The 51,636-nt window shown below is 71.6% G+C and carries 48 protein-coding genes and 1 pseudogene; 16 read left to right on the plus strand and 33 right to left on the minus strand.

The window, feature by feature from the left end:
- From ACFW22_RS28215 to ACFW22_RS28225, 3 genes and pseudogenes are all read right to left on the minus strand, one after another.
- A pseudogene (locus ACFW22_RS28215) lies at positions 1–467 on the minus strand (VCBS repeat-containing protein); the annotation flags it as partial.
- A 243-nt stretch (positions 468–710) separates the two neighbouring features.
- On the minus strand, positions 711–1,571 hold the full coding sequence (locus tag ACFW22_RS28220) for a hypothetical protein (RefSeq protein ID WP_386409718.1): 861 nt from the start codon (positions 1,569–1,571) through the stop codon (positions 711–713).
- Positions 1,572–1,620: 49 nt separating this feature from the next.
- A complete protein-coding gene (locus ACFW22_RS28225; RefSeq protein WP_386409720.1) occupies positions 1,621–2,508 on the minus strand; it encodes a hypothetical protein in 888 nt (295 codons plus the stop codon).
- 346 nt (positions 2,509–2,854) lie between these two features.
- On the opposite strand from ACFW22_RS28225, the gene ACFW22_RS28230 reads away from it, so the two are divergent.
- Together ACFW22_RS28230 and ACFW22_RS28235 are read left to right on the plus strand one after the other, a co-directional pair.
- Entirely contained in the window at positions 2,855–4,918 is a 2,064-nt protein-coding gene (locus ACFW22_RS28230) for a hypothetical protein (RefSeq protein WP_386409722.1), read from the plus strand.
- Between the two features lie 4 nt (positions 4,919–4,922).
- On the plus strand, positions 4,923–6,458 hold the full coding sequence (locus tag ACFW22_RS28235) for an ABC transporter substrate-binding protein (RefSeq protein WP_386409724.1): 1,536 nt from the start codon (positions 4,923–4,925) through the stop codon (positions 6,456–6,458).
- A gap of 52 nt (positions 6,459–6,510) precedes the next feature.
- Here the strand turns inward: ACFW22_RS28235 and ACFW22_RS28240 are convergent, their stop codons facing one another.
- The 8 genes from ACFW22_RS28240 to hemL form a co-directional block, all read right to left on the minus strand.
- Positions 6,511–7,092: an SRPBCC domain-containing protein gene (locus ACFW22_RS28240; protein ID WP_386409726.1), complete on the minus strand. Its 582-nt coding sequence runs from the start codon at positions 7,090–7,092 to the stop codon at positions 6,511–6,513.
- A 37-nt stretch (positions 7,093–7,129) separates the two neighbouring features.
- The gene (gene ccsB / locus ACFW22_RS28245) at positions 7,130–8,215 is read right to left on the minus strand and encodes a c-type cytochrome biogenesis protein CcsB (protein WP_386409728.1); all 1,086 of its coding nucleotides are present in this window, start codon (positions 8,213–8,215) and stop codon (positions 7,130–7,132) included.
- Positions 8,212–9,969, minus strand: coding sequence for a cytochrome c biogenesis protein ResB (locus ACFW22_RS28250; RefSeq protein WP_386409730.1), 1,758 nt, complete (start codon positions 9,967–9,969; stop codon positions 8,212–8,214). Before ACFW22_RS28250 ends, ccsB begins: the two co-directional genes overlap by 4 nt.
- A gap of 5 nt (positions 9,970–9,974) precedes the next feature.
- Positions 9,975–10,712 carry a cytochrome c biogenesis CcdA family protein gene (locus tag ACFW22_RS28255; protein WP_386409732.1) on the minus strand — a complete coding sequence of 246 codons (738 nt, stop codon included), beginning with the start codon at positions 10,710–10,712 and terminating at the stop codon, positions 9,975–9,977.
- A gap of 4 nt (positions 10,713–10,716) precedes the next feature.
- The gene (locus tag ACFW22_RS28260; RefSeq protein WP_384876682.1) at positions 10,717–11,319 is read right to left on the minus strand and encodes a TlpA family protein disulfide reductase; all 603 of its coding nucleotides are present in this window, start codon (positions 11,317–11,319) and stop codon (positions 10,717–10,719) included.
- Positions 11,320–11,396: 77 nt separating this feature from the next.
- A complete protein-coding gene (locus tag ACFW22_RS28265) occupies positions 11,397–12,677 on the minus strand; it encodes a hypothetical protein (protein ID WP_386409797.1) in 1,281 nt (426 codons plus the stop codon).
- 210 nt (positions 12,678–12,887) lie between these two features.
- Positions 12,888–13,592 (minus strand): histidine phosphatase family protein, encoded by a 705-nt coding sequence (locus ACFW22_RS28270; RefSeq protein WP_386409735.1) that lies wholly within the window; start codon positions 13,590–13,592, stop codon positions 12,888–12,890.
- Positions 13,589–14,935, minus strand: coding sequence for a glutamate-1-semialdehyde 2,1-aminomutase (hemL, locus tag ACFW22_RS28275; RefSeq protein ID WP_386409799.1), 1,347 nt, complete (start codon positions 14,933–14,935; stop codon positions 13,589–13,591). The genes ACFW22_RS28270 and hemL overlap by 4 nt, the downstream gene beginning before the upstream one ends.
- A 231-nt stretch (positions 14,936–15,166) precedes the next feature.
- Between hemL and ACFW22_RS28280 the strand changes: the two genes are divergently transcribed.
- Positions 15,167–15,769, plus strand: a complete 603-nt coding sequence (locus ACFW22_RS28280) for a hypothetical protein (protein WP_386409737.1) — start codon at positions 15,167–15,169, stop codon at positions 15,767–15,769.
- Between the two features lie 422 nt (positions 15,770–16,191).
- The gene (locus ACFW22_RS28285; protein WP_386409801.1) at positions 16,192–16,587 is read left to right on the plus strand and encodes a MerR family transcriptional regulator; all 396 of its coding nucleotides are present in this window, start codon (positions 16,192–16,194) and stop codon (positions 16,585–16,587) included.
- Between the two features lie 91 nt (positions 16,588–16,678).
- Here ACFW22_RS28285 and ACFW22_RS28290 read toward each other — a convergent pair whose 3' ends face one another.
- Complete coding sequence (locus tag ACFW22_RS28290; protein WP_386409739.1) at positions 16,679–17,515, minus strand: ABC transporter substrate-binding protein; 837 nt, start codon at positions 17,513–17,515, stop codon at positions 16,679–16,681.
- Positions 17,516–17,776: 261 nt separating this feature from the next.
- On the opposite strand from ACFW22_RS28290, the gene ACFW22_RS28295 reads away from it, so the two are divergent.
- Together ACFW22_RS28295 and ACFW22_RS28300 are read left to right on the plus strand one after the other, a co-directional pair.
- A complete protein-coding gene (locus ACFW22_RS28295; RefSeq protein WP_386409741.1) occupies positions 17,777–18,019 on the plus strand; it encodes a hypothetical protein in 243 nt (80 codons plus the stop codon).
- A 169-nt stretch (positions 18,020–18,188) separates the two neighbouring features.
- On the plus strand, positions 18,189–19,040 hold the full coding sequence (locus ACFW22_RS28300) for a DUF6597 domain-containing transcriptional factor (RefSeq protein WP_386409743.1): 852 nt from the start codon (positions 18,189–18,191) through the stop codon (positions 19,038–19,040).
- Between the two features lie 102 nt (positions 19,041–19,142).
- Here ACFW22_RS28300 and ACFW22_RS28305 read toward each other — a convergent pair whose 3' ends face one another.
- Entirely contained in the window at positions 19,143–19,598 is a 456-nt protein-coding gene (locus tag ACFW22_RS28305) for a GNAT family N-acetyltransferase (RefSeq protein WP_386409745.1), read from the minus strand.
- 179 nt (positions 19,599–19,777) lie between these two features.
- Here ACFW22_RS28305 and ACFW22_RS28310 point away from each other — a divergent pair, with 179 nt between their 5' ends.
- Entirely contained in the window at positions 19,778–20,515 is a 738-nt protein-coding gene (locus ACFW22_RS28310; RefSeq protein ID WP_386409747.1) for a Mut7-C RNAse domain-containing protein, read from the plus strand.
- A gap of 267 nt (positions 20,516–20,782) precedes the next feature.
- Here the strand turns inward: ACFW22_RS28310 and ACFW22_RS28315 are convergent, their stop codons facing one another.
- The gene (locus ACFW22_RS28315) at positions 20,783–21,343 is read right to left on the minus strand and encodes a TetR family transcriptional regulator (RefSeq protein ID WP_386409749.1); all 561 of its coding nucleotides are present in this window, start codon (positions 21,341–21,343) and stop codon (positions 20,783–20,785) included.
- A gap of 114 nt (positions 21,344–21,457) precedes the next feature.
- Here ACFW22_RS28315 and ACFW22_RS28320 point away from each other — a divergent pair, with 114 nt between their 5' ends.
- Positions 21,458–22,873, plus strand: coding sequence for an FAD-dependent oxidoreductase (locus tag ACFW22_RS28320; protein WP_386409751.1), 1,416 nt, complete (start codon positions 21,458–21,460; stop codon positions 22,871–22,873).
- A 23-nt stretch (positions 22,874–22,896) separates the two neighbouring features.
- On the opposite strand, the gene ACFW22_RS28325 is transcribed toward ACFW22_RS28320, so the two are convergent.
- Positions 22,897–23,373 carry a hypothetical protein gene (locus ACFW22_RS28325; RefSeq protein ID WP_386409753.1) on the minus strand — a complete coding sequence of 159 codons (477 nt, stop codon included), beginning with the start codon at positions 23,371–23,373 and terminating at the stop codon, positions 22,897–22,899.
- A gap of 278 nt (positions 23,374–23,651) precedes the next feature.
- On the opposite strand from ACFW22_RS28325, the gene ACFW22_RS28330 reads away from it, so the two are divergent.
- The gene (locus ACFW22_RS28330; protein ID WP_384876660.1) at positions 23,652–24,416 is read left to right on the plus strand and encodes an SDR family NAD(P)-dependent oxidoreductase; all 765 of its coding nucleotides are present in this window, start codon (positions 23,652–23,654) and stop codon (positions 24,414–24,416) included.
- 114 nt (positions 24,417–24,530) lie between these two features.
- Here the strand turns inward: ACFW22_RS28330 and ACFW22_RS28335 are convergent, their stop codons facing one another.
- Complete coding sequence (locus ACFW22_RS28335) at positions 24,531–25,724, minus strand: RtcB family protein (protein ID WP_386409755.1); 1,194 nt, start codon at positions 25,722–25,724, stop codon at positions 24,531–24,533.
- A gap of 172 nt (positions 25,725–25,896) precedes the next feature.
- Between ACFW22_RS28335 and ACFW22_RS28340 the strand changes: the two genes are divergently transcribed.
- The 3 genes from ACFW22_RS28340 (at position 25,897) to ACFW22_RS28350 (ending at position 29,043) form a co-directional block, all read left to right on the plus strand.
- Positions 25,897–26,775 (plus strand): DUF3558 domain-containing protein, encoded by an 879-nt coding sequence (locus ACFW22_RS28340; RefSeq protein ID WP_386409757.1) that lies wholly within the window; start codon positions 25,897–25,899, stop codon positions 26,773–26,775.
- Positions 26,776–26,902: 127 nt separating this feature from the next.
- Entirely contained in the window at positions 26,903–27,637 is a 735-nt protein-coding gene (locus ACFW22_RS28345) for a DUF3558 family protein (protein WP_386409759.1), read from the plus strand.
- Between the two features lie 134 nt (positions 27,638–27,771).
- Positions 27,772–29,043 (plus strand): DUF2637 domain-containing protein, encoded by a 1,272-nt coding sequence (locus tag ACFW22_RS28350; protein ID WP_386409761.1) that lies wholly within the window; start codon positions 27,772–27,774, stop codon positions 29,041–29,043.
- 146 nt (positions 29,044–29,189) lie between these two features.
- Here the strand turns inward: ACFW22_RS28350 and lysS are convergent, their stop codons facing one another.
- Positions 29,190–30,911 carry a lysine--tRNA ligase gene (gene lysS, locus ACFW22_RS28355; RefSeq protein WP_386409763.1) on the minus strand — a complete coding sequence of 574 codons (1,722 nt, stop codon included), beginning with the start codon at positions 30,909–30,911 and terminating at the stop codon, positions 29,190–29,192.
- Positions 30,912–31,108: 197 nt separating this feature from the next.
- Here lysS and argS point away from each other — a divergent pair, with 197 nt between their 5' ends.
- Positions 31,109–32,869 carry an arginine--tRNA ligase gene (gene argS / locus ACFW22_RS28360; RefSeq protein ID WP_386409765.1) on the plus strand — a complete coding sequence of 587 codons (1,761 nt, stop codon included), beginning with the start codon at positions 31,109–31,111 and terminating at the stop codon, positions 32,867–32,869.
- 54 nt (positions 32,870–32,923) lie between these two features.
- On the opposite strand, the gene ACFW22_RS28365 is transcribed toward argS, so the two are convergent.
- From ACFW22_RS28365 to ACFW22_RS28395, 7 genes are all read right to left on the minus strand, one after another.
- Positions 32,924–33,193, minus strand: a complete 270-nt coding sequence (locus ACFW22_RS28365) for a DUF1876 domain-containing protein (protein WP_384876716.1) — start codon at positions 33,191–33,193, stop codon at positions 32,924–32,926.
- A gap of 140 nt (positions 33,194–33,333) precedes the next feature.
- Entirely contained in the window at positions 33,334–34,335 is a 1,002-nt protein-coding gene (hemB, locus tag ACFW22_RS28370; RefSeq protein ID WP_386409767.1) for a porphobilinogen synthase, read from the minus strand.
- A gap of 165 nt (positions 34,336–34,500) precedes the next feature.
- Entirely contained in the window at positions 34,501–36,171 is a 1,671-nt protein-coding gene (locus tag ACFW22_RS28375) for a uroporphyrinogen-III synthase (protein ID WP_386409769.1), read from the minus strand.
- A complete protein-coding gene (gene hemC / locus ACFW22_RS28380; protein ID WP_386409771.1) occupies positions 36,168–37,154 on the minus strand; it encodes a hydroxymethylbilane synthase in 987 nt (328 codons plus the stop codon). Before hemC ends, ACFW22_RS28375 begins: the two co-directional genes overlap by 4 nt.
- Positions 37,151–38,509: a glutamyl-tRNA reductase gene (locus ACFW22_RS28385; protein WP_386409773.1), complete on the minus strand. Its 1,359-nt coding sequence runs from the start codon at positions 38,507–38,509 to the stop codon at positions 37,151–37,153. The genes hemC and ACFW22_RS28385 overlap by 4 nt, the downstream gene beginning before the upstream one ends.
- Entirely contained in the window at positions 38,506–39,312 is an 807-nt protein-coding gene (locus tag ACFW22_RS28390; RefSeq protein WP_386409775.1) for a redox-sensing transcriptional repressor Rex, read from the minus strand. Before ACFW22_RS28390 ends, ACFW22_RS28385 begins: the two co-directional genes overlap by 4 nt.
- A gap of 272 nt (positions 39,313–39,584) precedes the next feature.
- The gene (locus ACFW22_RS28395) at positions 39,585–39,881 is read right to left on the minus strand and encodes a glutaredoxin family protein (RefSeq protein ID WP_386409777.1); all 297 of its coding nucleotides are present in this window, start codon (positions 39,879–39,881) and stop codon (positions 39,585–39,587) included.
- Positions 39,882–39,986: 105 nt separating this feature from the next.
- Between ACFW22_RS28395 and ACFW22_RS28400 the strand changes: the two genes are divergently transcribed.
- The 3 genes from ACFW22_RS28400 (at position 39,987) to ACFW22_RS28410 (ending at position 43,737) form a co-directional block, all read left to right on the plus strand.
- Positions 39,987–40,934 (plus strand): HAD family hydrolase, encoded by a 948-nt coding sequence (locus ACFW22_RS28400; protein WP_386409779.1) that lies wholly within the window; start codon positions 39,987–39,989, stop codon positions 40,932–40,934.
- 502 nt (positions 40,935–41,436) lie between these two features.
- Positions 41,437–42,222, plus strand: a complete 786-nt coding sequence (locus tag ACFW22_RS28405; protein WP_386409781.1) for an ECF subfamily RNA polymerase sigma factor, BldN family — start codon at positions 41,437–41,439, stop codon at positions 42,220–42,222.
- Positions 42,223–42,495: 273 nt separating this feature from the next.
- On the plus strand, positions 42,496–43,737 hold the full coding sequence (locus ACFW22_RS28410) for a DUF5667 domain-containing protein (protein ID WP_386409783.1): 1,242 nt from the start codon (positions 42,496–42,498) through the stop codon (positions 43,735–43,737).
- An 87-nt stretch (positions 43,738–43,824) separates the two neighbouring features.
- Here ACFW22_RS28410 and ACFW22_RS28415 read toward each other — a convergent pair whose 3' ends face one another.
- The 9 genes from ACFW22_RS28415 to ACFW22_RS28455 form a co-directional block, all read right to left on the minus strand.
- Entirely contained in the window at positions 43,825–44,856 is a 1,032-nt protein-coding gene (locus ACFW22_RS28415) for a lysophospholipid acyltransferase family protein (protein ID WP_386409785.1), read from the minus strand.
- Between the two features lie 15 nt (positions 44,857–44,871).
- Positions 44,872–45,966 carry an NAD-dependent epimerase/dehydratase family protein gene (locus tag ACFW22_RS28420; protein WP_386409803.1) on the minus strand — a complete coding sequence of 365 codons (1,095 nt, stop codon included), beginning with the start codon at positions 45,964–45,966 and terminating at the stop codon, positions 44,872–44,874.
- Positions 45,967–46,103: 137 nt separating this feature from the next.
- Positions 46,104–46,202, minus strand: a complete 99-nt coding sequence (locus ACFW22_RS28425) for a 30S ribosomal protein bS22 (protein WP_003948845.1) — start codon at positions 46,200–46,202, stop codon at positions 46,104–46,106.
- Between the two features lie 163 nt (positions 46,203–46,365).
- Entirely contained in the window at positions 46,366–46,575 is a 210-nt protein-coding gene (locus ACFW22_RS28430) for a helix-turn-helix domain-containing protein (protein WP_030223786.1), read from the minus strand.
- Positions 46,576–46,702: 127 nt separating this feature from the next.
- Positions 46,703–47,518, minus strand: coding sequence for a phosphatase (locus ACFW22_RS28435; protein ID WP_386409787.1), 816 nt, complete (start codon positions 47,516–47,518; stop codon positions 46,703–46,705).
- A gap of 127 nt (positions 47,519–47,645) precedes the next feature.
- Entirely contained in the window at positions 47,646–48,821 is a 1,176-nt protein-coding gene (locus ACFW22_RS28440; RefSeq protein WP_386409789.1) for an acetoin utilization protein AcuC, read from the minus strand.
- The gene (locus ACFW22_RS28445; protein WP_386409791.1) at positions 48,790–49,989 is read right to left on the minus strand and encodes an MFS transporter; all 1,200 of its coding nucleotides are present in this window, start codon (positions 49,987–49,989) and stop codon (positions 48,790–48,792) included. Before ACFW22_RS28445 ends, ACFW22_RS28440 begins: the two co-directional genes overlap by 32 nt.
- A gap of 43 nt (positions 49,990–50,032) precedes the next feature.
- The gene (locus ACFW22_RS28450; RefSeq protein ID WP_386409793.1) at positions 50,033–50,680 is read right to left on the minus strand and encodes an HAD family hydrolase; all 648 of its coding nucleotides are present in this window, start codon (positions 50,678–50,680) and stop codon (positions 50,033–50,035) included.
- Positions 50,681–50,690: 10 nt separating this feature from the next.
- The gene (locus ACFW22_RS28455) at positions 50,691–51,512 is read right to left on the minus strand and encodes a hypothetical protein (protein ID WP_386409795.1); all 822 of its coding nucleotides are present in this window, start codon (positions 51,510–51,512) and stop codon (positions 50,691–50,693) included.
- Positions 51,513–51,636 lie beyond the last annotated feature (124 nt).

Raw genomic sequence — 51,636 nt, forward strand, 5'->3', positions numbered from 1 at the left:
CCGAAGCTGTAGTAGGAGAACTTGGTCTTGGCGGCGTCGTCCCACTTGTCGAAGAGGATGACGTGGTCGTAGTAGCTGTTGAGGACGTCGCCCGCCTTGAGCTGGCTGCGCGAGATCTCGTACGTGTCCGAGCTGTTGGCGATGCCGACGGTGTTGAGGCTGGAGCCCAGGTGCCAGGCCATCGACACGTAACCGGAACAGTCCGTGCGGTAGGACTTGCCGTCCGAGTCGGGGTACGAACCGCCCTGGTTGTAGGTGAGGTTCTTGCCCAACCAGTACTTGGCGCGCTCGATGATCTCGTTGCGGGTGATGGAACCGCCGACCGTGGAGGAAGTCGTGGCCGCGGCCAGGGTCGTGGTCATGGCCGGCGCGGCGGCCTGGGCCGGGGTGGCGATCATGGCGGTGCCGGCGACACCGGCGACGGCGAGGGCGGCGGCGGCACGGAGGACGGAACGCTTCACGGACATGGCTGTCTCCTGTGAGGTGGGTGGAGAGAAGGGGTTGATCCGCTCGGGATCACTTGCCGAGCTGTGTGCCGAGGGTCCGCAGGACCGCGGTGTCCCCTCGGAAGTCGTAGGACGGGGCGGCGGACGCGGAGGCCACCCCGTGGTGGTGCAGGAAGCGCGGGGGGCACCGCCCCGCCGGGGAGCGGAGCGGAAGACGACTCCCGTCCCGCTCCGGCTCCTTCTGCCGCGCTCCCCCCGCCGGGGTCAGCGCGCCTCGCCCCAGTACAGCTTGTGGAGGCTGCCGTCGTCGAAGCGCAGGTGGAACTCACCCGTCGACGGACGCCAGATGCCCACGTTGTCCGGGGTTCCGCCGTCCCAGTTCGCCGAGACCGGAATGTCGCCCTGGGTGCCCCAACTGACCTTGTGGAGGCTGCCGTCGTCGAAGCGCAGGTGGAACTCACCCGTCGACGGACGCCAGATGCCCACGTTGTCGGCCGCCCCACCGTCCCAGTTCGCCGCCACCGGAACGTCACCGCCGTCGGTGGTGCCGTCGACGGCCTTCTTGTAGCGGAGGGCCTTGTAGTCGCCGTTGGGGTGGCCGTCGATGGTCGACGCGTTGATGGACATGCCGGTGATGTGCTTCACCGGGGTCGACCCGAAGCTGTAGTAGGAGAACTTGGTCTTGGCGGCGTCGTCCCACTTGTCGAAGAGGATGACGTGGTCGTAGTAGCTGTTGAGGACGTCGCCCGCCTTGAGCTGGCTGCGCGAGATCTCGTACGTGTCCGAGCTGTTGGCGATGCCGACGGTGTTGAGGCTGGAGCCCAGGTGCCAGGCCATCGACACGTAACCGGAACAGTCCGTGCGGTAGGACTTGCCGTCCGAGTCGGGGTACGAACCGCCCTGGTTGTAGGTGAGGTTCTTGCCCAACCAGTACTTGGCGCGCTCGATGATCTCGTTGCGGGTGATGGAACCGCCGACCGTCGACGAAGAGACCGTGGTGGCCGCGAGGGCGGTGGCGGTGGTGGGGGCGACGGCCTGCGCGGGGGCCGCGAGGGCAGCGGTGCCGGCGACACCGGCGAGGGCGAGGGCGGCGGCGGCACGGAGGACGGAACGCTTCACGGACATGGCTGTCTCCTGTGAGGTGGGTGGAGAGAAGGGGTTGATCCGCTCGGGATCACTTGCCGAGCTGTGTGCCGAGGGTCCGCAGGACCGCGGTGTCCCCTCGGAAGTCGTAGGACGGGGCGGCGGACGCGGAGGCCACCTCGTCGTAGTGGAGGAGCGCGAGGACGTCGCCCCGTCGCACCACGTAGACGTGGTTCGCCTGGTCACCGGGGGAGGACAGGCCCTGCACGCCGGTCCAGCGGCGCTGCCAGGCGGTGCCGTCCTCGACGGTCGCGGTCTGCCGGACGGTGGCGTCCTGGGGGAGTTGGTTGTCCGCCTGCAGCTTCCGACTGGTCGCCTGGCAGTCCTTCATCGCACCGGTGGTCATGCGGTACGCGGCGAGGGCCGTCGCCTCGTCGGGGAAGGTGAGGGTGTCCTGGACGGCGATGACGTCGCGCGTCGTGCCGAGGAAGCCCTGCTGGTGCCAGGCGGTGGCCTGCGGGACGGTGACGCACTCGTTGAGCTGGAAGTCGCCGCTGAGCGGGAGGGACTTGACCTCTCCCATCGGCTTCCACTGCTGACGGTCGCTGTCGGGCAGCTCGACCGGCTTGAGCGGAGCGGGCGGGGCGGGCGCGCCGGTGGGAGCGGCGGTGGGCCCACCCGTTGCTCCGGCGTCCCGGGTCGGGGCGGTGGTGCGGGTGGGGGTCGTGACGGAGGGGGTCGGCGCCTTCGACGGGAGCGCCGACGACGGGGGCGCCGGGGTGCCCGGGACCGTCGAGGCGCTCGGGGCCGCCGGGGTGCCCGGGGCCACCGGGGCTGCAGCCGGCGCGGCGGCCACGTCGTCGGTGTCGCTGTCGGAGGCGCTGGCCTGCTGAGCCACCCCGTAGACGGCGAGGGCCGCAAGAAGGCCCGTGCCGGCGAGGACGGCGCTACGGGAACGACGCTTCCTTGACATAGACATGACACAACTCCGGTCGGATGGGTACGCGGATCAGGCGAACCGGGCGGATCGACTGACGTGCGACGGACGGCCTCCCGGCCCCCGTTCGCCCCGCCCGGTCTCCCCGGCGGTGATCACCATCCTGCTGGGCCCCGAGCACCCCCGGAAGGGGTTCCCGCTGGCCCCAACGGGCCATGACCCCTTCCGTCCCCGCGCCCCCTCACCCGAGGGCTCCACTCACCCCAACACAGCTCGCCACCCGCGGCCTTGAGGAAAAGCGAAAGGGTTAAGGCATACCAACCCCCGGTATATATCCTGGACTTGACGATGTGACGGGGCGCATCTGGGGGGAATCGGGGGGTTCCGCGTGGAAAGGGAGCTGTACGGGCGCGAGCCGGTCCTGCGCGACGGCGGACTCGCCGCGCGACTGATCGGACTGGCCGGGCGGGGCGGGGCCCGCGTCGCCTACGAGCACGGGGACGACCCCCCGGTCACCGTCTTCACCGGCGGGCGCGGCATGGGGAAGACCGCCCTGCTCAAGGAGGTCCGCAACCGCTACCGGGGGTTCACCCCCCTCGCCTTCCTCGACTGTGCGGACGTCGTGGCGCCCGCCGACCACGGCCCCGGCTGGACCCCGGTCACCGGCGCGCTCGCCGAACTCGCCGTACAACTGTCGCCGAAGGGCACCGTCGTCCGTGCCGTGCGGTTCCCCCGGCTGTCGCTGGGGCTGGTCGCCGTCGCCTCGCTCGGCTGGTCCCGGGAGGACGACGAGCGGGCCCGGCACGACCTCCAGCGGCTCGGGCCACTGCTGGCGACCGTCGACGCGACCAAGGGCGCCGCCACCAACTGGGTCGGCAAGGTCCTGACCAAGCTCGCCGCCACCTTCGCCGAGGCCACCGTCCCGCTCGCCGGACTGCTTGCCGAGGCCACCGTGGAGACCGTCCTGGAAGAGGTCTTCGGCCGCGTCCAACGCACCTCCGAGAGCTGGTACGGCGGCTACCGCAACGCGGGCGGACGCGGCAAGGCGGGGCTCCAGCAACTCGCGATCGACTTCGAGCAGGGCGGTGAGCGCCGCCGGGAAGCCGAGTCCTACCTCGTCGGCGCGCTCACCGAAGACCTCGTGCGCGCCTACACCGGCCTCCGTCAGCGCGGCGCCCGCATCGGCCGCCCGCTGCTCCTGCTCGACAACGCCCACGAGCGGCTCGGCAGACAGCTCGTCGAGCCGATCCTGCGGGCCCGCTCCGAAGGCCGCCGCGACCGGATCGTGGTCCTCGCCAGCTCCCGGGACCTGGCGTACCTGGCGATGCGACACGCCACCCGCACCCGGCTTCCGGAGACGGCGCACCGGGCGCCCTGCCCGCGCGGGACGCACATCGGATCCGGCATCCTCGCCGTCGAGCTGACCCCCCTCTCCGCCGCCCAGGCCCGCTCCGTCTTCGACCACCACGACCCGGCCGGCCGCACCCCCGCCGAACTGGCCCGCGCCGTCCACCGGCTGGCCGACGGCCGTCCGCTCGGCGTGGCGCTCCTCGCCCGGGCCGCCGGCGAGGCCCCGGAGGCGGCCCGCGCCGCCCTCACCCCCGGCGCCCTCCTCGACCTGACGGTGGAGCTGCGCGAGGACTCCCCGCCGGTGCCCGTCGCGCACTCCCTCCTCTCCGCGCTCCTGCCCGTGTCCCGGCCGGGCCCGTACGCCGTGCTCGCGGCCACCCACGACGAGGAGTCGGCCAGGGCGCTCGCCCGTGCCCGCCTCCAGGGCGAGTCGCTGGACGGGGACGTCGCCCTGCGCGTCCGCGACCGGCTGCGGGAGGAGAACTGGCCCGAGGGCCCGGACCACTTCGTCGCGGACCCCCTGCTCCGCACCCTGTTGCTGCACCGGCTGCGCTTCGAGGACGACGACGCGCCGCGCTACGCGGCCTGGCGCGCCGTCCACGAGACCCTGCACCGACACTACGGGCCCGAGCCCGGCCCGTACCGGCTCCATCACGACCTGGCCCTGGGGCGGACCGAGCCCGCCGTCACCCAACTACGCCGCACCTTCCCCGAGCCCGACGTCCTGGGTTGGCTCGGCCGGCTGCGGTTCGTCGCAGCGGCCCCCCATCCGCGGGAGAGGCACCGGGCCGGGCCCGATCCGCGCCGGGCGGTCGCCCTCGGGCAGGACCCGGGCGCCCCGCCGCCGGACGGACTCGACACCGAAGGCACCGAGCTCCACCTGTCCGTACGGCGCCTGCTGCACGCCGTATGGCTGCTCACCGATCCGCTGGCGCTGCCCGAGGAGGAGGTGGTCGACCGGCTGGCGCACGAGCTGCGCCGGCTCTCCGGCCGTCATCTGACGGGCAGCGGTCCGCTGTGGGACGCGGCCACCCACTGGCCGCGCGACATCCGCTCCTGGCGGAGGCCGTCGCTTCCGCCGGGCAGCGAGGACGGAGTCTGACGCCATGCTCGAACGGCTGCGCCGCCGCCTCTACTGGACGCCCCGCCAGAAGCTCTCCACCTGGATCGCCGTCACGGCCCTCGTCGCGGGTCTGGGCTGGTACGGGATCTCCGAGCTGACCGAACCGGAGGACCGTTCCTGCGCGACCGGGGTCGCACGCCCCGCCGGCACCGAGGAGTGCATCGGCGTGAACGGCGACGGCTATGACTTCGGCGTCCCCGGCCTCGCCGGGGTCGCCGGCTCCATCGGCCGCGAGAACGCCGCCCTCAAGCCCGGCGAGTACACCACCGTCGCCGTCCTCCTGCCGCTGACCGCCGTCGACGGCGGCACCCGGGTCAAGGTGCTGCACGAACTCCAGGGCGCCCACGCCTACCAGTACCGGGCCAACCACGACTCCAACAGCGAAACCCCGAAGATCCGCCTGGTGCTCGCCAACAGCGGCAAGGGCAACGCCCACTGGGAGACCACCACCCGACAGCTCGCGACCATGACCGGTGCTCCGGACCGGCTGCGGGCCGTCTCCGGCGTCGGCACCTCCTCCACCGAGATCCGCAAGGCGGTGACCGCCCTCACCGGGGCGGGCATCGCCGTCGTCGGCACCACGATCACCGCCGACGACATCGCCAACGGCCCGAGCACGGGGAACCCCTACCCGGGCCTGGCCCGGGTCTCCCCCACCAACACCGACGAGGCCAGGGCACTCGCGAAGTTCGGCAGGGTGGACCCCGCCAAGGCGCTCCTCGTCCAGGACACCCGCAGCGGTGACCACTACACGGACACCCTCAAGGCCGCCTTCGCCGCCTCCCTCGAAGGAGCCCCCCACGAAGCCCAGCTCTTCACCTCGCCCGCCGACCCCACCCAGGAGGGCACCACCGCCAACACCTTCCAGCAGATCACCCATCTGATCTGCGACACCCGCGCCGAGACCGTCTTCTTCGCCGGCCGCCACACCCAGCTGCGCCAGTTCATCAACGCCCTCGGGGCCCGCGGCTGCATCGACCGCTCCTTCACCGTCCTGACCGGCGACGAGGGGTCCTACCTGGGGTCGGACGAGCTGCTCAACCGGAAGGCGCTGAAGGCCCGGCTGACCGTGCGGTACGCGGCGCTCGCCCATCCGGACGCCTGGCGCCCCGGGCCGGGGCGGGAGGTCCCCACGACGGGCGGTTCCGTGGTCGCCTACACGACCTTCCTGGACGACCTCGCGCGCACGTCGCAGGAGCCGGTACCGCTCGCGGACGGGCAGGCGATCATCGCGTACGACGCGATGGCGATGGCCGTCCACGCGATCCGCCAGGCCACCCCGCGGGGCTCCCTGTACCCCGCGCTCGCGGACGTGGTCACCCAGTGGCCCCAGGTCAAGGGCTCGCTGCGGGTGCAGGGCGCCAGCGGGTGGATCTGTCTGGACAACTACGGCAACCCGTACAACAAGGCCGTCCCCATCGTGGAACTGGCCCAGGACGGCTCCCAGCGCTTCGTCCGGATCGCCTGGCCGGAGGGCGAGCCGCCGAGCGCCTCCTGCCTGCCGCCGAAGCAGGGGTGACCGCCGGTGGCGCTCCTGCGGGCACGGAGCGGGCGGGGACGGCGCCCGGCGCCTACGGCTCCCACTTGGGCCAGGTGGCTTCGTCCCGCTCGTAGAGGTCCCGCAGGTGCTGCCACCGTGCGGAGGACCAGTCGCGCCAGTCCGTGGGGTGCCCGTCGAGCGCGGCGGCGAGCCGTTCGAAGTGCTCGTGCCAGCCGGCCAGGGCGTCCAGGCGGGTCTCCTGCGACCCCCGGAGCTCGTTGGTGAAGCGCAGCACGGTCGCCCCGCCGCCGGAAGCGGCGGCCCCGGCCCCGGCCCCGGCCCCCGGCTCCAGGTGGAACCGGATGCGGCCCTGTGCCGGGGCGACCGTGTACTCGGCCACGTAATCGGGGTCCCAGGCGGTCACCCGCCCCGAGACCTCGGTGTCTCCGGGGAGCGGAACCGCACGGTCGGACGCGGCGAGCCGGCGGAGGGTGACCCGGCCGCCGAGCCGGGGTTCCAGCGGATCGGCCTCGCAGAGCCAGCCCGGGAGCCCCTCGGGCGAGGCGACCGCCGCCCAGACCACCGCCGGCGGATGCGGCAGGTCCACCACGAACCGCAGGAGGTGCACGTCTCCGTCGTGGGTCCGGCTGTTGCCCCGGGGTATCTCGCTCATCTCTCCAGCGTGACCCCGGGGCACGGCGGCTGCCAGCTCAGACGCCCGCGTACGAGTGCTTGCTGGTCACGAAGATGTTGACGCCGTAGTAGTTGAACAGGAAGCAGGCGAAGGCGATGAGCGCGATGTACGCGGCCTTCCGCCCCTTCCAGCCGGCCGTGGCCCGCGCGTGCAGGTACGCCGCGTAGCCGACCCAGGTGATGAAGGACCAGACCTCCTTGGCGTCCCAGCCCCAGTAGCGGCCCCAGGCGTCCCCGGCCCAGATCGCGCCGGCGATGATCGTGAAGGTCCAGAGCGGGAAGACGGCCGCGTTCACCCGGTAGGCGAACTTGTCGAGCGTGGCCGCGGCGGGCAGCCGCTCCAGGACCGAGCGGGCGAAGGAGCCGGGGTTCCCGCCGGTCGCGAGCTTGTTCTCGTACGAGTCGCGGAAGAGGTAGAGCAGGGTGGCGACCGCGCCCAGGTAGAAGACCGCGCCGCAGAAGATCGCGGTGGAGACGTGGATCCACAGCCAGTACGAGTCGAGCGCCGGCACGAGCTGGTCGCTGGGGGTCTTCAGCCAGGTGACGGCCATGCCCAGGTCGAGCAGGACGGTGGTGACCAGGGGGAGGCCGATCCACCGGACGTTCTTCTTGGCCAGCAGGAAGCCGAGGTACGCGCCGACCGCCACCGTGGAGAAGGTGGTGGAGAACTCGTACATGTTGCCCCAGGGGGCCCGCTGCACGGAGAGCGCCCGGCTGATCACGCCGGCCGCCTCGATCGCGAAGGCGAGGACGGTGAGCGAGACGGCGATGCGGCCGTAGAGGTCGCCCTGGGCCGTGCCGCCGGCGGCGCCGGGGCCGTCCGGCACGTCACGGGTGCCGGCCGCGGTCCGCGTGACCACCTTCGGCTTGTCGAGGACGGCCGTTCCTCCGGCGTGCTTGACCTGCACGGCCACGGAAGCGGCCGGGGCCGTGGACGCCTGCTGCGTGAGGGCGGCGGCGGTGCGGCCGACCTTGCTGCGGCTGCCGAACACCCACTCGGCGATGTGGGCGAAGAAGGCCAGGGTGTAGACGGCCATCGAGGAGTAGATGAGCAGGTCGCTCGTCTGCGCCAGGCTCTCGTTGGTCGTGGCGGCGAGGATCACTTGTCGGCCTCTCCAGAAGGGGCAGGGTCTTCTGCGGGTTCGTCCGCGGGTCCGCCCGCGGGTTCCGGTGCGGTGGCCGGAGCGGTGTCCCGGCCGGCTTCCGGCGTCGCCGGGACGGGCGGCGCCTCCGCGGTGAGTGCGACCGCGAGGTCGCCGAGCTCTTCGGGGAGCTTGGCGGACTCGCTCCGGCCGAGCCCGGCCATCTCGACGACGGTGACGCCGTCCTCACCGCGCACGGCCCGGACCCAGACCCGGCGCCGCTGGATGAACAGCGAACCGGTCAGACCGGCGATCGCGGCGATCGCACCCGCGAGGGCGAGCCCGTTGCCCGGCTGCTGCGAGACCTGGAAGCTCGCCCACTCCTTGACGTCCTTCTCGAAGGTGATCGAGCCGGCGCCGTCGGGCAGCGTCATGGTCTCGCCGGGCAGCAGTCGCTGCGCGAGCTTGCTCCCGGACGCGTCCGTGAACTGGGTCATCTTGGACTTGTCGAGCTGGTACACGTTCTGCGGCAGCCCGGAGTTCACGCGGAGGTCGCCGTGGAAGCCGGTGAGCGCCATGACCGGGAAGTCGAGGGCGGGGAACTGGGAGAACATCGTCCCCTTGCCGGCCCCCGCGAAGGTCGGCACGAAGAAGGCCTGGAAGCCCAGCTGCTCCTTCTTGCCGTTCTTGTCGCGGTAGCCGTCCATGACCTTGATCGCGCCGGTCGACGTGATGTTGTTGTCGATCGGGAGCAGCGGCACGGCACCGTGGAACACGGTCTTGCCGCGGCCGTCCTTGACCGTGACGACGGGCGCGTACCCGTGGGCGATCAGATAGACCTTGGAGTCGCCCACCTTGAGCGGCTCGTTGACCCGGATGACCGCCTTCTCGTCCGCACCGCCCCGGGAGTAGGTGACGGCCGCTTCGAAGGTGCGCGGGGTGCCGCGCTGCGGTCCGCCCTCCTCGTAGGTGCCGGTGAAGGAGTCGAGCGTGAAGTTGAACGGCTCCAGCTCGTCGATGCCGAACAAGGAGCCGGACTTGAAGTCGTCGTACTGGGTGAGCGTGTTGGAGAAGCCGTCGCCCTCGACGATCAGCTTGCCGCCCTCGGACTTGAAGAGCTGGCCCCAGGCGAAGGCGACCAGCATGACGATCAGGGCGACGTGGAAGGCCAGGTTCCCGGCCTCGCGCAGATAGCCCTTCTCTGCGGCGACCGCGTTCCCCGCCGGGTGGGCGCGGAAGCGGCGGCCCTTGAGGACGGCGAGCGCAGCGGCCCGGACCTGCTCGGGCTCCGCCCCGGTGCGCCAGGTGGCGTACGCGGGAAGCCGGTCGAGCCGCCGCGGGGCGCCCGGCGGACGGCTGCGGAGCTGTCCGACGAACTGCCAGCTGCGCGGCACGATGCAGCCGATGAGGGAGACGAACAGCAGGATGTAGATCGCGGAGAACCACACCGAGCTGTAGACGTCGAAGAACTGGAGCTTCTCGTACAGCGGGGTGAGGGTCTCGTGGGCTTCCTTGAAGGCCTGCACCTTCAGCTCGTCCGCGCTGTTCTGCGGAATGAGGGAGCCGGGGACGGCACCCAGGGAGAGCAGGAAGAGCAGGATCAGCGCGACCCGCATGGAGGTCAGCTGCCGCCAGAACCAGCGGATCCAGCCGACCACCCCGAGGGTGGGGCCGCCGAGGACGGTCTCGCCGCGGTCTTCGGCGGGTGCGGTGGAGAGCTGGGCCCCGGCCTCGCCGAGGTTCTCCTGCTGCTCCGTCGTATCGGTCTTGCTCATGGAACTCAGATCCCCACCGTGAAACCGCTGGACCAGCTCTGCATCGTGGAGACCATGCTGTCCCACACGCCCGTGAGGAGCAGGACACCGGTGACGATCATCATGCCGCCGCCGATCCGCATGACCCACACGTAGTGCTTCTTGACCCACCCGAACGCGCCGAGCGCCTTGCGGAAGGCGATGGCGGCGAGCACGAAGGGCACACCGAGGCCGAGGCAGTAGGCGAGGGCGAGTATCGCTCCGCGCCCGGCGCTGGCCTGCTCCAGGGCGAGCGCGTTGACCGAGGCGAGGGTCGGGCCGATGCAGGGGGTCCAGCCGATGCCGAAGAGCGCGCCGAGCAGCGGGGCGCCGATCAGTCCGGCGGCGGGCTTCTTGTGGAAGCGGAACTCGCGCTGGGTGAACCAGGGCATCAGACCGAGGAAGAAGACGCCCATGAGGACCATGAGCACGCCCAGCACGGTGGTGAGCGTCCCGCGGTACTCCTGGAGGGTCGAGCCGAAGTAGCCGAAGAGCGCACCGCCGGAGACGAACACCGCGGTGAAGCCGAGCACGAAGAGGACGGCACCCGCGGTCATCCGGCCGCGCCGGCTCTCGGCGAGGTCGGTGCCGGTGACCCCGGTCACGTACGAGAGGTAGCCGGGGACGAGCGGGAGCACGCACGGCGAGAAGAAGGAGACCAGGCCGCCGAGGACCGCGAGGGGTACGGCGAGCAGCAGGGCACCGCTGGTGACCGTCTCGTTCACGGGCTCACTTCTCCTTGAGGAGGGGCTCGATCATCGACCGGAGCTTCTCCTCGTTGAGCGCCATGAGGGAACGGGCGGCGATCTTCCCCTCCTTGTCCAGCACGACGGTGGAGGGGATGCCCTGGAGGCTGAGGGTGCCCTTGGGGAAGCCGAAGAGGATCAGCTTGCCCTGCGGGTCGTAGAGGCTCGGGTACGGGATGCCGTAGTCCTCTTCGAAGGCGATCGCGGGCTGCTTGTTGGCGTCGCGGGTGTTGATGCCGACGAACTCGACGCCCTGGCCCTTGAGGTCCTCGGCCACCTTCGCGAAGTGGGGGGCCTCGGCCCGGCAGGGGCTGCACCAGGAGCCCCAGGCGTTGAGGACGACGACCTTGCCCTTGAGGTCGGCGACGTCGAGCTGCTTGCCGTCCAGGGTTTCGCCGGCGAGCTTCCCGGTGGCCGCGCGCTTGCCCTGGGGAGCGGTGGAGATGCCGCCGGTGTTGGTGACGAAGTTGGTGCTGCCGCCACCGCCGGAGGTGCCGTTGTTGCCGCCGCAGGCGGAGAGCGCGAGGGCGGCGGTCAGCACTCCGACGGCGATCAGGGTGCGTCGAGGGGCGCGGCTAGGGCTCATGTGAAAAGTTTCGCATGGGCGTTTGGGGGATCTTGGGCACCCCCCTACGTGCCCGTAAAGCCCCTTGTCAAGATCGGCTAAGCGGTCGGGGTGGAAGGGGTGCCCGGAGCGGCGGGCCTGAGGAAGGCGTTCCATCCGCCGTCCGGCTTCTGGCCGACCCCCAGGGTGCGCAGCTTTTCGAGGATCAGCGGGTCCTGGACGTCGAGCCAATCCACGAACTGCTTGAAGGAGACGAGCCGGACCTCCTTCTTTCCGGCCATTTCCTTGAGCGCTTCTTCGACGGCGTCCATGTAGATGCCGCCGTTCCACTGCTCGAAGTGGTTGCCGACGAAGAAGGGGGCCCGGTTCGACTCGTAGGCGCGGTGGAAACCGGCGAGGTACGCGTCGGTCGCCTGTCGGCGCCAGCCCGGATAGCGCGAGGGCATGCCCTTGGTGGTGTTCTTCGACTGGTTGGCGAGCATGTTGTAGTCCATCGAGAGGACCTCGAAGGAGTGCCCGGGGAAGGGCACGGCCTGCAGCGGCAGGTCCCAGATGCCCCGGCGCTTCACCGGCCAGGTCTGTCGCCCGCCGGGCGAGCTGGCGTCGTAGCGCCAGCCGAGGCGCTTGGCGGTGGGGAGCAGGTTGTCCTGGCCGAGGAGGCAGGGGGTGCGACCGCCGACGAGTTCCTTGGAGTAGTCGAAGGGCAGCGGGTCGAGGTCGGTCCAGCCGCTGTTGGTCTTCCACTCGGTGACGAACTTCACCGCCTGGTCGATCTCGCTCTGCCACTGGGCCGGGGTCCAGTTGCCGACGGAGCCGGAGCCGCCGCAGAAGTGCCCGTTGAAGTGGGTGCCGATCTCGTGGCCTTCGAGCCAGGCCTGCCGGACGTACTTCAGGGTGTCCTTGATGTGCGCGTCGGTGAGGTAACCGATGTCGGAGGCGCCGACCCGGTTGTTCGGCGGGCGGTAGAGGTCCTTCTTCGACTCGGGGAGGAGGTAGATCCCGGAGAGGAAGAAGGTCATCGCGGCGTCGTGGTTCTTGGCGAGTTCGAGGAAGCGGGGGAAGAGGCCGTTGCCGACCTCGCCGGCGCCGTCCCAGGAGAAGATCACGAACTGGGGCGGGGTCTGGCCGGGTTCGAGCGGGACCGGGGTGTCGGGCTGGTGCGGCTGCTTGCCGGTGTCGGCGGTGGAACCGTCACCGATGGGGCGGACGTCGTTCTCGGTCGGGGCGGGTGCGCTCGGGTCGGTCGAGACGTCTCCCCCCTTGCCAGGCCCCGAACGTCCCGATTTGTCCCGTTCGTTGCCACTGCACGCAGCGAGGCCCACGGCCGCAGCGGCCCCAACGCCCGCCCCGAGCAGCCCCCTTCGACTGATCCCGCTGATCCCGCGCATGACATCCCCATTCGCGCTGACGTATGACCGAAACGTCATCCAAACCGACAATGAGTGAGATGCCGGGAGGAACACGGAGGTTCCCGAAAATCACATAAAAATTTCAGGGCGACCGGATGACATGAACATCACCATCCGATCGCCCTGACTGTGCCCCTTCGGCGCCGCCCCGTCCAGAGGGGCCGCGCACCCGTGGAAGGGCTACGCCCCGAAGGCCTTGGACTTCCCCTTGACCGGCTTCGCACCGGCGAGGAGGTGCGCCGGAACGAGGTCCCGGGCCGGCTCGCTGTACCCGACCGAGACGATCTCGTCGCCGCGGTAGGTGAACGAGGTCAGCGAGGCCAGCGTGCACTGCCGCCGCCGGGGGTCGTGCCAGAGCCGCCGCTTCTCCACGAAGCTGCGCACGATCCAGATCGGCAACTGGTGGCTGACGCAGACCGCCTCGTGCCCCCGCGCCGCGTCCTTCGCCGCGTCGAGCGCGCCCATCATGCGGACGACCTGCTCCACGTACGGCTCGCCCCAGGACGGCCGGAACGGGTTGGTGAGGTGCTTCCAGTTGCCCGGCTTGCGCAGGGCCCCGTCACCGACGCCGAAGGTCTTGCCCTCGAAGACGTTCGCCGCCTCGATGAGCCGCCCGTCAGTGGCCAGGTCCAGCCCGTGGGTCTTCGCGATCGGCGCCGCCGTCTCCTGCGCCCGCTCCAACGGAGAGGCGACGACGTGCGTGACGTCCCGGTCGGCCAGGTGCTCGGCGACCCGGTCCGCCATCTGCCGGCCGAGCTCGGAGAGGTGGTAGCCGGGCCGCCGGCCGTACAGCACCCCGTCGGGGTTGTGGACCTCGCCGTGCCGCATCAGATGGACGACGGTGATGTCCTGGTCGCCCTTCGGGAACTCGGTCGCGTCGCTCATGCCGAGGCCTCCGCGGCGGCACGGGCGGCGGCCGGCAGGGCGGCGGCGATCCGCTCGATCGCCCGCGCGTCGTGCGCGGTCGACACGAACCAGGACTCGAAGGCGGACGGCGGCAGGTACACGCCGTCGGCCAGCATCGAGTGGAAGAAGGCGTTGAAGCGGAAGGCCTCCTGCTTCTTCGCGTCCTCGTAGTTCCGCACCTCGGTCGCGGTGAAGAACACCGAGAACATGTTGGAGGCGGTCTGCAGGCGGTGCGCCACGCCCTCCTTGGTCAGCGCGTCCGTGACCAGGCCCTGGATCTCCGTGGAGACCGCGTCCACCGTGTCGTACGCGGCCTGGTCGAGCAGCCGCAGCTGGGCGAGGCCGGCGGCGGTCGCGACCGGATTCCCGGAGAGGGTGCCCGCCTGGTAGACCGGCCCGACCGGTGCCAGGTGGCCCATGACGTCCGCACGCCCGCCGAAGGCAGCCGCCGGGAAGCCGCCGCCCATCACCTTGCCGAAGGTCATCAGGTCGGGCTTCACCCCGTCGACGCCGTACCAGCCGGCCCGCGAGGTGCGGAAACCGGTCATCACCTCGTCGGAGATGTAGAGCGCGCCGTTCTTCGCGCAGGCGTCCTTCAGCCCCTGGTTGAAGCCGGGCAGCGGCGGGACGACGCCCATGTTGCCCGGGGAGGCCTCGGTGATCACGCAGGCGATCTCGCCCGGGTACCGGTGGAAGGCCTCGTGCACGGCCTCCAGGTCGTTGTACGGCAGCACGATGGTGTCCCCGGCCTGGGCGCCCGTCACGCCGGGCGTGTCGGGAAGGCCGAAGGTGGCGACGCCGGAACCGGCCGCGGCGAGCAGCGCGTCCACGTGACCGTGGTAGCAGCCCGCGAACTTGACGACCTTGGCGCGCCCGGTGAAGCCGCGGGCGAGCCGGATCGCGGACATCGTGGCCTCCGTGCCGGAGGAGACCAGGCGCACCTGCTCGACCGGCTCGATCCGCGCGACGATCTCCTCGGCGAGCGCGACCTCGCCCTCCCCGGGCGTGCCGAAGGAGGTCCCGCGGGCCACCGCGGCCTGCACGGCGGAGGTGACCTCGGGGTGCGCGTGGCCGAGGATCATCGGTCCCCACGAGCAAACGAGGTCGACGTACTCACGACCGTCCGCATCCGTGAGGTACGGACCGGTACCGGACACCATGAACCGGGGCGTTCCGCCCACGGCCCGGAAGGCACGCACCGGTGAGTTCACGCCGCCGGGCGTCACGAGGGAAGCGCGGTCGAAAAGCGTCTGTGAGACTGGGGCTTCGTATGAATACGGCACTGTGATCCTGACCTGCGAGAACGACTTCGGGCACGACATCGGGAACGGAGGGACGGTGGTGGACATCCTCTGTATTACGCCGGGGCGTTCGCCCTCCGCGTCTGCGAAACTGGGGCGTCATAGGGATGACTCACGGAATCCATGGTGTCAGAGGCCACGGCGTTCTTGCGGACAGGTGTTTCACCGTACGAACGCGGGGGAGGTCACTGACACGATGATCGGGTTGCGCGGCGCGTTCGTGTTGCCGAGAAAAAGCAGTCGGGTGGAGATATGCATCGCGGTGGCGGACCGGGCGAGGGGACGGGCGACCTGGGTCCGGAGTCTGCCCGGCGGGGGAGGCACCGGCGCCGGCGGGGGGAAGAGACCCCCGCGCCCGAGCGCCGGCCGACGACCGAACCCGCCGCGGAACCGGCCCCTGCGACCGGAGGCCGGAGCTTGGGGGTGACGTACAAGTACTTCGGCGCGCCCAACAGCGCGACGGCGGCCCAGGTCCCGATCTCGATGCGCCCCGAAGAGCTCGGCGGGGACGAGCTCGGCATGGGCGGCATGTTCACCAAGATCAAGCCCGAGACCATAGCCGCCATGGTCCTGACCGGCATCCAGGGCATGCCGCTCCACAAGGTGCCGCCGCTGGAACTCGTGGTGCTGCACCCCGACTACGCGGTGGTGAAGCTGCCGATGACCGTGGTCGATCCGCTGCGCGGCATCGGCGAGGAATCGGTCGGCGCCGCCGCCTTCATCTGGTCGACGGTGCCGGACCGCGGCGGACCGCGCGATGCCTTCGACGTGTACCAGCTGCTCCACGAGTGGCAGGACTTCTCGGTCCGCCTCCACGAGGCGGGACACCAGCCGTACTGCCTGGTGTGGCCGTGAGCGCCCGCCCGGCGCACCGCTGACGCCCCATCCCCCGTGCGCCTCCGCCGGCGCGGCCGGAGGCGGGTTCCGGGAGGGCGGCGGGCACCGACCGGGGACGTCGTGCCGACCGCCCGCACGACGGTCCGGGGCACCGGGCGCGGCCGACGGTGCCGGCGGGCTCCCCCGACACCGCCCACCGGTGCGGACCGCCGGGCAGGCGCGCCGGGGCGGTCCGCCGGGCCTCCGTGCTCCCGAAGCCGTCCAACCGGCCACCCGTGAGCAGGCGTTTCGCCACGCTTCTCGCCCTCATAAGTGATGAAGTTAGGACGAATGGTATGTAATGCGCGGAAGCCGCGCCCGAAGGGAGCCCGTACGCCCCGGGAACCCCCGCTCGAGGAAGGACCAGACGCGTGAGTGCAGTACGCACGACCGGCCGGCCCATGCAGATCGGCGAGGTCGCCGCACGGACCGAACTGTCCCTGCGGACCATCCGCCAGTACGAGGACTGCGGCCTGGTCGTCCCGTCCGCGGCCTCGCCGGGCGGTTTCCCCCTCTACACCGACGCGGACGTCTCCCGGCTGATGGTGGTCCGTCGGATGAAGCCGCTGGGCTTCACCCTCGACGAGACCCGCGAACTCCTCACGGCCCTGGACCGGCTCTCCGCCGACCGACCGGGCACCGACTCCGCACTCGAACCGGACGAGCGGGCCGCGCTCGTGGCCCGCATCCGCCGCTACGAAGGGGCCGCGGCGGAGCGGGTCGCCGAACTGCGGGCCCAACTCGCCCGCGCGGAGGAGTTCGCCGACTCCCTCCGCGTCCCGCTCGGCACTCCCTAGGGGCCCGCACTTCCTAGCGGCCCGCCGGAGGCCCGGAGGTCGACCGGGGGACCGGGTGACCGGAGGGCCGGAGCAAGGTGTCCGGGAGCCCCTAAGTCGCCAGCGCCTCCGTCAACACGCGGAAGAAGCGGGCGCACGCGACGGCGCTGGGCGGGATCTCCGGGCTCCACGGGACGAGGCGCACCCCGGCCGGGAACCCGCACGGCGGGGTGGCGTGCTCCCGGGCGTCGAAGAGGACCAGGTCGGGGCGGAGCCCGGTGGCCACGGACCGGTCCGCGGTGAGCCAGTTGGCCCCGGGCCCCGGGCCGGGGTCGAGCAGGCGGACGCCGAGCCCGACGAGGCGGGCCAGCTCCGGCCATGCCTCCGGGCGGGCCAGGTGCACCTGCTCGGGCCCCGCCCCGGAGAGCGCCAGCACCGTGAGCCCCGACCGGGCGGCGACGCCCCTCAGGGCGGCCTCGGCGGCGTCGAGCTCCGCGTCCGGGACGCCCCCCGCCGGTTCGGCGCCCAGGCTCCTGCCCAGGGCGGCGAACCGGCCGAGGACCGCCGGCAGGGCGGGCTCGTCGCCGACGGAGAGCACCACGAGCGGGACCCCGAGCCGCCCGGCGACCGCCTCGTCGAGCGCATAGGGGCTCTTGCCGTCGTAGGTCACGTCGACGATGACCTCCGGGCGCAGCTCCTCCAGCACCGCTTCGTCCAGGGACCGGCCCGGCCCGAGGTACGGCACCCCGGCCGCCCCGAGACCGCCCGCCTTGGCCGGGTCGAGCGCCGCCCCGTCGTGCCCGGAGCCGTACACCGCGACCGGGGTCACCCCCAGGTCGAACAGCGCCGCGCCGGCCCGCGCGTACGCCACCACCCGTTGCGGCACCCGGGCCGCCCCCAGCTCCGCACCCCTGTCGTCCGTGAACCCCCACGCCTGCGTGTCGGACATCCGCCTGCTCCCTCCCCGGCCGGAATCTCCCTCGCCCGTCACCCTGGAGCGGTTCACCGGCCCGCACAAGAGGGCCCTCCCCGGGCGGCGGCCCACCGGTCGGGGCCTTGCTCCCGTTTTGCCCCCTGCCGAAAGCCCTCCAGTGTGGTGTTAACTGAACAAGTCGGGAGGAAGCACTAGGAACCTTCGATGCCTCCGTGCACGCACGCCACCTGTCGGGGCGCGCCGGGTACGGGTGGCCTTCGCGCCCTGGAGTGAGCCATGTCCGTGCCAGGCCCGTTCTCGGATCCCCGTGTGATCACCCTCTTCGGGCTGCTCGCCGTCTCCACGGTGACGTGGCTGACCTGGAGCCTGCGCGCCCGCGCCCGCCGCGAGCGGGCGAGCGCCCCCCTGGCGCGCGTCTGGCACCCGCAGGAGTCGGTGGAGCTGACGCCGGCGGAGGAGCACGCCTTCGGCCAGGTCGTCTCCCGGCTCGCCCCGGGGACGGCGGGCCGCCTGCGCTGACCGGGGCGGCCGGGGCACCCGCGCCCCGGGCGGCTCCGAGGGGGCAGCGGGCGTGCCGGCCGGGCGTCGCGGACCGGGCGTCGCGGACCGGACGTCGCGGACCGGACGTCGCGGACCGGACGTCGCGGACCGGGAGGAACTGTCCGCGGCACGGCCTAGCATGCGGACCATGTCCGCCTCCGCGCCCCACCCGCGCCGGGACACCCGGGGCATCGTCGACCCCGCCGAGCTGTTCTCCCGGGTGCGCTTCCGCCGCCACGCCCCGGCGCCGGAGCTGCGGCCCTATCTGGAGCACTACTGGCTGATCGACTGGGAGCTGCCGGAGCCGTACGCGAGCCAGGTGGTTCCGCACCCTTCGGTGAACGTCGTCTTCCAGCGGTACGGACCGCTCGCCGCCCCCGCGGCGGCCCGCTCCTCGGCCGAGGTGTCGGGGGTCGGGCTCGGGTTGTTCACCCAGGAGTTGACGGAGGTGGGCCGGGTCTGCGGGGTGCAGTTCCGTCCCGGCGGCTTCCGCCCCTTCGCCCCCGGGTGGCCGGTGTCGGCCTGGACGGGCCGCCGGGTACCGCTGGTCGAGGCGTTCCCCGCGGCCGGGGACCCGTCTTCCCTGAGCGCCGTGCTCTCCCCCGAGGACGACCGCGCACGGGTGGCGGCGCTCGACGCCTTCCTGCTGGCCCACGGCCCGGCCGCCGATCCGGCCGCCGCCCTGGCCATGGAACTGGTCGACCTCGTCCGCACGGACCGGACGGTCCGCACGGTGTCCCGGCTGGCCTCCGCGAGCGGCCTGTCGGCCCGCTCGCTCCAGCGGCTGTTCGCCGGCCACGTCGGCGTCGGCCCGAAGTGGGTGGTCCTGCGCTACCGGATCCACGAGGCCCTGGAACGCGCCGGGACCACGGACGCCCCCGACTGGGCCGCACTCGCCGCCGAGCTGGGCTACAGCGACCAGGCCCATCTGGTGAGGGACTTCACGACGACGATCGGAACGTCGCCGACCGCCTACGCCCGGGGGCTGTCGGTGCGCTGAACCGCCGTACGGGAACGGACGCCCCCACGGCACGGGCGGGACCACGGCCCGGACCGCGTCCCCTCCGCCGGGGCGCCCGTCACGCCGTGGCGACCGGCGGTGCTACTCGGGTCCGGGGCCGTCCTGGGGCGCAAGCGACCGGGCGAAGTGGAAGGCCACGATGTCGAAGCGCTCGCGCAGGTAGAAGCGGTGGGCCCGGGTGCGTTGGGTACCGGAGTCCAGGTTGAGCTCGTGGCAGCCGGCCGCACGGGCACGGCCCTCCAGATGGGCGAGGAGCGCGTGCCCGACGCCATCGGAGCGGTCGGCGGAGGCCGTGACCAGGTCGTCGACGTAGAGCTGGCGCAAGGAGCTGGTGTTCACGACGATCCGCCAGCCGGCGGCGCCGACGCAGCGGCCGTCGTCCGCGTAGGCGGCGGTGAACCGCAGGCCCTGGGGGTGTCCGGCCTCGTAGACCTCGCGGAAGAGCCCGGGCGTCAGATGGGGGCGGAGCTCACGGAGGACCGGCAGGAGATCGCCCTCCAGCCGCGGGTCCCCCCGCTCAAGATCGATGATCTTCATGTCGGGACACTACCGCCCCGGCCGCCCCGGAGGTGCCGGGGCCGGGAGGGTCCCCTCCGCCCCGACGCGACACTCGCCCCGAGCCTCCCGGGCGGGGCGCGCCGACGCACCCGTCGCCAGCCGGCCGCACGTCCGAATTCCCTGGCCACCCACCGGAGGCCGGTGCCATCCTGTTCCCCGTGAACGGACCGGAGATCCAGATCAGCTTCGCCCCCGGCCTGCACGTCTTCGTCTCGGCGGAGCGGCGCTCGGGCCGCACCTCCCTGACGACCGACGGCGCCTCGTCCCTGGGCCACGTCGTGGAGTCGCTGGGCGTGCCGCTCACCGAGGCCGGACGGCTCCTGGTCGACGGTCGGCCCGTCGACGCCTCGCACGTCCCCGGCGCGGGCGAGACCGTCGAGGTCGAGGAGGTCGCCCGTCCGCAGCCGGTGCCGGGCGCACCGCTCCGGTTCCTGCTCGACGTGCACCTCGGCACCCTGGCCCGGCGGCTGCGGCTGCTCGGCGTGGACGCGGCGTACGAGAGCGAGGACATCGGCGACCCCGCCCTCGCCGCGCTCTCCGCGAGCGAGCGGCGCGTGATGCTCTCCCGGGACCGCGGCCTGCTGCGCCGGCGCGAACTGTGGGCGGGCGCCTACGTCTACAGCGACCGGCCCGAAGACCAGCTCCGCGACGTGCTGGAAAGGTTCGCACCGCCGCTCGCGCCGTGGACCCGCTGCACGGCGTGCAACGGGGAGCTGGGCGAGGCCGACAAGGACGCGGTGCGCGAACGGTTGGAGCAGGGCACCGAGAAGACCTACGACGTGTTCGCGCAGTGCGTGGAGTGCGGTCGGGTCTACTGGCGCGGCGCCCACCACGCCCGTCTGGAGGCGATCGTCTCCGAGGCGGTGCGGGAGTTCGGCGGGGCGGCGGCCCGCTAGGACCTGTCGTCGAACTCCCGTCTGCCCCACGACGACGGGAGTTCGACGACAGGTCGTAGGACGCGTCCCGCCGGTTCCTCCCGACCCGCGGCGCCCTCCGGGCGGACGGAGCCGCTTCCTCGACCCGCCCCGGCCGCCGTCGAACGGGGGAACCCCCGCACAGCCGGTCGGTCCGCTGTGCGGAGGGGCGGGGCGTCGCGCGGGGGATCGCGTCCCGTCGCACGGCAGCCACGGGAACCGCGGAGCACGCCGCCGCGTGCCCACCGGTCAGGGCGCCTCGTCGACCAGGTAGCGCTGCACGGTGGGTCCCAGCCAGGCCACGATCTCGTCCGCGGACATCTCGACGGCCGGCGGCAGGCGCAGCACGTAGCGGGCGAGCGCCATGCCGAGCACCTGGGACGCGGCGAGCGCGGCACGGCGCGGGGCCTGCGCCGGATCGGGGCAGACGCCCCGGGCGATCGGACCGAGCTGTTCGGCGAAGATCGCCTGCATCCGGGCGGCCCCGGCCTCGTTGGTCACGCCCACCCGCAGCATCGCGGTGAGGACCTCGTCCCGTTCCCAGCGCTCCAGGAAGTGGGCGACCAGGACGGCCCCGACGTGCCGGGCGGGCAGCGCGGACAGCTCGGGGAGGTCGATGTCGACCTCGGAGGCTGCGGCGAACAACCCCTCCTTGTTGCCGTAGTAGCGCATCACCATCGACGGATCGATGTCGGCGTCGCGGGCGATGGCCCTGATGGTGGCGCGCTCGTACCCGTCGGAGGCGAAGCGCTCGCGGGCGGCCTCCAGGATGGCGGCCCGAGTGGCGTCGGAGCGGCGGACGGTCGTCATACCAACAACTGTAGGCCCACACCCGTTGACAGCCCATCAGGGGCGCCCTAACGTTGCCAACAAGCGTTGACCAACAACCGTTGGCAAACGATCGTGGGCACCCTGGAGGAAGCCATGAGCACCACGGACACCGACGTACTCGTCATCGGCGCGGGCCCCACCGGCCTCCTGCTCGCCGGCGACCTCGCCGCCGGTGGCATCGACGTCACCCTCGTCGAGCGCCGGCCGCACGGCCTCGGCAACATGACCCGCGCCTTCGGCGTCCACGCCCGGACCCTGGAGCAGCTCGACGCCCGCGGCCTCGCCGACGAGCTCGTCACCACCGGCACCACGCTCACCAAGGCCACCCTCTTCGACCACCTGGCCCTGGACCTGACCCGGCTGCCCAGCCGCTTCAACCAGTTGCTCGTCACCCCGCAGTACGAGGTCGAACGCCTGCTGGAGCGCCGGGCGATCGACGCGGGCGTGACGTTCCGGTACGACACGGAGCTGCACGCGCTGCGCCAGGACGGCGACGCCGTCACCACCGAACTCACCGAGCCCGACGGCACCCCGCTGACCCTCCGCGCCCGCTACCTGGTCGGCGCGGACGGCGTCCACAGCTTCGTCCGCACCGCCCTCGGCCTGCCCTTCCCCGGCCGCTCGGTGATCCGTTCCATCGTCCTGGCGGACGTCCGCCTGGCCCGGGAACCCGCCAAGGCCCTGACCGTCAGCGGCTCCGGGGACTCCTTCGCCTTCATCGCCCCCTTCGGCGACGGCTGGTACCGGGTGATGGGCTGGAACCGCACCCACCAGGCCTCCGACGGCGACCCCGTCGACCTCGACGAAGTCCGCGAGATCACCCGCCAGGCCCTCGGCACCGATTACGGCATGCACGACGCCCGCTGGATCTCCCGCTTCCACAGCGACGAGCGCCAGGCCCCGACCTACCGCGTGGGCCGCGTCTTCCTCGCCGGAGACGCCGCCCACGTGCACTCCCCCGCCGGCGGCCAGGGCATGAACACCGGCCTCCAGGACGCCGCCAACCTCTCCTGGAAGCTCACCGCCGCGCTCCGCGGCGAGGCCCCCGACCCCGAGGCGCTCCTCGACAGCTACCAATCGGAGCGCCACCCCGTCGGCGCCATGGTGCTCCGCAGCAGCGGCGCGATCGTGCGCCTCGCGATGGCCCACACCCGGCTCACCCGGGCCGCCCGCTCCCTCGTCACCCGTCTCGTCGACGCGGTTCCGCCCGCTTCGGGCCGGGCCGCGGGCATGATCAGCGGCATCGGCATCTCCTACGCCCCCGCACCCGGTGCCGACCGCCCCTCGGGTCGCCGCGCCCCCGACGTCCACCTGCGCGAGGGCCGGCTCTACGAGCTCCTCCGCCGGGGCGAGTTCGTCCTCGTCGCCCCTCAGGGGGCCGCCCCGGCCCTGCCCCCAAGCGCCCCCGTCACCCCGAAGCACCTCGTGCGGGCCACCTGGACGGACCCGGCGAAGCGCGCCTCCCTCCTGGTCCGCCCCGACGGGTACGTCCACTGGGCGAGCCGCTGATCGGGGCACGGCCGCCCCGGGACTCAGAAGACGTAGGGATCACCGGTCGCGAGCACCAGGACCCGATGGCGATCGTTCCCCGGGTTCCGGTCCGCGACCCCGTCCCGCCAGGCCGTCGTGACCTCGACCGTCATCTCGTCCGGGAAGCCCGCGGTCCACAGATCGAGGTCCAGCTCGCCGGTTCCCCCGGTGGCCCGGAGCTCGCCCGTCCGACAGGACACCACCCGGTCACTGCTCCACAAACAGGCCGGTGGCAGTTCCTGACCGCCCGCCATCTGCTCGGAGAAGGCGAGCCGGACCGTCGCCTGGTGGAGGTCGGAGGGCCCGTGGTTCTGGCTGACCAACCAGACCCTGACCCTCCCGTCCCAGAGGGAGACGTGTCCGTGGTGGGACAGGTCCGCCTCGCCCTCCGGACCCACGGCACCGGCACTTCCGCCCGCTCCCATCAGCACCGCGATCACCAGGGCGGCCCCGAGCACAGCCTTTCTCAATCCACGCATGTGCCCAAAGTAACCATGAATCATTAGATATTCTGATGATTCATCAGCCCGCGTGTCCCTGCCCGCTCCCTGCCGACCGTCCGCTCCGCCACCCCGTTCCCCCTCCCGGGGCAGGGCCGCGGACGACCACCGCCCCGACCCCCGGGGCGCCATCGGACCCCCACCCGCCCCGTCGGAACGACCCCGACCACACCCGCCCCGCGAGACCGCCGACTCCCCCGCCGCCCTATCCTGACCGGGCGATCGACGTCATCGACCACCTGCGCGAGGAGCACCTCATGACCGGCCCCGGCACCCCCATCGCCGTCGTCACCGGAGCGAGCAGCGGCATCGGGGCCGCAACCGCACGACAGTTGGCCGCCGCCGGCTACCGAGTGGTCCTCACCGCCCGCCGCAAGGACCGCATCGAAGACCTCGCCGCCGAAATCAACGAAGCCGGACACCAGGCCACCGCCTACGCCCTCGACGTCACCGATCGCGCCGCCGTCGACGAGTTCGCCACCGCCTTCCGTACCCTCGCCGTCCTCGTCAACAACGCCGGCGGCGCCCTCGGCGCCGACCCCGTCGCCACCGGCGACCCCGAGGACTGGCGCCGGATGTACGAGGTCAACGTCCTCGGCACCCTCCACATGACCCAGGCCCTGCTGCCGGCCCTCACCGCCAGCGGCGACGGCACGGTGGTCGTCCTCTCCTCCACCGCCGGCCACTCCACCTACGAAGGCGGCGCCGGCTACGTCGCCGCCAAGAACGGCGCCCGCGTCCTCGCCGAGACCCTCCGCCTGGAAATCGTCGGCACCCCGGTCCGCGTCATCGAGATCGCCCCCGGCATGGTCAAGACCGACGAGTTCGCCACCACCCGCTTCCGCGGCGACGCCGACAAGGCGGCCAAGGTCTACGCCGGCGTCGCCGAACCCCTCACCGCCGACGACGTGGCCGACACCATCACCTGGGCCTGCACCCGTCCCCCGCACGTCAACATCGACCTGCTCGTCGTCCGCCCCCGCGCCCAGGCCTCCAACACGAAGGTCCACCGGGAGCTCTGATCGCCCCGCCGGGCCCCGGCCGCCCACGCGACACGGCGACACGGACGTCGAACGGCCCCCGACAGGTGCCGGGGGCCGTTCGACGAGGTCCGTGCGCCGCGCGCTTGCGGGTCCTCAGCCCTTCACACAGATGAACTGCTTCAGCTTGGCGACCACCTCGACCAGGTCCTGCTGCTGCTCCATCACCTGCTCGATCGGCTTGTAGGCGCCCGGGATCTCGTCCACCACGCCGGAGTCCTTGCGGCACTCGACGCCGCGCGTCTGTTCCTCCAGGTCCCGCACCGTGAAGCGGCGCTTCGCCGCGCTCCGGCTCATCCTCCGCCCCGCGCCGTGCGAAGCGGAGTTGAAGGCCTTCTCGTTGCCCAGGCCCTTCACGATGTACGAGCTGGTGCCCATCGAACCGGGAATGATCCCGAACTCGCCGCGCCCGGCACGGATCGCCCCCTTCCGCGTGACCAGCAGGTCCATGCCCTCGTACCGCTCCTCCGCCACGTAGTTGTGGTGGCAGGAGATCTCGGTCTCGAAGGTCACCTTGGCCTTCCGGAACTCCCTGCGGATCACTTCCTTCAGCAGCGCCATCATGATCGCGCGGTTGTACTTCGCGTACTCCTGCGCCCAGTACAGATCGTTCCGGTAGTCCGCCATCTGGGGCGTGTCCGAGACGAACACCGCCAGGTCCCGGTCGACCAGGCCCTGGTTGTGGGGCAGCTTCTGGGCCACCCCGATGTGGTGCTCGGCCAGTTCCTTGCCGATGTTGCGGGAGCCGGAGTGCAGGATCAGCCAGATGGCGCCCGCCTCGTCGAAGCAGACCTCCACATAGTGGTTGCCGCCGCCGAGCGTTCCCATCTGCTGGCCCGCCCGCTCCCGACGGAACTTCACCGGGTCGGCGACCGTGTCGAACCCCGCCCAGAAGGCGTCCCACCCCGCCAAGGGGAACTGGTGCAGCCGCTTCGGGTCCACCGCCTCGCGGTGCAGCCCGCGCCCGACCGGGATCGCCTGCTCGATCTTCGAGCGGAGCCGGGACAGGTCGCCCGGCAGGTCGTTGGCCGTCAGGGAGGTCTTGACCGCCGACATGCCGCAGCCGATGTCCACACCGACCGCCGCCGGACAGACCGCGTCGCGCATCGCGATCACCGAACCGACCGTCGCCCCCTTGCCGTAGTGCACGTCCGGCATCACGGCCAGGCCCTTGATCCACGGCAGCGTCGCCACGTTCTGCAGCTGCTGCATGGCGCCGCCCTCCACGGAGGCGGGATCGGCCCACATCCGGATAGGCACTTTCGCGCCAGGAACCTCGACGTAAGACATAATCCCTCGACTCCCCCGATAAGTTTAATAACGCAAAAACCGGAACCAAAGCCCGTACAGGTGACGGCGGGCCAGCATCAACGGCTGCGCGTGCGGTAGACATTGTGTCCATCAGCCGGGTTCGCGCGGCAAACAGTTTTCGGAAGAGCATCGGCGAAGGGAGCCCGGGAACGTGCAGCTGAAGAGGTACGTGCCCCGCCTCGCCGGGTCCACGGCCCGGTCCGCGGCCCTGCTCGCCCTCGGCCTGACGGCCGGCCTCACGGCCTGCTCCTCCGGCGCCCCCGCCGGCGACCTCACCGTCGACTCCAAGGCCGGCCCGGCCGTCGCCACCGCGCCTCCCGGCCGCTACCGCACCCTCTTCGAGCCCTGCGGCGCCGTACCGCAGGCCACCCTCAAGGAGCTGCTCCCGGGCGCGGCCGAACTGCCCGAGGCCGAGCGCGACAAGGCCTACCAGGGCGTGGCCGCCGTCACCTACGACACGGACCGACGCGTCGGCTGCGCCTGGAAGGCCGACACCCTGGAGCTCTCGCACCGCCTCTCCCTCGACATCGAGCGGGTGGTGTCGTACGACGCGACCGTCAGCGATGACGACCGTGCGCAGGAGGTGTACCTCCGCAAACAACTCGCGGCGGGCATCCCGCTGCCCCCCACGGCCCCGCCCGCCACCACGGACGCCTCCGCCACCGGAGCCACCCCCACCGGCTCCTCCTCCCCCTCGGGCCAGCCGGCGACGGGGGTCACCCCGTCGAGCACGGCACCGAGCGCCGACGTCCCCTCCGCCGACCCGACCGCCACGACGACGGCGACCGGCCTCGAACCCCGTGTCCTCGAAGGCCTCGGGGACGTCGCGTACGTCGACGACGTCCTCAGCACGGTCGGCACGAGCCGGCAGCAACGGCTCGTCCACGTGGTGTTCCGCACATCGAACGTGCTCGTGACGGTCTCCTACCAGGAGCAGACCACGGGTTCCGCCGGGGCCCCCGACAGCCAGGAGCTGCAGGAAAGGGCCCGGAACCTGGCCCGGAAGCTCGCCGAACGACTGGAGGAGTAGCCGGTCGACTCCGCTCCGCGAGCACACGGCGACCACGTAACGTGTCGCCGTGGCCGTGGCCGCTCCGTGTCCCCGACCGCCGACCGGGACCGCCGACCGGACCGTACGACAAGCGACTGAAGGAACCATGCAGCGATCAGCTCCGCGAACGCGCCTCACCCGCATACTCGCCTGCGCCGCCGTCCCGGTGATGCTCGTCGCCGCCGGCTGCTCCTCGGACTCCGACGGGAAGGAGGGGCAGGACAAGGCCTCCGCATCGGCGTCGGCGTCCGCCACCCCCTCCCCGTCCCAGTCGACGAAGACGGTCGAGCCGGCGAAGTTCGCGAAGCTGCCGGACGTCTGCAAGGCGATCTCGGCGAAGACGACGGCGTCGCTGGTGCCCAAGGCCAGGACGAAGAACGGCACGCCGGCCGCCTCCAGCGACCTCAACAGCCGCGGCGGCTGTTCGTGGAACGGCCTGGAGGACAAGGGCGTGGACGGCTCGCAGTACCGCTGGCTGGACGTGTCCTTCTACCGCTACGACTCCGACGTCACGCTCGGCAGCGGCCAGGAGCGGGCGCAGCAGAACCTGGCGAAGGAGATCGCGAAGGTCCAGGGGACCCCGGGCGCGAAGAAGCTGCGCACGACGACGACCACGGGCATCGGCGACGAGGCGCAGACGGTCGTGTACCAGCTGCACAAGACCGACGAGGACTTCGTCTACGCGTCGATCGTGGCGCGGACGGGCAATGTGCTGGTGCTGCTCTCGTACAACGGCGCCGGTTACGCGGGCGCTGACACCCCGTCGGAGAAGTCCATCACGGACGGTGCGGTCAAGGCGGCCAAGGAGGCCGTCGCCGCGGTCGTCACGGCCAACAAGTGACCACGGACAATTAGCCGCACGACGGCACATATGGCTACACACATGCGGAGCCCGGCCTTCCCCCGAGGGCCGGGCTCCGCACATGTGTGCCACTCTGTGCGCGCCGGTAGTCGAATGACGGGAGGGGATCGCGGGTGGCCGCGATGCAGCTGACACGCACACACCGAATACTCATCGGCCTCGTCATCGCCGGTGCGCTGATCATCGCGGGGATCGGCTTCGCGGGTTCGTACGCCGCCGTGCGCGAACTCGCCCTGCAGAAGGGCTTCGGCACCTTCTCGTACTTCTTCCCGATCGGCATCGACGCGGGCATCTGCGTGCTGCTCGCCCTGGACCTGCTGCTGACCTGGTTGCGGATCCCGTTCCCGCTGTTGCGCCAGACCGCCTGGGTGCTGACGGCGGCCACCATCGCCTTCAACGGTGCGGCTGCCTGGCCGGACCCGCTGGGCGTCGGCATGCACGCGGTGATCCCGGTGCTGTTCGTGGTGGCCGTGGAGGCGGCGCGGCACGCGGTGGGCCGGATCGCGGACATCACGGCCGACAAGCACATGGAGGGCGTCCGGATCACCCGCTGGCTGCTCTCCCCGGTGCCGACGTTCCGGCTGTGGCGCCGGATGAAGCTGTGGGAGCTGCGTTCGTACGAGCAGGTCATCAAGCTGGAGCAGGAACGTTTGATCTACCAGGCCCGGCTGCAGGCGCGCTACGGGCGGGGCTGGCGGCGCAAGGCCCCGGTGGAGGCGCTGATGCCGCTGCGGCTCGCCCGGTACGGGGTGCCGCTGGCGGAGACGGCCCCGGCGGGCCTCGCGGCGGCCGGCATCGAGCCGGCGGTGCTGCCGGCACAGCCCCACGCCCAACCGCCGCAGCTCCAGCAGCCGGCAGAACTGGCACTGGCCCAGGCTCCGTCCCCGGCCGGGGACGGAGTCCCGGCCCCGGTGGGTGCCCAGGCTCCGGCCCCGGTGGGTGCCGAGGCTCCGCCCGGCATGCCGACCGCGGGCCCGGTGACCCACGAGAGCCAGTGGTTCGCGGCCCAGACCGTCTCTCCCGAGTCGTACGAGGGCACGTACAACCCGCAGATCGTGGAGGGCCTGGAGCCCATGCCGGTCCCGGTGCCACAGGGACCGGAGGACGTTCCGCCGTCGGGCCCGGAGGAGTTCGTCCCGTATCCCGAGTACGTCGAGGAGCCGCAGGCTCCCGTGCACGAGTTCGAGGAGGACGTCTTCAAGCTCATGTGGTCGTACGTGCAGGACAACGACCAGTTCCCGAGCAACGCCGAGCTGGCGCAACTGGTGGCCGCGCACTACGGCCTGCAGGAGTTCCCCGCCGCGGACACGGACCTGTTGTACGGGCTGATCCCGGAGGTCCAGAAGCGCGTCCAGGAAGCCATGGCCGAGCACGACACCGCCTGATCCCGGCCGGAACCCGAGGCTCGGAACCCGACCCCGGAGCGCCGAGCCCGACGCCCGGAACACGGCGTCCGACGGCTCCGGACGGTGGGGAAGGACGGCGAAGAGGGCCGCCCCCGGAAGATCCGGGGGCGGCCCTCTTCTCGGCCTCAGGCCCCGAGCAGCTTGCGCACCCGGTCCGCCCCGACCGCGAGCAGCAGCGTGGGCAGGCGCGGGCCGGTCTCACGGCTGACCAGGAGCTTGTAGAGCAGGGCGAAGAAGGCCCGCTGGGCGAGCTTCAGTTCGGGCGTCGGCTTGGCCTCGGGGTCGAGACCGGCCATGACCTTCGGGACGCCGTAGACGAGGGTGGTGAGCCCGTCCAGCGACCAGTGCGCGTCGAGTCCCTCCAGCAGCAGCCGCAGGGACTCGCGGCCCTCCTCGTCCAGGGTGCCGAGGAGCTCGGTGTCGGGCTCCTCGCGGACGATGGTGCGCTGTTCGGCCGGGACCTGGTTGGTGATCCAGTTCTCGGCCCGGTCCAGGCGCGGCCGGACCTCGTCGAGGGAGGTGACCGGGTTCTCGGGATCGAGGTCGGTCAGGATCCGCAGGGTCTGCTCGTCGTGGCCGGCGGTGATGTCGACGACGGAGGCGAGCGTGCGGTACGGGAGCGGACGCGGGGTGCGCGGGAGCTCACCGGCCGCGGTGCGGGCGGCCCGGGCGTGCGCGGCGGCATCGGCCGGGAGGACGCTGCCGTCGGCCACCTTGGACTCCAGCTTGTCCCACTCGTCGTAGAGCCGCTGGATCTCCTGGTCGAAGGCGATCTTGAAGGACTGGTTGGGCCTGCGGCGGGCGTAGAGCCAGCGCAGGAGCTGCGGCTCCATGATCTTCAGCGCGTCGGCCGCGGTGGGCACGCCGCCCTTCGAGGAGGACATCTTGGCCATGCCGCTGATGCCGACGAAGGCGTACATGGGGCCGATGGGCTGGACGCCGTCGAAGATGCGGACGATCTGCCCGCCGACCTGGAAGGACGAACCGGGCGAGGAGTGGTCGACGCCCGAGGGCTCGAAGATGACGCCCTCGTAGGCCCAGCGCATGGGCCAGTCGACCTTCCACACCAGCTTGCCGCGGTTGAACTCGCTGAGCTTGACGGTCTCGGCGAAGCCGCAGGCCGAGCAGGTGTAACCGAGCTCGGTGGTCTCGTCGTCGTACCCGGTGACGGTGGTGAGGTCCTTCTCGCACTGCCCGCAGTAGGGCTTGTACGGGAAGTAGCCGGCACCGCCGCCGGAGCCGTCGTCCTCGCCGGCCGCACCCGAACCCTCGGCGGCCTCCAGCTCGGCCTCGTCGACCGGCTTCTGGGACTGCTTCTTCGGAGCCTTCTTCGTCCGGTACTGGTCGAGGACGGCGTCGATGTCACCGCGGTGCCTCATCGCGTGCAGGATCTGCTCGCGGTAGGCGCCCCTGGTGTACTGCTCGGTCTGGCTGATCGGGTCGTACTCGACGCCCAGCTCGGCGAGCGACTCGACCATGGCGGCCTTGAAGTGCTCGGCCCAGTTGGGGTGCGGCGAACCGGCCGGGGCCGGGACCGAGGTCAGCGGCTTGCCGATGTGCTCGGCCCAGGACGCGTCGATGCCCTCGATGCCGTTCGGCACCTTGCGGTAGCGGTCGTAGTCGTCCCAGGAGATGAGGTGCCGGACCTCGTGCCCACGACGACGGATCTCATCGGCGACCAGGTGCGGGGTCATGACCTCGCGCAGGTTGCCGAGGTGGATCGGGCCGGACGGCGAGAGACCGGACGCGACGACGACCGGTTTGCCAGGCGCACGTCGCTCCGACTCGGCGATGACCTCGTCCGCGAAACGGGAGACCCAGTCGGTCTCGGTGCTGCTCTGAGCCACGGTCGGTACGTCCTTCTTCCTCGAATGCCTCGAAGCCTTACAGCTCTACGGCTGCCATTGTCCCAGACGGAACGACGCGCTCCGAGGTTGTCCACCGCCCGCGGCCGTCCGCGGGCGGAGAAAACACGTTGCTCTCCCATGGGACACTTGACAAGCGAAATAGACCACCGGACACCTCTCCAACGGAACGGAAGCTCATGGCCTCGGTCCCCTCCCTCGCCTCGACCGTGCAGCAGCGCCTCGCGGACGGCCTCTCGGCAGCGCTGCCGGACGCCGCGTCCGCCGACCCGCTGCTGCGACGAAGCGACCGGGCCGACTTCCAGGCGAACGGCATCCTGGCGCTGGCCAAGCAACTCAAGGGCAACCCGCGCGAGCTGGCCACCAAGGTCGTCGGGGCGATCCCGGCCAACGACGTCCTGAAGGAGATCGAGGTCTCCGGCCCCGGCTTCCTGAACATCACGGTCACCGACGCCGCGATCATCGACACCCTCGCGGCCCGCGCCGCCGACGCCCGCCTCGGCGTGCCGTTCAACGAGTCGGCGGGCACGACCGTGATCGACTACGCCCAGCCGAACGTGGCCAAGGAGATGCACGTCGGGCACCTCCGGTCGGCCGTGATCGGCGCCGCCATGGTCGAGATCCTGGAGTTCACCGGCGAGACGGTGGTCCGGCGCCACCACATCGGCGACTGGGGCACCCAGTTCGGCATGCTCATCCAGTACCTGATCGAGCACCCGCACGAGCTGGACCACTCCTCGGAGGCCGAGGTCTCCGGCGAAGAGGCCATGTCGAACCTGAACCGGCTCTACAAGGCCTCGCGCGCCCTCTTCGACTCCGACGAGGGGTTCAAGACCCGGGCCCGTGCGCGGGTGGTGGACCTGCAGGCCGGTGACGAGGAGACGCTCGCGCTCTGGCAGCGGTTCGTCGACGAGTCGAAGATCTACTTCTACTCGGTCTTCGACAAGCTGGACATGGACATCCAGGACGGCGACGTCGTCGGCGAGTCGGGCTACAACGACATGCTGACGGAGACCTGCCGGCTGCTGGAGGAGTCGGGCGTCGCCGTCCGCTCCGAGGGCGCGCTGTGCGTGTTCTTCGACGACGTGAAGGGCCCGGACGGCAATCCGACGCCGCTGATCGTCCAGAAGTCCGACGGCGGCTTCGGCTACGCGGCGACGGACCTGTCCGCGATCCGCGACCGGGTGCAGAACCTGAAGGCGACGTCCCTGCTGTACGTGGTGGACGCCCGCCAGTCGCTGCACTTCAAGATGGTCTTCGAGACGGCCCGCCGGGCCGGCTGGCTGAACGGCGACGTGAAGGCCGTCCAGCTGGCCTTCGGCACGGTCCTCGGCAAGGACGGGAAGCCGTTCAAGACCCGTGAGGGCGAGACGGTCCGGCTGGTGGACCTGCTGGACGAGGCGATCGACCGCGCCTCGTCCGTGGTCCGCGAGAAGGCCCAGGACCTGACGGAGGAAGAGATCACCGAGCGCGGTGCCCAGGTCGGCATCGGCGCGGTGAAGTACGCGGACCTGTCGACCTCGGCGGCCCGCGACTACAAGTTCGACCTGGACCAGATGGTCTCGCTGAACGGCGACACCTCGGTGTACCTGCAGTACGCGTACGCCCGGATCCAGTCGATCCTCCGCAAGGCGGGCGACGCCGAGCCGGCCGCGCACCGGGAACTGGCCCTCGCGCCCTCCGAGCGGGCGCTCGGCCTGCACCTGGACGGCTTCGGCGAGCTGATCGCCGAGACGGCCGCGGACTACGCCCCGCACAAGCTGGCCGCGTACCTGTACCAGCTGGCCTCGCACTACACGACGTTCTACTCGGAGTGCCCCGTCCTGAAGGCGGACACCCCCGAGCAGGTCGAGAACCGTCTCTTCCTGTGCGAGCTGACCGCCCGCACGCTCCACCAGGGCATGGCCCTGCTGGGCATCAGGACGCCCGAGCGCCTCTGACCGCCCGACGGAACGAAGCCCCCGACACGGTGTTCCGTGCCGGGGGCTTCGTCATCAGCGGATGGCGTGCGAGGTGCGGCCCGACACCTCGTCGATCTCCGTGTGGGCCTTCTGGAGCAGCTGCGAAGCGAGGTCCATCAGCGCCCGCGCACCGGCGATCTCCTCGCCCACCCTCAACTGCTCGGGATCGGAGGGGTGTCGGTTCGCGGTGCCGTGGGCCCGGAACTCGGTGCCGTCGGAGAGCCGGACCATGGCCGCGGCCCGCGTCCGGTCGCCCTCCTCCTGGAACTCCATCTCCACGTGCCATCCGACGAGCGTGTGCATCATGAGGACCACCTCCACCGAGGTACCTGTCGGCTACCCCTCCAGGGTGCGCCGCCCCGTGCCGCCCCACCACTCGCCCCGCCCGGGGCGCCGGCCGGAACCGGGCGCCGCCGGGGCCCGGGTCCGCCCGGCGCGGCCGCTCAGCGTCCGGCGGACAGGTTCTGCGCGACTTCGGTGGCCCAGTAGGTCAGGATCATCTGCGCGCCGGCCCGACGGATGCCGGTGAGGGTCTCCAGGATCGCCTTGTCCCGGTCGATCCACCCCTTCTCCGCGGCGGCCTCGACCATCGCGTACTCACCGCTGATCTGGTAGGCGGCGACGGGGACGTCCACGGCCTCGGCGACCTTGGCGAGCACGTCCAGGTACGGGCCCGCGGGCTTCACCATCACCATGTCGGCGCCCTCCTCCAGGTCGAGCGCCAGCTCGCGCATCGACTCGCGGAGGTTGGCCGGGTCCTGCTGGTAGGTCTTGCGGTCGCCCATGAGGGACGAACCGACGGCCTCGCGGAAGGGTCCGTAGAAGGCGGAGGAGTACTTCGCGGTGTACGCGAGGATCGAGACGTCCTCCTTGCCGATGGTGTCCAGGGCGTCCCGGACGACCCCGACCTGCCCGTCCATCATCCCGGAGGGGCCGACGACGTGGACCCCGGCGTCGGCCTGGACCTGGGCCATCTCGGCGTACCGCTCCAGCGTGGCGTCGTTGTCGACGCGGCCGTCCTCGGTCAGGACGCCGCAGTGGCCGTGGTCGGTGTACTCGTCGAGGCACAGGTCCGACATGACGATCAGCTCGTCGCCGACCTCCGCCCGCACGTCCCGGATGGCGACCTGCAGGATGCCGTCGGGGTCGGTGCCGGCCGTCCCCGCCGCGTCCTTCTTCGCGTCCTCGGGCACCCCGAAGAGCATGATCCCGGAGACCCCGGCCTCCAGCGCCTCCACGGCGGCCTTCCGCAGGGTGTCCCGGGTGTGCTGCACGACCCCCGGCATGGCGGCGATCGGCACCGGCTCGGTGATCCCCTCCCGCACGAACGCGGGCAGGATCAGGTCGGCCGGGTGCAGCCGCGTCTCGGCAACCATCCGGCGCATGGCGGGCGAGGTCCGCAAGCGCCGCGGACGCGCCCCGGGAAAGGATCCGTACGAGTTCATGGGTCCGAGGCTACGCCCGCGGACGGACTGCCCTTACCGACGTCCTGTGGGCATGCGCCCCGCCGGACCCGCGCGACGCCCGCTCCCCTCAGGGCCGGACGTCCCGGCCCCACGCGGCGGGGTGCGGGCCCGCGAACCGGACCCGCACCCCGCCGAAGGGCGTCCCTACGTCGTGCGGCGGCGCCGCGCACCCGGTCGCCGCTCGCTCGGCCGGGTCACCGGGTCGCCGGCCTCCAGCGCCGCCTCCCGCCGCCGCGTGCCGAAGTCCGCCAGCGCCTCGGCGAGCTTGTGGACGGACGGCTCCGGGGAGAGCACGTCCACCCGCAGCCCGTGCTCCTCGGCCGTCTTGGCCGTGGCGGGGCCGATGCAGGCGATCACCGTCACGTTGTGCGGCTTGCCGGCGATGCCGACCAGGTTCCGCACGGTCGACGACGACGTGAACAGCACGGCGTCGAAGCCGCCGCCCTTGATCGCCTCCCGGGTGTCCGCCGGCGGCGGCGAGGCCCGCACGGTCCGGTAGGCGGTGACGTCGTCGACCTCCCACCCGAGCTCGATGAGCCCCGCGACCAGGGTCTCGGTCGCGATGTCGGCGCGCGGCAGGAAGACGCGGTCGATCGGGTCGAAGACCGGGTCGTACGGCGGCCAGTCCTCCAGGAGCCCCGCCGCGGACTGCTCCCCGCTGGGCACGAGGTCCGGCTTCACACCGAAGTCGACCAGCGCGGCGGCGGTCTGCTCGCCCACGGCGGCGACCTTGATGCCGGCGAAGGCGCGGGCGTCGAGCCCGTACTCCTCGAACTTCTCGCGCACGGCCTTCACCGCGTTCACCGAGGTGAAGGCGATCCACTCGTAGCGGCCGGTGACGAGCCCCTTGACCGCCCGCTCCATCTGCTGCGGGGTGCGCGGCGGCTCGACGGCGATCGTCGGCACCTCGTGCGGCACCGCGCCGTAGGAACGCAGCTGGTCGGAGAGCGACGCGGCCTGTTCCTTGGTGCGCGGCACGAGGACCCGCCACCCGAAGAGGGGCTTCGACTCGAACCACGACAGCTGGTCCCGCTGCGCCGGGGCGCTGCGCTCGCCGACCACGGCTATGACCGGCCGGTGCCCCTCGGGCGAGGGCAGGACCTTGCCCTGCTTGAAGACCTGGGCGATGGTGCCCAGCGTCGCGCTCCAGGTGCGCTGGCGGGTGGTCGTACCCGCGATGGTGACGGTGAGCGGGGTGTCCGGCTTACGGCCGGCCGCCACCAGCTCACCGGCGGCAGCGGCCACCGCGTCCAGCGAGGTTGAGACGACGACGGTGCCGTCGGAGGCACCGACCTCGGCCCAGCACCGTTCGTCGGCGGTACGGGCGTCGACGAAGCGGACGTCCGTGCCCTGTGCATCGCGCAGCGGCACCCCGGCGTAGGCGGGCACGCCGACGGCCGTGGCGACGCCGGGCACGACCTCGAAGGGGATGCCCTCGGCGGCGCAGGCGAGCATCTCGGCTCCGGCGTTCCCGTCGAGTCCGGGGTCGCCGGTCACCGCACGGACGACCCGCTTGCCGCCCCTCGCGGCCTCCATGACAAGATTGGTCGCATCCCTCAACACGGGGACGCCGGCGGCTGTTGACGCCTCGTCAACGACCGTCAGCTCCGGCGTGCTCACCCCCACGCGCGCATGGCCGCGAACGACCTCGAGGACCTCCGGCTCGGCGATCAGGACGTCCGCCCCCGCAAGGGCCTCGACGGCCCTGAGGGTCAGCAGTCCGGGGTCGCCCGGGCCTGCGCCGAGGAACGTGACGTGCCCGTGGCCGGCGAAGGCCTGGGACAGGGGGCTGGTGGTCGGGCTGGTGGGGCTCAAAGTGCTCGCTCCCCCATAAGACCGGCCGCACCCTTGGCGAGCATCTCGTCCGCGAGTTCGCGTCCGAGCGCCAGGGCCTCGTCGTGCGAGGTGGGTACGGGTCCGGTGGTGGACAGCTGCACCAGCGTCGAGCCGTCGGTGGTGCCGACGACGCCGCGCAGGCGCATTTCGGTGACAACCTGCCCGTGACCGGGGCCGTCGGCCAGCAGGTCGGCCAGCGCACCCACGGGTGCGGAGCAGCCGGCCTCCAGGGCGGCGAGCAGGGATCGCTCGGCGGTCACGGCGGCCCGCGTGCGCGGGTCGTCGAGCGGCGCGAGCGCGGCGACGAGTTCGGTGTTCGACGCCAGGCATTCGACGGCCAGGGCCCCCTGGCCGGGAGCGGGCAGCACGGTGTCGACGGGCAGCGGCTCGGCCGTCAGTCCGTCGAGGAGCTCATCGGTTCCGCCGATGCGGTTGAGCCCGGCCGCGGCCAACACGACCGCGTCCAGCTCCCCCTTGCGGACGTAGCCGACGCGGGTGTCGACGTTGCCGCGGATCGGGACGCAGGTGAGCTCCAGACCGTGGCTGCGCGCATGCGCGTGGAGCTGGGCCATGCGCCGCGGGGAACCGGTGCCGACGCGGGCGCCCGCGGGCAGCCGGTCGAGCGTCAGCCCCTCGCGCGCGATCAGCACGTCGCGCGGGTCTTCGCGCGTCGGGATCGCGGCCAGCACCAGGTCGGGGTGCTGGGCGGTCGGCAGGTCCTTCAGGGAGTGCACGGCGAAGTCGACCTCGCCGGCGAGCAGCGCGTCGCGGAGGGCGGCGACGAAGACGCCGGTGCCGCCGATCTGCGCGAGGTGCTCCCGGGAGGTGTCCCCGTACGTCGTGATCTCCACGAGCTCGACGGGCCGGCCGGTCAGCTGCCGGACCGCGTCGGCCACGTGCCCGGACTGGGCCATGGCGAGCTTGCTGCGCCTGGTCCCGAGCCTCAGTGCCCTCTCGGTCATACTCGCCCTCGGTTCTTGACGTCGGCGTCATTCAGGTCGGCCCGGCTGACGGAAGCCACCGTCTCCGGGTCGAGGTCGAAGAGTGTCCGCAGCGCGTCCGCGTACCCGGCACCGCCGGGCTCGCTGGCCAGCTGCTTGACCCGCACGGTCGGCGCGTGCAGGAGCTTGTCGACGACGCGGCGCACGGTCTGGGTGATCTCGGCGCGCTGCTTGTCGTCGAGGCCGGGGAGGCGGCCTTCGAGGCGGGCGACCTCGCTGGCGACCACGTCGGCCGCCATGGTGCGCAGGGCGACCACGGTCGGGGTGATGTGGGCGGCCCGCTGGGCGGCGCCGAAGGCGGCGACCTCGTCCGAGACGAGCCCCCGCACCTGGTCGACGTCGGCCGCCATGGGCGCGTCGGCGGAGGCCTCGGCGAGCGATTCGATGTCGACGAGCCGGACACCGGGGATGCGGTGGGCGGCGGCGTCGATGTCGCGGGGCATGGCGAGGTCGAGCAGGAAGAGCGGGGCCGTGCGGTCCTGCACGGCGGTCCCGACGGCCTCGCCGGTGAGGACGAGCCCGGTGGCGCCGGTGCAGGAGATGACGACGTCGGCACGTGTCAGTTCGTCGCCGACGGCAACCATATCGGCCGCGCGTGCGGCCACTCCCGTTCCGGCGCCGGGCTCGGTGAGGATCTGTGCGAGCCGCTCGGCGCGGGCCAGCGTGCGGTTGGCGATGACGACCTCGGAGACCCCGGAGCGCGCGAGCGTGGCGGCGGCCAGGGAGGACATGGAGCCGGCCCCGATGACGAGCGCCTTCTTGCCCGTGGCCCAGGTCTCGACGTCGGCGCCCTGCGCGAGCTGCTCCAGGCCGAAGGTGACGAGCGACTGTCCCGCCCGGTCGATCCCGGTCTCGCTGTGCGCGCGCTTGCCGACCCGCAGCGCCTGCTGGAACAGGTCGTTGAGGAGACGGCCGGCGGTGTGGAGGTCCTGGCCGAGGGCGAGGGCGTCCTTGATCTGGCCGAGGATCTGGCCCTCGCCCACGACCATGGAGTCCAGCCCGCAGGCCACCGAGAAGAGGTGGTGGACGGCCCGGTCCTCGTAGTGCACGTAGAGGTAGGGGGTGAGCTCGTCCAGACCGATGCCGCTGTGCTGCGCGAGGAGCGTGGACAGCTCGGCGACACCGGCGTGGAACTTGTCCACGTCGGCGTAGAGCTCGATGCGGTTGCAGGTGGCCAGGACGGTTCCCTCGGTCGCCGGTTCGGCGGCGAGGGTGTCCTGGAGCAGTTTGGCCTGGGTGTCCGCCGACAGCGAGGCCCGCTCCAGGATGGAGACCGGGGCGCTGCGGTGGCTCAGTCCGACGACGAGGAGGCTCATGCCGGCATCACCGCGGGCACGTCTCCGTCCGGTCCCTTGCGGCTGCCGTCGCCACTGGTGGTGCGGGGCGCCGGCGGGACCGGGGCCGCGGCCTGCTCCGCCCCGGCACCCGCGGCGGGGAGGTCCTCGACGCTCGGTTCCTCGCCGGCCTTGCGCTGCTCGTGGAAGGCGAGGATCTGCAGTTCGATGGAGAGGTCGACCTTGCGCACGTCGACGCCGTCGGGCACGGAGAGCACGGTCGGGGCGAAGTTCAGGATGGAGGTGACGCCGGCCGCCACCAGACGGTCGCAGACCTGCTGGGCGACGCCGGCCGGGGTCGCGATGACCCCGATGGAGACGCCGTCCTCACTGATGATCTTCTCCAGGTCATCGCTGTGCTGGACGGGGATCCCGGCGACCGGCTTGCCGGTCATGGCGGGATCGGCGTCGATCAGCGCGGCGACGCGGAAGCCTCGGGAGGCGAACCCGCCGTAGCCGGCGAGGGCCGCACCGAGGTTGCCGATGCCGACGATGACGACGGGCCAGTCCTGGGTGAGTCCCAACTCGCGGGAGATCTGGTAGACGAGGTACTCGACGTCGTAGCCGACACCGCGGGTGCCGTACGAGCCGAGGTAGCTGAAGTCCTTGCGCAGCTTGGCGGAGTTGACCCCCGCGGCGGCAGCGAGCTCCTCGGAGGAGACCGTGGGTACGGAACGCTCCGAAAGCGCGGTGAGGGCGCGCAAATACAGCGGAAGGCGGGCGACGGTGGCCTCGGGAATTCCTCGGCTACGGGTCGCCGGTCGGTGAGTTCGGCCAGTTGCCACGGTGCTCCTGCGGGATGAGCGGGGCTGTAGGCGGCCATGCGTCCCAAGACCGCCCCGTCGAATGCAGGCTATGTCTTTGTGAACGCGTGCACAAAGATGGTGTCCGTTTTGTCCGGCCAAAGTGACCGGGGTCACGCGGCCGGTTCGCGTCGTCACGGAACCGCGGAGCACGTCAATGCGTTGGAATTTCGAAGGGGGCAAAGCCACGCACTCCCCTCACCTCCCCACCCCCGAAATACAAGAAAACACCCGCGCCGACAGCCGCCTTTCGGTCACGCATCCAGCGCCCGCCGGAGCCGCCCGGCGTCCACGCGCCAGAAGGTGTGCTGCTCCCCGTCGACGAGGACCACGGGAATCTGCTCCCAGTACGCCCGGTGGAGTTCCTCGTCACGGGTGATGTCCTTCTCCTCCCAAGACGCCCCGGTCTCCGCACACACGGCGGCGATCACCCCCCGGGCGTCGTCGCAGAGGTGGCACCCCGGCTTGCCGATCAGCGTCACCAGACGGGCCCCGGGCTCCCGCCCCGCCCCGCCGTCCTTCTTCTTCGCGCGTCCGAACATGTCGTCCATTCTGCGCGGCCCGGTAACCCCGGCGACACGCTCGGCGCCGACTGTTCACACCACGGCATCCCCACAAGTCGGGAAGTACCGAACAGACTGGCTATGCTCAACGGCATGGCCGCTCTGGGATGGCTCACCCCCCGTAGGCGCTCCGCAACCGCGCGCAGCGTCCTGGCAGGCGAGGCCGCTGCCGAGGCAGCACGCAAGTCCTCTCTCCAACTGGAGCAGGAGCGCGAGGAGTCCGCCGCCACCGAAACCGAGCTCTCCGAGCCCGAGTTCCCGGTCGTCGGCGATGTGCGTGCGGCCGCGTTCTTCGACCTCGACAACACCGTGATGCAGGGCGCCGCGATCTTCCACTTCGGTCGCGGCCTGTACAAGCGGAAGTTCTTCCAGCGCCGCGAGCTCGCCCGCTTCGCCTGGCAGCAGGCCTGGTTCCGGCTCGCCGGCGTCGAGGACCCGGACCACATGCAGGACGCCCGCGACAGCGCCCTGTCCATCGTCAAGGGCCACCGCGTCTCCGAACTGATGTCGATCGGCGAGGAGATCTACGACGAGTACATGGCCGACCGCATCTGGCCCGGCACCCGCGGCCTCGCCCAGGCGCACCTGGACGCGGGCCAGAAGGTCTGGCTGGTCACGGCCGCCCCGGTGGAGACGGCCACCATCATCGCCCGCCGGCTCGGCCTGACCGGCGCGCTCGGCACCGTCGCCGAGTCCGTCGACGGCGTCTACACGGGCAAGCTGGTGGGCGAACCCCTGCACGGGCCGGCCAAGGCCGAAGCCGTCCGGGCCCTCGCCACCGCCGAGGGCCTCGACCTGGGTCGTTGCGCCGCCTACAGCGACTCGCACAACGACATCCCGATGCTGTCGCTGGTGGGGCACCCGTACGCGATCAACCCGGACACCAAGCTGCGCAAGCACGCGAGGGACCGGGACTGGCGGCTGCGCGACTACCGGACCGGCCGCAAGGCGGCCAAGGTCGGCATCCCCGCCGCCGCGGGGCTCGGCGCGCTGGCCGGCGGCACCGCCGCCGCCGTCGCCCTGCACCGCCGCCGGCACTGACGTCCCGGAGGCGCGGGGACCGGGCGCGACGTCCCGGAGGCGCGGAGACCGGGCGCGACGTCCCGGAAGCGCGGGACCCGGACGCCCGACCGAGTGCGGCCGTCCTGCCGATACGTTTCGGCTGCGACCGCCTGCGACAACCCCGGACCGCGACCACTCACCCGTCCGTGGTCGAACAGCTCCGCACACGTCGACTCGCAGGCATTCCGGCCTTCTTACCCCACAGCGGCTCCGGTCACTCCCCGACTCCCCACTTGAGCACAACACATCCCCCGCACAGTCACAGTCGAAAGCGAAACGATCAATAGCCGATCACCAAGCGCGACTTAAAACGACTACAAGCAGCGACCGATGCGACCTAACCGGTGATTTGAGCAACTGGGTGTAGTGCTGCCTGTACGAAGCGTTATTCTCCTCAGACGCACAAAGGACCCCTCACGTCGCCACGACGGGTGAATGGTCCTGTACTGAACGTGATGGAAGCTCTGCCTCTGGGAGTCCCGTGTACCCACACGTCGGGGTTGACACCTCGGGCCTGGCTACGCTGCGCGCAACGGTCCTCGACCACTTGCGCGGCTTCGTCCCCACCGCGTACGCCGGCCCCGTCCCCGCCTTCGCCTTCGCCACCCCGGCACCCGTCGGCCCTTGCTATGTCCTGGCCGACGGCGGTGCCGCCGTGAGCAGACGGGGCACCCGCTCCGGAACCTCGACCACCGCCCGCCGCCCCGCCGCGGACAGCGACAGCGCCCGCATGATGGACCTCGTCGAGCGCGCCCAGGCCGGCGAGGCCGAGGCCTTCGGCCGCCTGTACGACCAGTACAGCGACACGGTCTACCGCTACATCTACTACCGCGTCGGCGGGAAGGCGACCGCGGAGGACCTCACCAGTGAGACGTTCCTGCGCGCCCTCCGCCGGATCTCCACCTTCACCTGGCAGGGCCGGGACTTCGGCGCCTGGCTCGTCACCATCGCCCGGAACCTGGTCGCCGACCACTTCAAGTCGAGCCGCTTCCGCCTCGAAGTGACGACCGGCGAGATGCTCGACGCCAACGAGGTCGAGCGCAGCCCCGAGGACTCGGTCCTGGAGTCCCTCTCCAACGCCGCCCTCCTCGACGCGGTCCGCCGCCTCAACCCCCAGCAGCAGGAGTGCGTGACCCTGCGCTTCCTCCAGGGACTCTCGGTCGCCGAGACCGCCCGGGTCATGGGCAAGAACGAGGGCGCCATCAAGACCCTCCAGTACCGGGCCGTCCGCACCCTGGCCCGCCTCCTCCCGGACGACGCCCGCTGACCGCTCCGCGCCCCCCACACGCGTTCTCCCGCCCCACCCCCCACATCCCACAACCTCCACCCAACTCACAGTCGGTGACGACTCGATGACGCACTGGTCCGATCATCTTTCGCGCGTAACCCAAGTGCCGCGCCGCTCGTTGTGCGGGATGCAGGCTCCCTGTGGTCACGCCATGTCCACAGCCACTCACTCTTTCGTGTGGATGTGCTCAAGGCGTGCAACCTTCCGGACACCCCGGGGAGTCGACCGTCATGACGAGAGGAGGTGCCGCCAGTGATCGCGAACGTATCGGCGCACCGGCGGGCGAACGCCTTCGCCCAAGCCCTGGAGGACCGGGCGTCCGAGGGCGCGGCGGCCGAATGGTCCGAGACCCCGCCGGCGACGGCCGAACCGGCCGAACCGGATCGACTGTTGGCCTTGGCGAACGGCCTCGGCGGCTTGCCGAAGCCACAGCTCGACCCCGAGGTCAAGGTGGTGCAGCGAGCGCAGCTGGTCGCCGCCATGGAAGCGATGCTCATGGAGGGCGGCGCGACAGCGGGCCCTATGGTGCCGGAGCAGCGGACGTCCGCCACCAAGGGGACCCACCGGGCGTCCCCCCTCCGGAAGCTCCGCCCCCGCTCCCGCTGGACCAAGGGCCTCGCCGCCGGCGGCCTCACGGTCGGTGTGGCGGCGGGCGCCTTCGGCGGGGTCGCCGCTGCCAGTTCCGACGCCCTGCCCGGTGACTCGCTCTACGGGCTCAAGCGGGGCATGGAGGACATCAAGCTGGGCATGGCGGACGACGACGCGGACCGCGGCGGCATCTACCTCGACCAGGCCTCCACCCGCCTCAGCGAGGCCCGCAGGCTCATGGAGCGCGGTCGTGCCGGGGACCTCGACCACGAGTCCCTCACCGAGATCCGCCGCGTCCTGAGCGGAGTGAAGCACGACGCCAGCGAGGGGCACCGACTGCTCCGACAGGCCTACGACCAGGACGGCGAGATCGGTCCGATGGCCCGGCTGAACTCCTTCGCCCAGTCCCACCGGAACACCTGGAACGGCCTGCGCGACCGGCTCCCCGTCCAACTCTCGGACGTCGGCAGCCAGGTGACGGACGTCTTCGACGCCATAGACGAAGACGTCGAGCCGCTCCAGTCGGTCCTCCCCCGGATCCCCGAGAAGGGAGCGGTCGGCTCCGAAGGCCCCCGCGGCAGGACCAGTCCTCCGCAGGACACCGGGGGCGCCGATGCCCAGCGTCCGCAGTCCTCCCAGGACGCGCCCTCCACGGGTGCCTCCCCCGCGCCGAATCCGTCCGGTTCGAGCACGGGAGCCGCACCGAACGCGGACGCCGGCACCGACTCCCCCGAGGACGACGGCCTGCTCGGCAGCACCGGAGGGTTGCTCGCCCCGTCCCCGACCGGCACATCGACGACATCGACGGACGGCCAGTCGGGCTCGGACGCACCTGACGTGACCATTCCGCCACTCCTGCCGGGCCTGCTGCCAGGTCTCGGCATCGACAGCGAGGACGCTCGCTAGCAAGGAGGAGGGGCGCCCCCACGGACGGGGGGCGCCCCTCTTTCCATGCCCGGGACGGCAGCGCTCACGTGCCCGGCGCGGCGGCGGTCAGAAGAACACCGACCGCCGCTGCACCAGGAGCTTGTACAAGGTGTGCTGGATCTCCTCCCGCACCTGGTCCGTCAGGTTGAACATCAGCATCGGGTCCTCCACCGCCTCCGGCGCGTAGGAATCCGTCGGAATGGGCTCACCGAACTGGATCGTCCACTTCGTCGGCAACGGCAGCGCGCCGAGCGGCCCCAGCCAGGGGAAGGTCGGGGTGATCGGGAAGTACGGAAGGCCCAGCACCCGCGCCAGGGTCCTGGCGTTCCCGAGCATCGGGTATATCTCCTCCGCCCCGACGATCGAGCAGGGCACGATCGGCACCCCGGCCCGCAGCGCCGTCGACACGAAACCGCCGCGCCCGAAGCGCTGGAGCTTGTACCGCTCGCCGAAGGGCTTCCCGATCCCCTTGAAGCCCTCCGGCATCACCCCGACGATCTCGCCGGCGCGCAGCAGCTGCTCCGCGTCCTCCGCACAGGCCAGCGTGTGCCCCGCCTTGCGGGCCAACTCGTTGACGACCGGCAGGACGAAGACCAGGTCCGCCGCGAGCAACCGCAGGTGCCGCCCGGCCGGATGCCGGTCGTGGACGGCGACCTGCATCATCAGCCCGTCCAGGGGCAGGGTCCCGGAGTGGTTGGCGACGATCAACGCCCCGCCGTCGGCGGGGACGTTCTCGATGCCCTTCACCTCCACCCGGAAGTACTTCTCGTACAGCGGACGCAGCAGCGACATCAGGACCTGATCGGTGAGCTCTTCGTCGTAGCCGAACTCGTCGACCTCGTACTCACCGGTGATCCGCCGCCGCAGGAACGCGAGGCCGCCCGCGAGCCGTCGCTCCCAGCCGTTCCCCGCGGCCGGTGGCGCCTCGGGCTCCGCCGGCGCCCGGTGGGCGGCCCCGGGCTCCTCGGAGGCGTCCTCGGGCGTCCGTACGGACCCGGGCAGGGCACGTACGGCCGCCGACTCGCCGTCGGCCCGGGCGGCCCGGCGGCGGGACCGCGAACGGTCGTCATCGAACGGAATGACCTTGGCGTCCGCCATCGCAGTCGGGTCTCCTCAGGCGCCGTCGTGGACTGTGGAAAGTGCTGTCGAAGAAGGAGGGGACGCAGCGGAGGCGTCCCCGGTCGGGGCGGTGCTCCCGGCGAGCCGGTCCACCACCCCGGCGAGCCGCTCGGGCGGCAGCAGTCCCGGCCCCCGGTGCCGCGCGAAGTCCGCGAGCGCCTCCGCCGTGGAGTAGCGCGGCGAGAACCCCAGGACCTCCCGCATCTGCACGGTCGAGACGACCCGGCCGTGGGTGAGCAGCCGGATCTGTTCGGGAGCGAAGTCGGTGATGCCGACCGTGCGCAGCGCCGTTCCCACCCAGGTGACCGCGGGCAGCAGCACCGGCACCGTCGGGCGCCCCAGCCGCCGTGCGCACTGGGAGAGCAACAGCACGCCGTCTCCGGCCACGTTGAAGGTGCCGCTGTTCAGGGTCGCCCTACGGGGCTCGTGCGCCGCCAGGCGCAGCACCTCGACCACGTCGTCCTCGTGGACGAACTGCAGCCGCGGGTCGTAGCCCAGGACGGTCGGCAGCACCGGAAGCGAGAGGTACTCGGCGAGCGGGGAGTCGACCCGGGGGCCGAGGATGTTCGCGAACCGCAGCACGCACACCGCCACGTCCGGCCGCCGGCGGGCGAAGCCCCGGACGTACCCCTCGACCTCGACGGCGTCCTTGGCGAAGCCTCCGCTCGGCAGGGCCTTCGCGGGCGTGGTCTCGGTGAAGACGGCCGGGTCCCTGGGTGCGGAACCGTAGACGTTCGTACTGGACTTGATCACCAGCCGCCGTATCCGCGGCGACTTCTGGCAGGCACCGAGGAGCTGCATGGTGCCGATGACGTTGGTCTCCTTGACCGACGTCCGGCCGCCGCCACCGAGCGCCGTGCCGGTGACGTCCAGGTGGACCACCGTGTCGACGTCGTGCTCGGCGAGGACCTTGGCGATCTCGGGCCGGCGGATGTCCGCCCGTACGAACTCCGCGGCGCCGAGCTGGTGCGTCGGTTCGACCGCGTCCACCGCGATCACCCGCTCCACTTCCGGGTCCCGCTGGATCCGCCGCACGAAACGGCCTCCCAGCTGTCGGGCCGCTCCCGTGACGAGCACGACCTTGCCCAAGATCAGCGCCTTCCGTCCGTCTTCCGTCGGTGTCACCGTAGCGTCTCGACGTTTCGGCGCGATAAAAGCGTGGCCCTTCACCGCGAACGGTGAAGGGCCACGCTTGACGCACGAAATGCTGCGGTGCAGCTGTCGCCTTACTTCTTGTTGCGACGCTGAACGCGCGTGCGCTTGAGCAGCTTGCGGTGCTTCTTCTTCGCCATCCGCTTGCGCCGCTTCTTGATAACAGAGCCCACGACTACCCTCGCTCACTTCTCGGAACATCCCCGCCTCGGCGGGGATCGGTGCGGGGCGTCTGGGCCCACACGACCTACGTCGGCCTAGCCTACCGTCCCGAGGACCCCGGTCGTAATCCGAGGGCCGAACAAGGGCCCTCCCGGCTCCGTCGCCGCGCGCCCGCTACGCGGTCCCGACCCCCACGAAGGACTCCCGCAGGTACTCGTGCACCGCCTGTTCCGGCACCCGGAAGGACCTGCCCACCCGGATCGCCGGCAGATGACCGCTGTGCACCAAGCGGTACACGGTCATCTTCGACACGCGCATCACCGAGGCGACTTCCGCCACGGTCAGAAACTTGACCTCGTTGAGAGGTCGATCGCCAGCAGCCATGACCCACCTGTACCTTCCGCCGCGACGCCCACCGGCTTCCCCTCCGGTGACTCTTCGTCGCCGAGCGCTCACTCTCCAGACTAGGGGCGTGTGGTACGAGTGGGGAAGAGGAGTTGCCATCGGCCGTTTACCGTGACAGACGCGCTCGATTGAGTACATAGCTCGTCAGCGGGAGGTACGAGGCGGAGCACATGCCGTCGTCAAGCGGAACGGCCACCGCCACCTGTCCCTCCGCCTCGCCCACGAACAGTGCGGGATCATCCGTATCGGCCAGGCCAATGGCCTCAATGCCCAGCTGACCTGCCCCGCAGACCCATCCGTGGTCCCCCACCACGAGCTCCGGCAGCAGCCCTCCGCACGCGGCCGCGGTCTCCAGAGCGGCCCTGACCGGCAGTGGCGAATGTGAATGCGCCCCCCGTACGCGCCCCCCACTCGGCACCCCCGGTTCCCGCACCAGTGCGACCCCCCGTACGTAGTCGAGGAGGTGGGTGCGTACGCCGAACCGGGTCGTTATGTCGACACATCTCCCCTGCGCCGGGGTGAGGACAAGACATCCCGCCGCCGACAGGGCGTCTGCCAGAGCAGCGTAGAAACCGAGCAGACGGTGTGGATGTCCCGTCCCCAGGAGCACCGGAACCCGCCGCGCCGCCGCCGCGCCCAAGCGCGCGGCAAAGGCGTCGAGCCCCCTCACCGTGCGCTCCGGGTCGATGACGTCCGCCCCCGACCGGTGCGCCGGGTCCCCCGACACCCCGCACTTGTCGGCCATCAACCGCAACAAACCGGCCTCGTCCCACCCCCAGGCGGGATCGAGGCCGAGCAACACCCGCGGATCACGAGCGGCGAAGAGCCGATAGCTCCGCAGGTTCTCCTCCCGCGAGGTGGCCACCGTCCCCGCCAGCCCCGCCGCCAACAGATGCGCCCGCAACGCCCTGGTACTCAACACCCACCCGATGCTGCCGGAACGCCGCCGCCCGGGGATCCAAACCCCCCGGACACCCCACCGTCGGCGTAACACCCACGCGCACGTTCCCGCGCCGCGCCCCCGCGGCCGGGGCCCGCGCACCGCGCGCTCAGGGCAACAGGCCCCGCAACGGGAAGGCCGCCCTCCGCGTCGCGAGCACCGCCTGGTCGAGCCGGTCCGCCGGGTCGTACCCCTCGGCCCAGTCCCGGAAGTCCACCGGCCACCGCCCGTCCGTCATCCGCGCCGGCCCCAGCTGTCGGGTCCGCGCGTACACCTCGTCCCGCCACGACCCCGGGATCACCGACTCGGGATCCACCGGAGCGTGCGCCGCGATCCCCACCAGGTGCGTCCACGACCGCGGCACGACGTCCACCACCGCGTACCCGCCGCCGCCCAGGGCCAGCCAGCGCCCCTCCGCGTGCTCGTGCGCGAGCTCGTGACACGCCTCCTGCACCGCCCGCTGCGCGTCCAGCGAGACCGCCAGGTGCGCCAGCGGGTCCTCGAAGTGCGTGTCCGCCCCGTGCTGCGTCACCAAGACCTGCGGCCGGAAGTCCGCGAGCAGCTCCGGTACGACCGCGTGGAAGGCCCGCAGCCACCCCGCGTCCCCCGTGCCGGCCGGCAGCGCCACGTTCACGGCGCCGCCCTCTCCGGCCCCCGCCGCCCCCGTCTCCTCCGGCCACCCCGTCTGCGGGAACAAGGTCCGCGGATGCTCGTGCAGCGAGACCGTCAGGACCCGCGGGTCCTCCCAGAACGCCGCCTGCACGCCATCGCCGTGGTGCACGTCCACGTCCACGTAGGCGACCCGCTCCGCCCCCAGCTCCAGCAGTCGGGCGATGGCCAGCGAGGCGTCGTTGTAGATGCAGAAGCCCGAGGCCGCCCCCGGCATCGCGTGGTGCAGTCCACCGGCGAAGTTCACCGCGTGTCCGGCCTCCCCGCGCCACAGCGCTTCCGCCGCGCCCACCGACTGCCCGGCGATCAGCGCCGACACCTCGTGCATCCCGGCGAACGCCGGATCGTCGACCGTCCCCAGCCCGTACGCCTGGTCCGCATGACGGGGATCCGCCGAGGCGGCCCGCACCGCCTCCACGTAGTCCTCGCGGTGCACGAGCCGCAGGGTCGAGTCCCCGGCCGGCTTCGCCGCCACCACGTCCACCGCCCGGTCGAGCCCGTAGGCCCGCACCAACGACATCGTCAGCGCGAGTCGCACCGGATCCATCGGGTGCTCGGACCCGAAGTCGTACTGCGTGACAGCTTCATCCCACATCAACAGTGCGCGGCCGCTCATGCCCGCCACCGTATCGGGCCGCCCGCGGACCGAACGACGTGGCATACGCCACCGTCACCAGGACCAGCACCATGGGCACCGCCATGGCCCACCGATAGCTCCACGCGTCCCCCAGCGCCCCCACCAACGGCGAACCGACCAGGAAACCGACGTAGTTGAAGACGTTGAGCCGCGCCACGGCCGCATCGCTCGCCGTCGGGAACAGCCGCCCGGCCGCCGCGAAGGTCTGCGGCACGATCACGCTCAGGCCGAGCCCCAGGACGGTGAACCCCGCGATGCCCGACCACGCCCCCGGCGCCACCGCGACCAGGGCGAACCCGAGGGCCGCGAGCACCGCCCCCGCCCGGACGACGACGGCAGCCCCCAGCCGACGCACCCCGAAGTCCCCGACGGCCCGCCCGAACAGCGTCGTCACCATGTACGCGTTGTAGGGCACGGTCGCCATCTCCTCCGAGCTGCCCAGCACGTCCTGGAGGTACTTGGCGCTCCAGTTGGAGACGGTGGAGTCACCGATGTAGGCGAAGGTCATCACCAGGCAGAGCGGCAGCAGGAGCCTGAAGGCGATTCCGCTCCCCCTCTCGCCGTCCTCCGCCTCCGCCGGCCGCCCCCCGTCGACGACGTACCACCGGCTCCCGACGAACGCGACGGGCAACAGCACCAGCACCACCGGCAGGTACGACACGAAGAGCGGCAGGTGCCAGTGCGCCCCCACCCAGGCCAGTGACGCCCCCGCGATCCCCCCGAGGCTGTACGCGGCGTGGAAGCCGAGCATGATGCTCCGCCCGTACGCCCGCTGGAGGCTGACCCCCAACATGTTCATGGAGGCATCGAGCGCCCCCACCGCCAACCCGAAGAGCCCCAGGGCCACGGCAGCCTGCCAGAGCTCCGACCCGGCGCCCACGGACAGCAGTGCCAGCAGCACGAGGGGCTGGGCCCACCGCAACACCAGCGCCGGCCCCACCCGGGCGACGAGCTTCTCCGTCACCACGCTCGCGATCCCCGCCAGGACCGGCACTGCGGCCAGGAAGGCCGGCAGCAGTCCGTCGGAGATCCCGTACTGGTCCTGGATCGCCGGTATTCGGGTCACGAGCAGGGCGAAGGTGACCCCCTGCACGAAGAAACTGACCGCCAGGGATCCCCGCCCACGCCGCAACCGCGCATCCGTCATGGCGGCACAGCGTAGGGCCGGAAACTACCGATGGGTAGATGGATCACAACCCGAGAGTCGCGGGGAGCTCGGTCATCCTGCTGAAGAAGCCCTTGGCACCGGTGAGCTTGCTCGCCGGCGTCATCGCGGTGAAGCCGTACGCGTCCATCCCCGCGGCCACCGCGGCCCGGACCCCGAGCGCGCTGTCCTCGACCACCACGCACCGCTCGGGCGCCACCCCCATCCGCGCGGCCGCGTGGAGGAACAGGTCCGGCGCCGGCTTGCCCCGGCCGACGTCCTCGGCGCTGAAGACGGTCCCCTCCCGGAAGCAGCCGTCGAGCCCGGTCTTCCGGTGCCCCACCCGGATCCGCTCGTGACTGCCCGAGGAGGCGACGCAGTACGGGACGCCGGCCGCGGCCAGCTCCTTGAGCACCGCCTCCGCCCCGTCGACGGCCTCCAGTTCCCGTTCGAACGCGGCGAAGACCCGTGCGTGGAAGACCGCGTCGAAGTCCACCGGCAGCCGCTGGCCGCTCCGCTCCTCGACCAGGTCGTGGATGCGGTGCATCGCGGAGCCCATGAAGTCGCGCACCGACTCCTCGAAGGTGGTGGGGTGCCCGAGCTCCGTGAGGTACGCGGCGAGCAACCGGTTGGAGATCGGCTCGCTGTCGACGAGCACACCGTCGTTGTCGAAGATGACCACGTCATAGCGCATGCGCCTCACCCTACGGGGGTCCCACGCGCCGTACTCGTGCCAGGTCGCCCGCCAAGAGGTCCTCGTGCCGCAGCACGAAGTCCCCGTTGGGCATCGGCTCCCCGTAGTACTCCCCCATGATCCGGTCCGGCAGGAAGGAGCGGAGTTCGTGCCGCATCCGCTTCCGGTCGGGGACGGGCACGCCCCACCCCTCGGGCGCCTCGTCCGTGCCGTAGACCACCCAGTGGTCCGTGGCCACGTCCGCGTCGAGCGGGGGCACCCCACCGGTGTGGCAGTCGAGCGCCGGCAGGCACAGTCGGTCGGGGTCCAGCGGCTCGTACCAGAGGAGGAGGGGTTTGGCCCGTGCGGCCTGAGCGGTGTCGAAGCAGCAGACGGCCATGGCGTGTCCCGGGTACTTCTCCGCGTAGAACGCGAACAACTCCGGTGACAGCGCGGGCCGCTGGGGCCACGGAACGCGGGCGAGCGCGGCAGGCACGAGGGTCGGTTCGCTGGCCAGGACGACGGTGTAGACGTCGTGCTGGAAGACGTGCACGACGGGCGCATCGGCCTCGCCCATCCAGGCGGGGCCGTCCTCGTCCGCGGAGGCTGCCGTCGGTCTGACGGCTTCCACCATCCGTTCCAGGAGGTCGTGCTCCCGTCCGACGGACAGGAAGTTGTCGGGCGTCATCTCGACCGCAGGAAGGTGCAGCAGCATCGCGTTCGGGCCGCTCGCGTGGCTCACGGCGGTGTTCTGGTAGCCGAGGACGTGGATCAGCCCGTGCTCGGGATGGGTGAGCCGTCCTGCGTAGAGGGTGGTGCCGGTGAATTCTGCCGGCGCGGTGGAAACGCACATGAACGCAAAAATGCCTCAGCCCCCGGACTAGGTCCAGGGGCTGAGGCTAAAATTTGTTCGGCGGTGTCCTACTCTCCCACAGGGTCCCCCCTGCAGTACCATCGGCGCTGAAAGGCTTAGCTTC

This window comes from Streptomyces sp. NPDC058872, assembly GCF_042743065.1.
Classification (GTDB): domain Bacteria; phylum Actinomycetota; class Actinomycetes; order Streptomycetales; family Streptomycetaceae; genus Streptomyces.

What these genes read in the sequence shown, in the direction of transcription:
- ACFW22_RS28220 (WP_386409718.1), bottom strand. Translation starts at nt 1,571, where the DNA reads ATGTCCGTGAAGCGTTCCGTCCTCCGTGCCGCCGCCGCCCTCGCCCTC.
- ACFW22_RS28225 (WP_386409720.1), bottom strand. Translation starts at nt 2,508, where the DNA reads ATGTCTATGTCAAGGAAGCGTCGTTCCCGTAGCGCCGTCCTCGCCGGC.
- ACFW22_RS28235 (WP_386409724.1), top strand. Translation starts at nt 4,923, where the DNA reads ATGCTCGAACGGCTGCGCCGCCGCCTCTACTGGACGCCCCGCCAGAAG.
- ACFW22_RS28240 (WP_386409726.1), bottom strand. Translation starts at nt 7,092, where the DNA reads ATGAGCGAGATACCCCGGGGCAACAGCCGGACCCACGACGGAGACGTG.
- ACFW22_RS28250 (WP_386409730.1), bottom strand. Translation starts at nt 9,969, where the DNA reads ATGAGCAAGACCGATACGACGGAGCAGCAGGAGAACCTCGGCGAGGCC.
- ACFW22_RS28260 (WP_384876682.1), bottom strand. Translation starts at nt 11,319, where the DNA reads ATGAGCCCTAGCCGCGCCCCTCGACGCACCCTGATCGCCGTCGGAGTG.
- ACFW22_RS28270 (WP_386409735.1), bottom strand. Translation starts at nt 13,592, where the DNA reads ATGAGCGACGCGACCGAGTTCCCGAAGGGCGACCAGGACATCACCGTC.
- hemL (WP_386409799.1), bottom strand. Translation starts at nt 14,935, where the DNA reads ATGTCGTGCCCGAAGTCGTTCTCGCAGGTCAGGATCACAGTGCCGTAT.
- ACFW22_RS28280 (WP_386409737.1), top strand. Translation starts at nt 15,167, where the DNA reads ATGCATCGCGGTGGCGGACCGGGCGAGGGGACGGGCGACCTGGGTCCG.
- ACFW22_RS28285 (WP_386409801.1), top strand. Translation starts at nt 16,192, where the DNA reads ATGCAGATCGGCGAGGTCGCCGCACGGACCGAACTGTCCCTGCGGACC.
- ACFW22_RS28290 (WP_386409739.1), bottom strand. Translation starts at nt 17,515, where the DNA reads ATGTCCGACACGCAGGCGTGGGGGTTCACGGACGACAGGGGTGCGGAG.
- ACFW22_RS28295 (WP_386409741.1), top strand. Translation starts at nt 17,777, where the DNA reads ATGTCCGTGCCAGGCCCGTTCTCGGATCCCCGTGTGATCACCCTCTTC.
- ACFW22_RS28300 (WP_386409743.1), top strand. Translation starts at nt 18,189, where the DNA reads ATGTCCGCCTCCGCGCCCCACCCGCGCCGGGACACCCGGGGCATCGTC.
- ACFW22_RS28305 (WP_386409745.1), bottom strand. Translation starts at nt 19,598, where the DNA reads ATGAAGATCATCGATCTTGAGCGGGGGGACCCGCGGCTGGAGGGCGAT.
- ACFW22_RS28315 (WP_386409749.1), bottom strand. Translation starts at nt 21,343, where the DNA reads ATGACGACCGTCCGCCGCTCCGACGCCACTCGGGCCGCCATCCTGGAG.
- ACFW22_RS28320 (WP_386409751.1), top strand. Translation starts at nt 21,458, where the DNA reads ATGAGCACCACGGACACCGACGTACTCGTCATCGGCGCGGGCCCCACC.
- ACFW22_RS28325 (WP_386409753.1), bottom strand. Translation starts at nt 23,373, where the DNA reads ATGCGTGGATTGAGAAAGGCTGTGCTCGGGGCCGCCCTGGTGATCGCG.
- ACFW22_RS28330 (WP_384876660.1), top strand. Translation starts at nt 23,652, where the DNA reads ATGACCGGCCCCGGCACCCCCATCGCCGTCGTCACCGGAGCGAGCAGC.
- ACFW22_RS28335 (WP_386409755.1), bottom strand. Translation starts at nt 25,724, where the DNA reads ATGTCTTACGTCGAGGTTCCTGGCGCGAAAGTGCCTATCCGGATGTGG.
- ACFW22_RS28345 (WP_386409759.1), top strand. Translation starts at nt 26,903, where the DNA reads ATGCAGCGATCAGCTCCGCGAACGCGCCTCACCCGCATACTCGCCTGC.
- argS (WP_386409765.1), top strand. Translation starts at nt 31,109, where the DNA reads ATGGCCTCGGTCCCCTCCCTCGCCTCGACCGTGCAGCAGCGCCTCGCG.
- ACFW22_RS28365 (WP_384876716.1), bottom strand. Translation starts at nt 33,193, where the DNA reads ATGCACACGCTCGTCGGATGGCACGTGGAGATGGAGTTCCAGGAGGAG.
- hemB (WP_386409767.1), bottom strand. Translation starts at nt 34,335, where the DNA reads ATGAACTCGTACGGATCCTTTCCCGGGGCGCGTCCGCGGCGCTTGCGG.
- hemC (WP_386409771.1), bottom strand. Translation starts at nt 37,154, where the DNA reads ATGACCGAGAGGGCACTGAGGCTCGGGACCAGGCGCAGCAAGCTCGCC.
- ACFW22_RS28385 (WP_386409773.1), bottom strand. Translation starts at nt 38,509, where the DNA reads ATGAGCCTCCTCGTCGTCGGACTGAGCCACCGCAGCGCCCCGGTCTCC.
- ACFW22_RS28395 (WP_386409777.1), bottom strand. Translation starts at nt 39,881, where the DNA reads ATGGACGACATGTTCGGACGCGCGAAGAAGAAGGACGGCGGGGCGGGG.
- ACFW22_RS28400 (WP_386409779.1), top strand. Translation starts at nt 39,987, where the DNA reads ATGGCCGCTCTGGGATGGCTCACCCCCCGTAGGCGCTCCGCAACCGCG.
- ACFW22_RS28415 (WP_386409785.1), bottom strand. Translation starts at nt 44,856, where the DNA reads ATGGCGGACGCCAAGGTCATTCCGTTCGATGACGACCGTTCGCGGTCC.
- ACFW22_RS28430 (WP_030223786.1), bottom strand. Translation starts at nt 46,575, where the DNA reads ATGGCTGCTGGCGATCGACCTCTCAACGAGGTCAAGTTTCTGACCGTG.
- ACFW22_RS28440 (WP_386409789.1), bottom strand. Translation starts at nt 48,821, where the DNA reads ATGAGCGGCCGCGCACTGTTGATGTGGGATGAAGCTGTCACGCAGTAC.
- ACFW22_RS28445 (WP_386409791.1), bottom strand. Translation starts at nt 49,989, where the DNA reads ATGACGGATGCGCGGTTGCGGCGTGGGCGGGGATCCCTGGCGGTCAGT.
- ACFW22_RS28450 (WP_386409793.1), bottom strand. Translation starts at nt 50,680, where the DNA reads ATGCGCTATGACGTGGTCATCTTCGACAACGACGGTGTGCTCGTCGAC.
- ACFW22_RS28455 (WP_386409795.1), bottom strand. Translation starts at nt 51,512, where the DNA reads ATGTGCGTTTCCACCGCGCCGGCAGAATTCACCGGCACCACCCTCTAC.